Origin of the sequence: Endozoicomonas sp. ALE010 (assembly GCF_049310165.1) — a bacterium.
GTDB lineage: Bacteria > Pseudomonadota > Gammaproteobacteria > Pseudomonadales > Endozoicomonadaceae > Endozoicomonas.
In genome coordinates, this window is sequence record NZ_JBLYNV010000025.1 from 1 (window position 1) to 57,671 (window position 57,671).

Genomic DNA, 57,671 nt, shown 5'->3' on the forward strand with positions numbered 1-57,671 from the left:
GACCAGGGGGGAAGGCTCCCCTGGCTGGCCTGCACCCACGTCTGCCCCCCGGTTCAGCAGGGCACGGATGGTCCTGATATCGCCCTCCTTTGCTGCCGTGATCATCTGCTGCCGCCAGTCCGGGGGCAGGGTGAGGATTTCCAGCTCTACGGTCTCAATGACTCTGCGCCCCACGGGGCACGTCAGGTGATCATCGGTCCAGGTGGTAAGGCAGTTAAGGTGGAATTTATGTCCGCAAGGCCTGGCTATGGTGACGTGCCTGCCCGCAAATTCCGGGTCTTCAGGTCGGTAGAGATCATCGTGGCATATCGGGCAGATTGCATTCTCAGTGGGTATGGCTTCTGCCGGACTGGAGGGAATGCTGTCCATGTAAGAGACTTTTTCACTTACGTTTTCTGGGTTGGTTACTCAGACCGGGTAAACGCCAAAAAGATCCAATAACCAGGCGCTAAAAACTCAAAAAAAGACCTGCAGGATCCGATACCTGTCGTGTTTTCCAACGACCGCGATGAGCATGAAGATTTGTACCTTGAGAAAAGACGACGATCACCAAATAAAGCACCAGTCTTCAGCGCAATAGGGCGTCAGAAACACAGGCGTTGCCAGGGGGGGCGGGTGCAGGCCAGTGAGTCCACCGCCCCCTGACCGCTATGGACCCCGCCTTCAGAGGCTGTTGCAGGTTTGCTGCGTACCAGATAACCGGCGTACCCCATATCACTGGTCAGGGAGTGCCCATCCAGGTGCAGGGTGAACATGCCGATCTCACTGATCAGGTTATCTACCGGTTGTGCTTCACCATTTCGAACCACCAGTGCTTCATGAGAACGGTGTAGTGGATGCAGACGACGCATCAGTGACCAGGCCGAATACTCTTCAGACCTGAGGCTGCTCAGGCGAGGCAGGATATGATGGTCAAAAACACAGTGGCCGCCGCCTTCTCCCTGGTTCTTAAGCACCCAATCGTTGGGGTTCTGCCCGGCAAACCAATGGGCTGACTGATCATCCACTGGTCGCATCTCCCCCAGGAACGGCTTCACCTGTTGGGCCTCTGCCATTGTCAGGCCAAACCGGGTCAGCTGTTCTTCGTTCATGTCACAAAGCAGCATTTGTACCCGCTTACTGGTGGCCAGTTGCTGGCTAACGGTGGCGTTCACTGCCACCCGGTGCTGTTCAATAAGGATTCTGACCTTGCCCAGCTCGGAGCAACAGCGGACACCATCCAGATCATGGGCAACATAGTCGCAGTGTTGATAACCGGCCCGCAGGTAGATGGCATCGATACCGCCAAGCCCCTCCAGCAGCAGACGACTATTGTCTCCGGAAGTGAGCTGGTCGTATAGCTGGCGGAAGGTACGACGGACGGTTTTGACCCCCTCTTTCTGGATGGCTTCTTCCAGCAGGTGCTGGTCATAGACATTGCTTTCATCGGGCTGCACAACCATCAGGAACAACGGCTGGCTCTGTTCACCGGATTGGGAACGTACCATCGTCGCTGCGCCGGCAATACCCCTGGCCAGATGTTCTATGCCATGATTTGGAATCAGTTCAAGGTCATCTGCCTCGGACCAGGATTGAAAGGCCGCTGGCCACTGATACTGCAGATAATGGTGCAACTCATGGGCCCGTTGACCAAAAGGCCCCATACCGGCAGCAATGCCATTAAATTCGATCAGTTTCGGGCCAGACTCTGCATCGTCCATAAAGTCTGTGCGCATCAGCAGCATGGGCAGCCGTCTGGCAGGCTTGGTGCTGCTGTGGATGTTCTGGTGCAGCTCCAGCAGGCTGGCAAAAAAGACATCGCCACTGCACAGCGGCTCAATGGCATCCAGAAGAAAACCATGGTCTTCTGAAACACCGTGAATCAGCTTGCCCATCAATGGCACAATGGATTTCAACAATTCAAAGCGTTCACGCCCGATCAGGGTGGGGGCAAAGCTGAAGGCACAGTGTCGTGCAGAATCTTTGGCGGTTTTTACCGCCATGCCGTGCATCAGTGACCACTCAATGGCGTCCTGAACGGCATAGTTGATTTGGGTGTTGTTCATCAGTGAATCCTCAGCCAACAGAACCGGTACCGGGTTGACATCAGTTTAGAAATCCTAAAGGGAGAGTGATACTGATCTTAATGGTAGGCAGGTTAATGGTTGAAAAAATATTCGCTCCCGGCAGGAGCGAATATTCTTATCCGCTTTTATGCCGTTTCAACAGTCACTTTGAAGAAGATGGCATAAAACAGTGGAATAACCACCAGGGTCAGAATGGTGGCAAACAGCAGACCAAACATAATGGTCACTGCCATACTTTTAAAGAACGGATCAACCAATAGCGGAGCCACGCCCAGTATGGTGGTCAGGGCACCCAGCAACACCGGACGGGCACGGCTGAGGGCGGCATCAATAATGGCATGATACGCCGGTTTCCCACCTTTGCTTTCCACATCCGCCTGGTCCACCAGAACAATCGCATTCTTTACCATCATGCCGATCAGGCTTAAAAAGCCCAGTATCGCCATAAATTCGAAAGGCGTCTGAAAGATTACCAGCTCGATAGTGACGCCCACCAGTGCCAGCGGTGCGGTCAGCCAGATGACCAGGGGCTGGCGCAGGGCGTTGAACATAAAGATGACCGACAGGATCATGGCGGCAAAACCATAAGGCGCAGAAATCACCAGTCCTTCATTAGCGTCCCTTGAGGCTTTGTATTCACCATACCAGGTCAGCTGATAGCCGGGAGGCAGTTCAATCGCTTCGATTTTGCTGCGGATATTGTTGAATGCATCCGCCGTCAGGACACCGGGTGCCGGGTCGCCCTGTACAAGAATGGTAGGTACGCGGTCAATACGACGCAAGATGGCATCCTGATAGACGACATCGACTGAATCGATCAACTGACTCACCGGAATAAAGCGCTGCGCCACCTGACTGAACACTTCGGTATTTTCGATAGCCCGTTGATGGTTGCGTTCATCCTCGGGTGAGCGGACCACAATAGGAATCAGCTCATTACCCTCACGGTACACCCCGACGTTTCGGCCAGTCAGTGTCTGGGTAATGGCCTGGTTGATCTCCGGTGTGGTCAGGCCGAAACGTTGCGCTTCTTCAGCTGCGTATACCGGACGCAGGACAGGTACCTGCTGGTGCCAGTCGTCCTGAATCGCAATCAGGTCAGGTTCATTCAGCATGATTGTTTTGGCCTGCTCAGCCAGTTGACGCAACACCTGACTGTCCGGACTCTCGAAACCGGCTTCGATCTTCTTGCCACCACCGCGGCCCAGCATAAACTTCCAGGCTTTTATTGATGCGTCGGGGTATTTGGTGTCCAGTTCTGTTTGCAGTTCGCTCAATAACGGCGCAATTCGGGTGTAATCATCAATATCAATCAGCAGCTGACCGTAGCTTGGGTTCCGCGCCTCTGGCGAATAGGTCAGCATAAAGCGCAGTCCGCCGCCGCCAATAAAGCTGGTGATATTGGTGATGCCTTCTTTAGCTTTTACATCCTGCTCGATATCAGCAACCACTGCTTCGGTACGCTTGATATCGGAACCCTGTGGCAGATAGACGTCCACCACAAACTGTGCGCGTTGTGAATCAGGCATAAAGCCGGGAGGCACAAACTGCACACCCCAGATGGTTACTGCCATTGTGGCCAGTAGCAGTACTGAACTTACCAGACGATGGTTAATAACCCATACCAGCAGCGCTTTATAGGCCGTGATCATTCGACCTGGCTTTGGGGCCGCCTTGCTGGTATTCACTTTCATAAAGTCATGGCAGAGCATTGGGGTGACTGTGACCGCAAATACCCAGCTGAACAGCATGGAGTAGAGGATTACCCAGAACAGTGAACCGGCGTATTCCCCCATATCCGACGGTGACAGACCAATGGCACTGAAGGCACAGATGCCCACAACGGTTCCGCCCAGCAATGGCCACTGACGCACGCACCGAATCGGATTGCATGGAAATCACATCCAGCTCCATGCCCAGTGGTCGCTGGTTTTCCAGTTCAGCAATCCGTGCCTTGACCGCATCGCCCATATCCACCACGTTGCCACCGGTGACATTGGAGATACCAAACCCAATGGCCCGTTCGCCGTTATAGCGCATCAGCATGGAGGCCGGTTCCCGGTATCCCCGGGTCACATCGGCAATATCGCCCAGGCGGAGTACGGCGTTGTTTTCACCAACGCCGACCTGCAGATTTTTCAGGTCAGTAAAGGAGTGTACGCTGGCGGAGGGAATCACTGGAATGCGCATGGCATCAGTAGCAAGACTGCCGGCAACGGCCACCAGGTTCTGTTTTTGCAGTACCTGAAGGACTTTCTCTGCCGACAGGCCGTACCTGGCCATCCGTTCACTGGATATTTCGACGAAAATGGTTTCCTGTTGTTCGGCCAGCGTGGCTGTTTTGGCTACGCCCGGCACCAGTACCAGCTCACGACGCAGGGTGTCGACATAATCCTGCAGTTGCCGGTCACTGAACCCTTCACCGGTTACGGCAAAGAAGAGGGCATAAACATCGGCGAAATCATCATTAACGATGGATGGGCCGGCACCGGGCGGCAGTTGCCGTTGAACATCACTGATTTTCCGCCGCAGTTTGTCCCAGACCTGCTGTAAATCCCCGGAGCTTTTGGCAAATTCCAGCTGGATTTCAACGGTCACTTCGGACATGCCCTGTTTGGAGACGGACTTTACTTCCTTTAGCTCCTGCAGGGATTGAACCGCACCTTCGATCAGGTCTGTGACTTCATCGGCTACTTCCTGAGCGGTGGCACCATTATAAGGCGTATTAATGACCGCCTGACGAATAACGAATTCAGGGTCTTCAAAGCGACCCAGTTTCAGGTAGCTGATATAGCCGCCGATCAGGGTCAGGGCGATAATCACCCAGACACTGGTGCGTTTTGCGATGGTGTAGCGTGCAATATCCATGCATCAGACTCCAGAACTTTTCTGGGTGGAGCCATCAGCGTTTCTGATAAGAGAGCCATCAGCTTTTTTGATGAAAGAGCCATCAGCTTTTCCAGAGCCTTTCGTGGCTTTTTCAGCAGAGCTATCGGTATATGGGCGAACTTCCATGCCCTCTTTAAGGCTGGAGACACCGGCGATAATGACCCGTTCACCGGTGGTCAGGTGTTGTCTGATCTCAATGCGGTTGTTATTCAGGTTGCCCACTTTGACAAAACGTTTTTTCACCCGGCTGTCACTGCCAACCACCCAGACAAACTGGCCGCCCTGATTGTCCGGAACCACTGCCGTCAGCGGAACGGTGATGGTTGCCAGAGCGCCTTCCGCCCGGGTGCTGGACGCAGTGACTTTAACAGCCATGCCCGGCAGAACGCGGAAGCCCTTGAGGTCATTAAATCCGAATACCACCGGATAATTCCGCATTGACTGTCGCCTGATTCTGCTCGGAAAGCATCATCTGATGGGGGAGGTTAATCACAACTTCCAGGTCACTCAGGTCATGCAGCACCAGCACTGGCGCATTGGCCTGGATCTGGATCTGGATATGGTTGTCCACCAGTTTACGACCGATGATGCCGTCAAAAGGTGCTCGCAGCTCGGTGTACTCATGCTGTCGTTTTGCTTCATCGACACGGTTCCGGGCCAGATTGAATCGGGTGGTGATGGCGTCCAGATCACTTTTGGAAATCGCCCGGCTTTTGTCAAAAATCGCTTTGGCGCGATTATAGTCATCCTCTGCAAGAAGTAAACGTTTGAGTTTATAGTATGCTTGCGTTAAAAAAATGTAAACTTCGTAGTGTACTATGCATATTGCTTTCTTTGCCCCCGTTCTTGTTCAGGGTTTGGAAATAGCAGAGCTTAACGTTGAACAAGCCGACGCAAAAAGTGAGAACAATCGAATAAAGCAAAATATTTTTCACGGCAAAAGTAATTGCTTATGGCCTTGTGTAGTCCAAAGCAATCTTACCAAAACTGAAATAACGACAAAAAGTCATCTAGCCTCCTAGTAGATGGTTTCAATGAGTTTGACTGGTTGTCGTGCCTCCACACTCCGTTCGTCCTGAGCCTGTCGAAGGACGGAAACTCCGGACTCTGATAGATCGTGCCAAGCCCCCTTAGTCCGCGCATCCTGAGCGGAGACGATGGACGCTCAGGGTGAACGGAGATTGTACACGTCAAACTCATTGAAACGATGTACTAGTGTATGCCTTTGTTTTTTACTCATACGACAATGGCGCTCTAAATATCTAACAGAGACAACATCTATTATGGAGTAAATTGTGCAACCATTTTCTTCAACTCATGTACCAATGTCAGATGTAACCAGCAATCCCTCCTTTAACGAACCAGCAAAAACAAATCCCTCTGGTACATTAGGAAAGTTTGCAGTTGCTGTCCAGTCAGGTATTACCACTTTTTTCAGTTCTCTCTCTCCCAATTATGTTCCTGAACATCAACGACAAACCAATCAGCCAACTGCCCCGGTTGTCAATATGCTGCCTGCTGAAAATAAAAACGACAAAACAAGTTTAGTGGCTGATGTCGTCCAGGGAGTTGGGCTGGCCAGCAAGGTACTTTCCTGCTGGGTACCCAATGTCAGTGAAGTGAGCGATGCGGTAGGAACACTCTGTTCTTCCTTTTCCCTGGCTCATAGCCTGGACAATATGGCCAAGTCGGGTAAAGAGCCAACCAGCGGTTCGGAAAATGTGCCAAAACCCCATTCGCAAGAGATCACCAATAAACACCAGGAAGATGAAAAGCAGGGCAAGCCGGTAACCGCTTCCAACACAACAAACAGTGTGTCCGGTCCGGCCATTGCAACCGTCACACTGATGGCGATGGATCGGCTAGCGAGTGCTGCGGCCCTGCCCGAAGAAGGAAAACCAGGGTCCAGGAACAACCCGATATGCGTGAATGGCAGTGAAATATGCGTGAATGGCAGTGAAATACTGGGCAAAATCGGTCAGGAAGGCTATCCCCCGAACGGTTCCTACCGTCAGACAAAAAGTTTCAGCCACAACAGCGGTGTGGCTATTGGTAGCGTGAGCACACCATTCACGGGGCGTTATGATGGAGGCGGTCATACCATCAGAGACCCACAGCGCTGCCTATTCAGCAAGCTTGGGCGTGGTGCCATCGTGCATGACCTGAATGTCGCCAATGGAGTTATCGAAAACAGTGATCGGTACTCAGCGGCACTGGCCTGTGAAATGGGTGAACAATCAACGGTTCGCAACATCCTTGTCGAGGATACCAGCATTATCAACAAGCGGGCTTCTAATCGTACCTCCACTGGCGTCATCACCGGACTGCAGCAAACAGACAGCCTGATTGAGTGCGCTGTTGTGAAAAACTGTTCGGTCACCACCTCTGAGCGTTACTCAGTTGCAGGTATCGGTGCTGGCAAGATGTCTGGAGAGATTGAGCATCTGGCAGTCACCGATAGTTGGGTACTAACCATGGGTGGCCTGGCTCATGCCGGGATTGGCGGCGGCCAAGTGTGCGGTGATATCCGGAACATAACGGTGGTAAAGAGCAGGGTCACTACCGATGGTAAGCATGCGAATGTCGCCATTGGTGGCGGGATGGTTGGTGGTTTCGGAACTCATTGCGAACCCGGGCTTGATGGTTCCGTCAATGATCTTGTTGCCCTGGACAGCTACGTTAGAACGGAAGGCTCCCGGGCCTATGCCGGCATTGGTGGCGGGATGGTGGCTGGTGAGGTCAGGGGGGGCATTGCCATTAACTGTAATGTTACAACGGCGAATAATAGGCGTGCGGGTATTGATTCCGGTTATAGTCATGGTAATAAAACAACGGAAATACGAACGTTGAACAGCTGGGTTAACGGTGACTTACAAAACTCTGACTCTGTATATTCACCCGAACTATGCCGTACCGTCGATTCCCGTTTAGTGAACGATGATTGTCAGCTAACTGACTCACTCACTGAAGACCATTGGTATCGGAATTGTTCAACATCTACTGCTTCATCTACTGCCTCATCTACTGACTCCGCACCTGCCCGTTCAACTGCTACCCGGCAACATAGCCGGTTCCTGCAGCCAGCTTCAGCCACCACCAATAAAACCGTGATGGCTGATACAACCTCACAACAACCGGCAATGACACAACTCAATGAAAAGGTAACGGCCGACACAACCAGCTCGCAGTCCAGACCAACTCTGACAAGCCAGGCCACCTTGGGCCAAAGGGCAATGACCAACACAACCAGCCCGCTGCCCGGTCCAACTCTGACAAGCCAGGCCCCTGTGGACCAAACGGCAATGGCCAGCCCGCTGTCCGGCCCAACTCTGACAAGCCAGCCCCCCGTGGACAAAACGGCAATGGCCAGCCCAACCAGTCCGCTGTCCAGCCCAACTCTGACAAGCCAGGCCACCTTGGGCCAAAGGGCAATGGCCAACACAACCAGCCCGCTGTCCAGCCCAACTCTGACAACCCCGGCCCCGCTCAACGAAATGGTCATGTCCAATACGGCCATTACAGGGCACACCATGACAACGCCGTTACCGACCATCAATGCCACGGTCACTTCCACAGCACCATTGGCAATGGCTGCAATGACAACCACAGCACCAGTGACGGAAAACGGGGTGACGTTACCGGAAGCATCAGTGACATTTGCTGGCATGCCCCCAACAACGGTACTGCCCACCACCCCCCCACTGGTTACAATCCCGAACACCGGGCTGATCCTGGGTGTCAGCCTGGGTACAGCTTTCACGATCCTTGCAGGCATTGGTCTATACGCTTTCTACCAATACCACCGTCGGGGCGAGGCACCGAAACAAGCGGAACCCGAAATACCTTTGGAACCCTTAAACCAGCAGGCCAATAACTGATTGTATCCATTTATGAATGTTCTGCTGCCTGCATGGCTGGCTTGCAGGCAGCGGATTCCTCCTGGCAGCAGTGCTGGCTTTCTGCCTGTTTGAAACTGTGTTGACAACATTATGGAGAACAATACATGCAATCACATTTACCATTGAACGCTACTCTGACCGCCCCGTTCTTGTTCAGGGTTTGGAAATAGCAGAGCTCAACGTTGAACAAGCCGACGCAAAAAGTGAGAACAATCGAATAAAGCAAAATATCTTTCACGGCAAAAGAAATTGCTTATGACTTTATGTAGTCCAAAGCAATCTTACCAAAACTGAAATAATGACAAAAAGCCATCTAGCCTCCTAGGTGTATGCCTTTGTTTTTTACTCATACGACAATGGCACTCTCAATGTATAACCGAGACAACATTTATGGAGTAAATTGTGCAGCCATTTTCTTCAACTCATGCACCAATGACAGATGTAACCAGTAATCCCTACCTTAACGAACCAGCAAAAACCAAACCCACTGGTACATTAGGAAAGTTTGCAGTTGCTGTCCAGTCAGGTGTTACCTCCTTCTTCAGCTCTCTCTCTCCCAATTATATTCCTGAGCATCAACGACAAACCAGCCAGCCAGCTGCACCGGTTGCCAATACGCTGCCTGCTGACAATAAAAACGACAAAACAAGCCTGGCGGATAGTGTCGTCCAGGGGGTTGGGCTGGCCAGTAAGGTACTTTCCTGCTGGGTACCCAATGTGAGTGCAGTGAGCGATGCGATAGGAACCATCTGTTCTTACGTTTCTCTGGCGAATAGCCTGGATAATATGGCCGTGTCGGGAAAGTCTGGTAAAGAGCCAGCCAGCGGTTCAGACAATGTGTCAAAACACCATTCGCAAAAGGTCACTGATAAAAAACAGGAAGATGAAAAGCCAGACAAGCCGGTAACCGCTTCGGGCACAGCAAAACGTGTATCAGGTCCGGCCATGGCAACCGCCACCCTGATGGCGATGGACCGGCTGGCGGGTGCTGCGGCCCTGCCTGCAGAAGGCAGACCCGGGGCCTGGAACAACCCGATACCCGTTGAGGATAGCGCAACACTGGGCAAAATCGGCCGTAACGATAGCTATCCCCCGGACGCTCATTATCAGCAGACTCGAAGCTTCAGCCATAACACCAGTGTTCCGGTTGGCAGTGACAGCACGCCATTTCAGGGCCATTACGACGGTGGGTGCCATACCATAAGCGATCTGCAGGACTGTTTGTTCGGTGAACTCGGGTCCGGTGCCGACGTTAAGAACCTGCGTATTGCCAATGCCACCATTGATCAAACCGGCAAGCAGCACTCTGCCGTATTGGCCTGTAAAATGTCCGGTGGCTCTGCGGTCAGTGATGTCCGGATTGAACATGGCAGCGTGGCAACCAGGCAAGGGGTAATATCCTCAGAGTCGGTCAGTACCGCCGGGGTAATTACCGGGCTACAGGGTAAAAAGAGCGTTCTGAAAGACATTGAGATTGTTAACTGCTCAGTCACTTCTTCAGGGCGGAACACAGATACCGGAGCCGGGGGAGGATGGGTTGATGGTAATATCGAGCGCTTGACCGTTAGAGACACTCAGGTTACCAGTGCAGGGGCTTATTCTCCAGCAGGCATAGGTGGTGGCCTGGTCACTGGCCAGATAAAACAACTCACCGTAGTCAACGGTCAGGTCACAACGACGGGAACCAGCGGGCATGCTGCCATTGGTGGTGGGCAGGTTGGCAGAGTGTTTCCGCCTGTTGCTGGCAAGGTCAGTGAACTTGTTGCCCTGAAAAGCCGGGTCAACATAGAAAATGATCACAGCTTTGCTGCTATTGGCGGTGGCCTTGTAGCTGGTCAGCAAAGTGAGATCAACGGCATAACGGCTATCGATTGTTCTGTTTCAGCCAGTCAGAACCTTTCCTGGATTGCGATTGGTGCCGGTTGGAACATGGGGCAAGTTGCTGATACCACCGCAGTGAACAGTTCAGTCACCGGGCGTTTTGCAGATATTGGGAAGGCACTCGGTTCAGGCAGCGAGAAGGGGACCGCCTCCCTGAACAGCCAGGTTAATGGTGAATTGAAAAACTTTGGCAATGTTACCTTACCCGGTTTATGTCGTACGGCTGATGCACGTTTTGTGACCAGTGATTGTCAGCTGAACCCTGATTCACTCACCGGAGATCATTGGAACTGTTCAAGCTCCACTGCTACTTCGGCCCCGGTTCCTCAGCCAACGACATTACCCATCACGGAAACCGTGACAGCAAATCCAATCACACAACCAGCAACCGATGCACTGACAACGCCGACAACCATGCATAAAACAGCGCTGTCCCATACCACCACACCGCTTCCTGGCAGCAAACCATTGACCGGAACGTCGGCTGCACCGGACAGTCCGATACTGGTCGCGGATAGCGAAACACTGGGCAAAATCGGTCAGCCAGGCTATCCCCTGGACGGTCACTACCTTCAGACAAAAAGTTTCAGCCATAACAACAGTGTGACCATTGGGAGCTGGAGCACGCCATTCAAGGGGGATTATGATGGGGGGTGTCATACCATCAGTGATCCGGAGGGTTGCCTATTCGGCAAGCTTGGGCGTGATGCCATTGTGCATGACCTGCATGTCGCCAATGGAGCCATCGAAAACAGTGATCGGTTCTCAGCGGCACTGGCTTGTGAAATGGGCGAACAATCAACGGTTCGCGACATCCTTGTCGAGGATACCAGCATTATCAACGAGCGGGCTGCTAATCTTTTTAGTCGTACCTCCACTGGCGTCATCACCGGACAGCAGGAAACAGGCAGCCTGATTGAGGGCGTTGATGTGAAAAACAGTTCGGTCACAACCACTGGCAACTTTTCCCCGGCCGGCATTGGCAGTGGTACGACCAGGGGACAGATGAAGAATATGAATGTCGCAGACAGTCAGGTCACCACCTCTGGCCGTCACTCAGATGCGGGTATCGGCGCTGGCAGGATGGCTGGACAGGGTGAGCATCTGGCAGTAACCGATAGCCGGGTAGAAACCCGGGGTAGCCATTCTAATGCCGGGATTGGAGGGGGCAAAATCACCGGGGATATTGAGCATCTGACGGTTCTGTCAAGTAATGTCAGCACTGATCAGTTCTCATCCGATGCCGGCATTGGCGGCGGTGAAGTGGCCGGTGATATCCGCACCATGACGGTGATCAAGAGCCATGTCACCACCAAAGCTCCCATAGCTTATGCAGGCATTGGTGGCGGACAGGTTGGCATGAGGCCCAGTCTTAGACCTTTTGGCGGCGGAGGCCAACTTATCAGGGGTTCCGTCAATGATCTCGTTGCCGTGGACAGCCACGTAAGGACGGAAGGCCGTTTGGCACATGCCGGCATTGGTGGCGGGGTGGTGAATGATGAGGTCAGAGGGATCAGCGCTATTGACTGTTCTGTTTCAACGGCGGATGGGAGTGGGGGTATTGGTGCCGGTCGTAAGGCCGGCAGTACAGCGGATATACGATCATTGAACAGCCAGGTTAATGGTGAGCTGGAAAACTTTGGCTCTGCAGATTCATCCGAATTATGCCGTACCGCTGACTCCCGTTTTGTAACCGATGATTGCCAACTCACGTCGGGCTCACTCACTGAAGACCATTGGCATTGGAACTGTTCAGCAACATCTATTGCTGCTACACCTGCCCATTCACCTGCTGTCCGGCAATATAGCCCGCAGACAGCGGCATCCTCGACCAATAACCCTGCGATGGCTGATACAACCTCACAACAACCGGCAATGACATCACTCAATAAAACGACAATGGACAGCACAAGCAGCCTGCTGTCCAGCCATACTCAGACTACCCCGGCACCATACAACAAGACGACAATGGACAGCACAGTCAGCTCGCTGTCCAGCCATACTCTGACCACCCCGGCACCATTCAATAAAACGGCAATGGACAGCGCAACTAGCCCGCTGTCCAGCCATACTCAGACTACCCCAGCAGCATTCAACAAAACGGCAATGGACAGCACAGCCAGCATGCTGTCCAGCCATACACAGACCACCCCGGTGCCATTCAACAAAGCGACAATGGACAGAACTACCAGCCCGCCGTCCAGCCATACTCAGACTACCCCGGCACCACTGGGCAAAACGGCAATGGCCAACACAAGCACTCCGTTGTCCAGTCCTGCTCTGACCACCCCGGCATTGCTCAACGAAATGGTAATGTCCAATACAACCATTACAGGAAACACCATCTCAACGCCGTTACCGTCCATCAATGCCACGATCACTCCCACAACACCATTGGCAACGGCGGCAATGACAACCTCAGCACCAGTAACGGAAACCGTGGTGACGTTACCGGAAGCATCAATGACATTCTCCGGCATGCCCCCGGCAACGGCACTGCCCGTCACGCCTGCACCATTGGCTGGAACCATCAGTACCTGGGTTGTCCTGGGTGTCAGCCTGGGTACCGCTGTCACGATCCTTGCGGGCATTGGTCTATGCGCTCTCTACCAACACTATCATCGTCGGGACGAGGCACAGCAACCAGCGGATCCTGAAATACCTTTGGAACACTTAAATCAGCAGGCCAATAACTGATTGTATCCATTTATGAATGTTCTGCTGCCTGCATGGCTGGCTTGCAGGCAGCGGATTCCTCCTGGCAGCAGTGCTGGCTTTCTGCCTGTTTGAAACTGTGTTGACAGCATTATGGAGAACAATACATGCAATCACATTTGCCATTGAACGCTACTCTGACCGCCCCTGCCGAAAACCCGGGAATTGCCTCGACAACCCAGTCTGAACCTGTGGGCAAATCCGGGAGGTTTGCCGTTACCATTCGATCAGGCATCACCTCTTTCTTCGCTTCGCTGTCGCCGGCTTATGTCCCCGAAAACCTGCAGCAACCCACCCTGATCAGCCAGCCCGTAACAGTGGATGTAATGAACCCGGCCGATTCCGATAATAAAAGCGGCAGGACAGGTTCGATGACCGATATCGTCCGGCAAGTTGGACTGGCCAGTAAGGTAGCTTCCTGCTGGATACCTTCCGTCAAGGTTGTCAGCGATGCAGTCAGCACCCTCTGCTCATCTGTTGCCCTGAGTCAGGATTTGCACAGCATGATGGCCACAGAAGCATCAGGACGAAAACAGAACAGACCGGTCAACCGTTGCGGAGGCAGCATGTCCGGCCCCGCTGCTGCGACCCTGGCAATGGTTGCCCTGGACAGGCTTTCCGGTGCGGCGGCTGTCCCCTCTGCCGGGACATCACCAGGCTCACCGGACAATCCGATACCGGTTGGTGATAGCGAAACCCTGGGCAAAATTGGTCAGGAGGGCTACCCCGCTGACGCTTACTACCGCCAGACAAAAAGCTTCAGCCATAACAGCAGCGTGTCAGTGGGTGATGATGATCATCCGTTCACCGGCCATTATAACGGTGACTGTTATACCATCAGTGATTCCCGTCGCTGCCTATTCCACAAGCTAGGGCATTATTCCGAGGTCCGCGACCTGCGCGTGGCCAATGCCAATATCAATAATACGGATAAGTCCTCAGCGGCACTGGCCTGTGAAATGGAGGGAAAATCAACGATACGCGATGTCCGGATAGAGGATAGCCGTATCATCAATAGCAGAAAATCTGCACGGTCTGACTCAACGTACACCGGAGTCATTACCGGGCTTCAGCAAGAAGGCAGCCAGATTGAGAGAGCCGAGGTGAAAAACAGTTCGGTCTTAACCTCAGGGAACTATTCCCCGACCGGTATCGGCGCTGGTAAGACCCGGGGTGAGATGAACCACCTGAACGTGGAGGGGGCTCGGGTCACAACATCAGGTTTAAACTCAGATGCCGGTATCGGCGCTGGCGAAATGGAAGGACAGATTGAGCGGCTGACGGTTTCGGACAGCCAGGTGGAAACCCGGGGCATCGAGGCGGATGCGGGGATTGGTGGGGGGGAGGTCGATGGTGATATACAACATCTGACGGTGTCGGGGACCAATGTCAGCACCCACAAACCTGGGTCAGATGCCGGCATTGGCGGAGGAATGGTAACCGGTAAAATTAATAACATGACGGTGGTGAAGAGCCGGGTCACTACCAATGGCAACCGGGCTTATGCCGGTATTGGTGGTGGGCAGGTTGGCCACACCCTGCCCGGGCCTTTTGGCGGAGGCAAACTTCTTAAGGATTCCATCAATGACCTGGTTGCCCTGGACAGCCACGTGAGAACCGAAGGGAATGCCGCCTCTGCCGGCATTGGCGGCGGGTATGTGCATGACCGGGTCAACGGAACCAACGCAGTGAGCTGCACGGTCTCAGCCGGTGGCAGGGGCGCAAATGATGGTGCTGCCATTGGTGCAGGCTACAACGCTGGCGAGGTGATCAATACCCGTGCAGTGAACTGCACAGTCACCACGGAGACTGGCGCTAATGCTGGCATAGCTGACGGTGGTGTTTTTAGAGGCGCTGTGATCGGGGATGTCCGGTCACTCAACAGCCTGGTTAACGGTGAATTGGTCAATGTTGGGAATCTGACGATGCCGGGTTTATGCCGTACTGCCGACCCTCGTTTAGTTACCAGTGATTGTCAGGTGCATCCGGATCCTGTTATGGATAACCTCTGGAACTGCTCAACAACGCCATTGATTGCGGAACGAGGGTCTGTCTGGAAACCCATTCCGATAAACGACAGCAAAACGTTCAATAAAATCGGCCTGGATGCTGATTATCCAGCCAATGCCTACTACATCCAGACCGGTGATCTGGATGGCTCTGAGCTGAATTATGATAAAACTGTCGTTTTTTCCGGCCATTATCATGGACAGGACCGTATCACTGATCAGCAAACAATGTGTTTATTCCGGGACCTTCGGGGCAGCGTTAACAATCTGCAAGTGGTTAATGCCCGGGTATCGGCAGAAAACGAAGCCGCTGCGGTGGTCGCCTGTACCATGGATGACACCAGCCGTATCGGGAATATCAAGGTTGCCAACGCCAGCGTAACCATTCACGGTGATTCCCCGGCTGCAGGGGGGATTATTACGGCACAACAACTCAGCAGGGAAAGCCGCATTGAAAATATTGAAGTACACAACTGCACCGTTGAAACAAGGGGGAGAGGCCAGCTTGCCGGTATGGTCGCGGGTGAGATCCGGGGGCAGGTTGATGACGTTACGGTACAAAATAGCCGGATAAGTACACAAGGTTACGAAGCCCATGGGGGGATCGGAGGTGGGCTTATTGAGGGCAAACTCAGCCATGTCACGTCGGTATGTAATAACGTGGAAGTCTCTGGCCCTGAGGCTTTCGCCGGCATTGGCGGTGGCCAGATTGACCCTCTGGGTGAAGTCCGTGACCTGACGGCGATTAACAGCACCGTAAGAACCATGAGCGACGGTGCCAATGCCGGAGTTGGTGCCGGATCCATAAGCCATGCCGGGGAAGCAAACAATATCACTGCACTGAACTGCCGGGTATTCACCATGGGCAACGGTGCTAATGCCGGAGTCGGTGCCGGTAAAATTGAGCGCTATGGTGAACTCAATGCCATAACCGCTGTAAACAGCGAGGTGATTGCGGTTGGTAGAAATAGCAGTGCCGGTGTCGCTGCCGGCTATGCTGCCAGCGGGTTTGCAGATAAATCCGATGCGAGATTGACTGATATCCGCACCGTAAACACCCGGGTTAATTTTCAGAGCAGCAGTGATACCAATATCAGCGCCGATACACTCTGTGCCTCAGCTGACCAGCGTTTTGTCAGCTCCGATTGCCAGCTCAGTTCATCATTACCCGATGGCACATGCCCAATAACAACACCGATGACAACATTTACGGGTATGCCTTTAACCCTGCCCACATCATCATCAACAATAGCTGCGGCTGCACCTGCCATTGCAACAGGCCTGAGCACAGGCGCAATTGCCGGTATTGCCGTCGGCGTTACTGCCGTGGTTGCCGTGGTCGGTCTTGGTGGTGTGTGCCTCTATCGCCATTATCATCGGGGAAAAGAGTTTGATCCACAGCAACTGCTGCCATTGGATGATATATAGTTTCTCAAAAGGTTATTTTCGGATGCCAAACTGCTATTGGAAATTTCATACTTCCCTTGAGTTAGCCCGTTCTCAGGGAGTAGGCTTGCAATAAGAATAAACCAGTGTGAAGCCATGCTGCTGACAAAACGTGCTGCTGACAAAAGCGGTAACAAAAGTGGTGACAAAATCTATGACCGATATTATTACAACAGCCCGCGACCAACTGCTGACTCCAGCCAATATCGGCGACAGTGAACTCAGCAGGATTCTGGATAACATTCTGGGGCACAATGTGGATGCCGCTGACCTCTATTTTCAATCCATGCGCCATGAGTCCTGGGTGCTGGAAGATGGCATCGTTAAGGAAGGCAGTTTCAATGTCGACAGCGGGGTCGGTGTTCGCGCCATGAGTGGCGAGAAAACCGGTTTTGCCTATTCCAATGAAATTATTCTCCCGGCACTGGAACAGGCTGCCGGTGCCGCCCGAAGTATTGCCCGGGTCGGCCAGCAGCAGCAGGTTCAGGCATGGCAGCGCAGCCAGCCACTGTCGCTCTACGGAACCGCCAACCCTCTGGATTCTTTAACCAGTGAAGATAAAGTTGATCTGCTGAAAAAGCTGGACCAGGAAGCCCGCAAGGCCGACCCCAGTGTCAAGCAAGTGACGGTGAGTCTGGCCGGTGTCCATGAGGTGGTGCTGGTAGCCGCCTCCGATGGCACGCTGGCAGCGGATATTCGCCCGCTGGTCCGTTTGAATGTCAGTGTTATTGCTGAAAAAGAAGGGCGTATTGAGCGCGGGTCTGCCGGAGGCGGCGGCCGGGGTGACTACCTTCAGTTCCTGCTCAACGACACCGGCCTTGAGTATGCCCGCAAAGCCGTGCGTCAGGCGATGACCAACCTTGAAGCAGTAGCCGCTCCGGCAGGCACCATGCCGGTGGTATTAAGCGCTGGCTGGTCCGGGGTGCTGCTGCACGAAGCGGTAGGCCATGGACTGGAAGGTGACTTTAACCGTAAAGGGTCGTCTGCCTATGCTGGCCGGATTGGTGAACGGGTTGCTTCTCCACTCTGTACCATTGTTGATGACGGTACGCTGGGCGGTCGTCGTGGTTCCATGAATATGGACGATGAGGGCGTACCCACAGAAAGCACCGTCCTGATTGAAAATGGCATTCTCAAAGGCTATATGCAGGATAAGCTGAACGCTCGTTTAATGGGTGTTGCACCGACCGGTAACGGACGACGTGAGTCGTATTCTCACCTGCCCATGCCAAGGATGACCAATACTTATATGCTGGCTGGCAAGCATGACCCGGAGGAGATTATCAGTACCGTTAAAAAAGGCATCTATGTGGAAAACATGGGCGGTGGTCAGGTGGATATTACCTCCGGCAAGTTTGTGTTCTCCACCAGTGAGGCCTGGTTGATCGAAAATGGCAAAAAGACCGTGCCAGTCAAGGGCGCAACCCTGATCGGTAACGGCCCTGATGTGATGAACAAGGTGTCCATGGTCGGCAGTGACCTGGAACTGGACCCCGGTGTCGGGGTCTGTGGTAAGGATGGTCAGTCTGTTCCGGTGGGTGTTGGTCAGCCGACGTTGAAGATTGATGAAATTACCGTGGGTGGTACGGCTTAGGAATTGTCTGGAAATAACTTCCCTATTTTCATCGCCCGACTCCGTTCGGACTGAGCTTGTCGAAGTTCGGTGGCACGACCCTTCGATACTTCGACAAGCTCAGCACTCAGGGTGAACGGAAATCGGGAACTTATTAAAAGACAATTACTTAATATTCTCTGCGGATTGTGCCCATCGTTTCAGTCAAAAACGGTGGGCAATTCGCGTTTATTTTTGTGTTCCAGTAATAATTGGATATCTTCCGGCAAGGTTCTTCCCCCGGAAAGCTCCGGCAGATCGTCAATATCAAAAAAACCGATATCGGAAATTTCAATATTCTCTTTTGGGGCTCCACCGGTCAGTTCGCAGAGAAAAATCAATTTGTAGATATGATAGGGGCTTCGTGGGCGGTAGGGGTGTTGCTGGGTATCCCGAACAGCGACCAGCTTTAATGCCCTGGCGGTATAGCCGGACTCTTCCACAATTTCCCGCTCGACCCCATAAGCGGGAGGTTCACACACATCACCCCAGCCTCCGGGCAGCGCCCAGCGCCCATCAGAGCGCTCTTTGACCAGCAGTATTTTATTATCGAGGAATACGCCGCCACGGAGGTCAATCTTCGGGGTGGCATAACCATGATCCGGCAGAAAGTAGTCGTCCACTTTTGCTGTGGGGGCTCCGGTCAGCAGTGCGGTCATATCGTGGGCAATAGCCTGTAATTGGTGATATCGCTCAAGGTCAAATTCACCTCTGGAGAAGGTGAGCCCGTTCTGGGCAATGGCCCGGATCTTTTTTGCCCAGTCGATCCATGGATTGTTATCCGGGGCATTTTTTTTCAGATCAACGTCAGGTTTATCAACCATCACCGGCTCCCTTTTACCTATTAATCAGCTGTTCTTCTGTTGGTGTTGCTCTGCACTGTCGTCAGGTCCTAATAGAATAGCCATGTTCCGCCACTGTCTGGAAGATTCCATCATGATTTTAATAAACATGGTCAGTGGAACGGAGAGAATCATCCCTACAGGCCCTAACAGCCAGCCCCAGAAGATCAACGACAGAAAGACGACCAGGGGCGACAATCCCAGCCCTTGTCCCATAACGTTAGGCTCAATGATATTGCCGATAAACACGTTTATCGCCAGGTAGCCCGCCAGAACCAGCATGGCATCGCCATAGCCAAACTGCAGCAGTGTCAGCAGAATGCCGGGAATAGCCGCCACGATGGAGCCGACATTAGGGATAAAGTTAAACAGAAAAGCGACCAGCCCCCAGAGCACATAAAAGTTCACCCCTTTCGCCCAGAGCATGGTGCCAACCAACAGGCCAGTGATCATACTGATCAGCGTTTTCAGGGCCACATAACGGTTAAATGAGTGGAGAAAACGACGCATGCTCTGTAACTCATGGTCCGGGGATGACAGTGCCAAGCGCAGCTTACCCGGCAGCAGCGGGGCTTCCAGCAGCATGAAGATGGCGGCGATTAAAATCAGCAGGGCAAAACTCATGGTGCTGCCGAGTTTGCCAATCATATTGGTCAGCAGACTGACAAGCGCCGATGGGTCAAAGGAGTCCATAAAGGTTTTCAGGTCAATACGGATATTTTTCTGTGTCAGGAAAGCCTGAGTCCTGCTAAACGACTCAGTCAGCTGTTCACGATACCCGGGCAGTGCGGCGGTAAACTCCTGAACCGTGCTGGCAACATTACCCAGGAATAACAGGGCGAAGATGACAAAGGCCGTTAAGGTAAACAGGATTCCGACGATTCGCGGAACTCTGAACCGCGCCAGCAAATCAACCACAGGATTGGCCAGCAAGGCAAGCAGGGCAGAAAGCAGCAGGGGAATAACCAGTGTGCTGCCCAGCTTGATCCCCGTTATGATGATAATCAGTGCTGCCAGCCCCTGAAATATATGGCGGACATGTGTCGTTTTGATGCCCCGCATCAGGTTAACCTCGATGATAATAATGGAGAGATTCAGTCGATTTCATCATAGTTAACCCGGGCGTGCTATTGATGAAAATGCTATTTATCAGGGCCTGTCAGCCAAGATACCTTTCTTTCAGGTGTTGTTGGAAATAACTGGCCGTTAATGGCTCGCCGGTCGCCCTGGTCATCAGTTCTGCCGTGGAATACTGTCGTCCCTGTGACCAGATGTTGTTTTTCAACCAGTCAAAAATGGGTGAAAGGTTACCCTGTTGAATCAGCTCTGCAATATCCGGCATGGTTTTTTTCCGGGCGGCAAACAGCTGGGCTGCGACCATGGCTCCAAGGGTGTAGCTCGGGAAGTAGCCGAACGACCCCATGGGCCAGTGAATATCCTGCATGCAGCCATTCTTGTGATCACCGGCTACATCCAGGCCCAGGTAATCCTGCATTTTCTGCTGCCAGAGTTCGGGGATATCACCCACCTCGATGTTCCCTTCAATCAGGTCTCGCTCGATTTCATAGCGCAAAATAATATGAGCCGGGTAGGTGATCTCATCCGCATCAACCCGGATAAAGCCCGGACGAACCCGTTTGTAGATTTTTTCCAGATTATCCAGTGCCATGGCGGGCTGTGACGTGCCAGCGCAGAGGTGTTTGACGATCAACGGCTGGATCAGCGACAGGAATTCGCTGCTGCGGCCCAGCTGCATTTCAAAGAACAGGCTCTGTCCTTCATGGATTCCCATGGAGCGGGGGAGGGCAATGGGGAGTTCACGGTTCTGTTCCGGCAGATTTTGCTGGTAGCGGGCATGGCCGGTTTCATGGATGATGCCCATCAATGCTTCTACAAAATTATCTTCTTTATAGCGGGTAGTCATCCGGACATCTTCGCTGACACCACCACAAAATGGGTGAGTACTTACGTCCAATCGGCCATGGTCAAAATCAAAGCCGAGCAGCTGCATCACCTCCAGTCCCAGCGCCTTTTGCCTGTCGATCGGGAAGGGGCCTTCAGGCTGAATGATGCTCACCGAAGACTGGCGATCCAGGGCATCCTGAATATAGCCAGGCAGCCAGGTTTTCAGGTCACCAAACAGCTGGTCAAGCTCCCGGGTATTGACGCCGGGTTCATAAAGCTCCAATAGGGCGTTGTAAGGGGAAACATGGCTTTTTTCTGCCCGAACAGCCGCTTCCTGGCGGGAAAGGTTAACCACCTCTTTCAGATTCCTGGCAAAACCCGGCCAGTCATTTGCAGGCCGCTGGCTGCGCCAGGCATGTTCACAGTTTGTGGATGCAATGGTTTTGGCTTTCACCAGATCATCAGGAATGGCACTGGCCTGTTGCCATTCAACCGCCATCTCTCTAATGGAGCGGATGGTGTCCGGGTTGGTTTCCTGAGCCTGTGCTTCTTGCAGCCAGGCTGCCACTTCAGGTGCCGTCAGCAGCTTATGCAGAAGGGTGTTCAATTCCGCCAGCGCTGCACCACGGGCCTGATTGCCGCCGACAGGCATCATGGCGGCCTGGTCCCAGCCAGCGATAGCTCCCAGATGGGAAAGGTGATACATCTGCTGGAATCGGCTCACCAGATTCTCATAAGCAGTGGTCATCGTTGAACTCCATACACGTTATTATGAGGTCCATTGTATGACGTGATAGTTCACAGGGACAGGCTGCTTTTCTCAATTGATAAAAAAGCCGATAAAAAAAGCCGGTAACAAAGGCCGCCACCGGGAGGTTAAGGAATAGTCCTTGAATAATTTACACATTTCGGAGCCTCCGAACTCCGTTCGTCCTGAGGCTGTCGAAGGGCGTTAACTCCGAGGCATGATAGATTGTGCCAGGCACCCTTCGACTCCGCTCAGGATGAACGGAGAGTGAGTTCTAAATGTCGGAATTATTTAAGGACTTTTTTCTCAGTGATTTGAGGCGTATATAACTGTTCGTTGTTGATCTGGCCTGGTTCAGGTTGCACAGAGATGGAACAAAAAAGGCTTTACGTTGTCCGTATTGAGAGATATCCGCGATTCTAAAGGGGTATTGGTTATGGACAATGTACAGCCTTCTGTTGTCAGTGTACCTGGCGTGGTAAGTGGTGAAAATCAATTACCGGCAGCAGCCATAGCCAATCATGCCAGCAAGACCATTGGCTCCGGCGGTTCTTTGGCCGGGATACCCTGCAGTTCGAATACTATCAAAAGCAGAAAAAATGCTCCGGTGGAATACTCTGCTAAAAAAATACCGGAGAAAAGCCTGACTGAAAGAAAGGTTAACCTCCATGAAGAACCATCCAGGGTAAAAAGTTATTCGGAATTAATGTCTTTTTATCTTGAGAATCTCAAACATAAGGAGTTTTCCTACGATCTTGCAGGCTTTACACCAAAGTCAACGGAAGATCTCAAGATGATGGAGTCTTTTCGAGCGGATATTGCTCGTTTTGACAAGATGGTGAGTGATGAAAGACCGAAGCTGCGTAAAATAGGCGGTGACCGAACAAGCGCAAGACAAAGCTATGAATGCCTCAGAGAGCAGCTGTTTAATTTGAAACATAAGTACTTTATTTTGTGCTTCCAACGCTACAAGCCTGTATCCGGGATAGTGTTAGTGTTACAGATGGTATCGTCATTGCGTCTTGGTGATGAGCCCGCCATGCACCAAAAAGTCAAACGTCTCACCAGTAAGTATTGCCAATGCGTCGGTGATCTTGGCATGGAGTTATACTGGAACGCTGTCTGTAGTGATCGTCTGGCACAGCACTGGCAGGTTTTTATGTCACAATCCATGGAATTTCTGAATGTCTGTGCCGATCTGGCCACTATGCATCAACAACTCCCGAAACATCATCAGGAAAAATTTAAAGGGTTTCCTGACTCAGCATCCCGTCTCTGTACAACTGTCAGTTTGTCTCTGATCATAATCCTGGACGATGCTGTTAATCACTATGCACAGCTAGAGGACAAAGATGACCTGCATCGTGGGTTGGGTTCTGATGTTACAGGATTGAGCAAATGGTTAAATTCAGAATCAAACAATTCAGACCTGTTCAAGTGCTATGAAATTCCCCAGGTGATACAAATGATCAGTGCTTCACTGTGTATTGGCGAATTTGTCTCAGCGCGCAAGCTGTTAAGCGGGTTCATCAAATTGATTGATGGCAAAATTGATGGCATAAATGCTGACCTGGACGATACCGAATGGTTGTTTTATCTCGCCTCGAAGGCGTTATCGTGCCTGGTTTGCATCAAATTGCCAGACATTGGCAATGATGAACTTAAAAATATCGAAACAATCAAAAAGTTGTTAAAAGAGGTAATGCAAAAGGCTGAGCAGATGTTTTCCCTGTCTGCAGCTGAGTGCTCAGAACTCGATGAGTGTTTTCAAAGATTCGTAGAAGGACCCTGCAGAGACGTTTTATTGATGCACGCCCTGAGGGGACAAGAATCTGCCAGGCAAATAAGCCGTCTGATCAGTGGAGAAGAATCTGGGAAAACCAGGGAAAAGCGGGAGATCAGGGGGAAGCTGAAACGAAAAATGGCCAGGGGCTATGGTTACCAGAAACCGGTGGAGTTAAAAGCACCTGTACCCGCTGCCCAGTCGACAGCCCGGCAAGATTCACAAACCCCACCAAGGGAAACATCTTTGCCACAGGGGGTGCAGGATGCAGTAAAAGCGTTTATTGCTGATCGACCAATGGCTGAGGTCACGGCAATGATTCAATCAGTGGTTGATGATCCCGAGAGTACGCCTGTGGTTAAGGCTGAGTCTTATTTCGCTCTCGCTGATATGCTTGACAGAAAAATGAATAGAGAATTCAACCGGATTATCTCTCAAACGTCCTTCATTTATTCCTATGGGCAGTTAATACGAGCAGGTGTGATGCCGTCGTCCGCTTTGGGTGTGGCATTCAAAAAGGCCATTCAGGACGTTACTGATATAACGAAGATTTGTGGTTGGCTTGATAGTGTCAATGATGCGCTGAGCACCTTGTCGGGATTAATTCTTCGTACTGATGGGCTGGACAGGGATTTTCTGGATGAGCTGGCATCTTTGCATGAGCGTCTCAGGGCAGAGGTAGGGCTGGTTAGTGAGATTGAAGCCACTTTTGATGAGATAAAAAGCATCTGGAGTGACCGGTTCCAGTTTTTGAAAAGAAACAACAAGCTGCCAAAGGGTCGAAGAAAACCTGTACAAGATCGGCAAGATCAATCGCAAATGGCCACCTTCGATCTGCCAAAATTGCTAGAGGTCTGGGGTAAACTGACAAGGCAGGTAAACCCGTTGAAAATAACACTGGAAAAAACCGGGGAGGATATAGACAGGCATCGTATTTCCAGACTGGCAGACTGTGAGCAATGGGAGGCTGGCGGTGATGATGATTCCTCACTTGCTGCCAATGAAGATTCCTCACTTGCTGCCAATGAAGATTCCTCACTTGCTGCCAATGAAGATTCCTTACTTGCTGCCAATGATGACCCAGAGGTGCCTTCTGCGCTTGTCAGGCAGGAGGTTCAACGGGCGCAGTTAGCAGGCAGTTGCTATGGGCCTGAATACTGGTCAAACTTTACCCTGGAGGACTGGTTGCCAGGCAGTGCCCTGCCTGAAAGGCATCCATTGACACTGATCGCCGAGGCATTGCACAGACCTCTGTCGGTCAGGGCGGGTGGGCAGCAATGGTTAATTGGCGAAGATGGCACAGCAACCATCAAGCCCGGAGCCATTCCGAAAAATTCACTGAACCTGACGGTTGAAGAGCTGGCCGATCCACTGACGCCTCATACATAAGTAGCCAGAAATATATGATTCCATATGGCCAGCTACTTAACAGTCGTGCTTTCTAAACACCGTTATGAATAACCGCTCCAGTAAATGTCGCCGACAGGTATCATTAAGTCCTTATTTTTTCTCCGTGATAACGCCTCATTTTTGATCTGGCCCGGGTCAGGTTACATCGATAGGGAACAAAAAAGGCTTTACGTTGTCAATATTAAGAAATATTCGCGATTATAAAAGGTAATGGTTATGGAAAATATAAAGCCTTCTGCTGGCAGTGCACCTGGCGTGGTTACTTTTGAAAAGCAATTTCCGGCAGCAGCCAAAGACAATAATGCCAGCAAGACCATTGACTCCGTCGGTCCGAATGTTATTGAAAGCAGAAAAAAAATACCGGTGGAAGACCCTGTTGAAAAAAAGGGTGGTAAAGGACTGGCTAAGAGAAAGGTTGTCCGTCATAAAAAATTTTCCGAAGTAAAAAATTTTGATGAATTAATGCCTTTTAGTGTCAAGACCCTCCGAAATATGGAGTTTTCCTATGACTTTGCTGGCTTTACACCTAAGTCAATGAAAGATCTCGAGATTATGGAGCATTTTCGAGAGGATGTTGCTCTTTTTGAGGAAATGGTGACGAATGAAAGAAAAAAGGTTGGTAGAAAATCGAGTGACCGAACATTTGCAAAAGAAAATCGTGAAATGCTTAGAGATCAGTTGTTTCTTTTGAAACAAGAATACTTCGCTCTGTGCCACAAACGTTTCAAACCTGTATCCAAAACAGTGTTAGATTTACACTTTGTGTCGTCATTGCGTTGTGGTGATGAGCCAGACGAAAACCAAATCGAACGTCTCGCAAATAAGTATGGACAAAACATCAGTGATTTGGTCCAGCTGTTTCAGTCGAATGCTCTCAATGGTGATCGTTTGTCACAGCACTGGCAGGTCTTCATGTCACAATCCATGGAGTTTCTGAATGTCTGTGACAGTATGGCCGATTTGAATAGCCAGATCCCGATCAAGCCTGATGGTCCGCTTAGCAAGGATGTGGAAAAGCATAATCTGTATATTGACCTGATATCCAGTGTCAGTGACACTGTCGGTTTGTCTCTGATAAAAACTCTGGATGATGCTGTCAATCACTATCCACATTTGAAAGAAAAAGCAGACCTGAAGCGAGGATCAGCTTCTGCTGTTAAAGGTTTCAGCAATTGGTTAAATTCAGCGTCGGACAAACTAGACCAAGACCTGTTCAAGTGCTATGAAATTCCCCAAGTGATACAAATGGTCAGTGCTTCACTGTGTATTGGCGAATTTGCCACAGCACTCAGGCTGTTAAGCAAGTTTATCAACCTGATTGATGGCAAAATTGATGGCATAAATGCTGAACTGGGCGATATCGAATGGTTGTTTTATCTTGCATCGAAGGCATTAGCGTGCCTGGTTTGCATCAACTTGTCAGACATTGACAATCAAAAACTTATACATATCGAAACAACCAAAAAGTCGTTTAAAGACGCGATGGAAAAATTTAAGCAGACGTTTTCCCTGTCTAAAGCTGAGTGTGCAAATCTTGATGACTGTTTTCAACGATTCATAGAAGGGCCCTGCAGAGATATTTTACTGATGCATGCCCTGAAAGCAGAAGAATCCGCCATGCAAATAAACAGTCTGATCAGTGAAGAAGAATCTGAGAAAGCCAGGAAAAAATCGGAGATCAGGGGGAAGCTTAAACGAAAAATGACCAGGGGCTATGGTTACCGGAAACCGGTGCAGCCAAAAGCACCTGTACCCGCAGCTCAGTCGGCAGCCCGACAAGATTCACCAACCCCACCACGGGAAACACCTTTGCCACAGGGGGTGCAGGATGCGGTAAAGGCGTTTATTGCTGATCGACCAATGGCTGAGGTCAAGGCAATGATTCAATCAGTGGTTGATGATCCCGAGAGTACGCCTGTGGTTAAGGCTGAGTCTTATTTCGCTCTTGCTGATATGCTTGATAGAAAAATGAATAAAGAATTTGACCGGATTATCACTCATACGTCCTTTATTTATTCCTATGGGCAGTTAATACGAGCAGGTTTGACGCCGTCGCCCACTTTGGGTATGGAATTCAAAAAGGCCATTCAGGACGTTACTGATATAACGAAGATTTGTGGTTGGCTTGATAATGTCAATGATGCGCTGAGCACCTTGTCGGGATTAATTCTTCGTACTGATGGGCTGGACAGGGAATTTCTGGATGAGCTGGCATCTTTGCATGAACGTGTCAGGACAGAGGTAGGGCTGGTTAGTGAGATTGAAGCCGCTTTTGAAGAGATAAAACTCATCTGGCATGACCGGTTCCAGTTTTTGAAAAGAAACAACAAGTTGCCAAAAGGTCGAAAAAAACCTGTACAAGATCGGCAAGATCAATCGCAAATGGACACCTTCAATCTGTCACAATTGCAAGAGGCCTGGGGTGAACTGAAAAGGCAGGTAAACCCGTTGAAAATGACACTGGAAAAAACCGGGGAGGATATAGACAGGTATCGTATTTCCAGACTGGCAGACTGTGAGCAATGGGTGGCTGGCGGTGATGATGATTCCTCACGCGCTGCCAATGATGATCCAGAGGTGGCAGCTGCGCTTGTCAGAGAGGAGGTTCAACGGGCGCAATTAGCAGGCAGTTGCTACGGGCCTGAATGCTGGTCAAACTTTACTCTGGAGGACTGGTTGCCAGGCAGTGCGCTGCCCGACAGACATCCACTGACATTGATGGCCGAGGCATTGCACAGACCTCTGTCGGTCAGGGCTGGTGGGCAGCAATGGCTAATTAGAGAGGATGGCACAGCAACCATCAAGCCAGGAGCCATTCCGAAAAACTCATTGAACCTGACGGTTGATGAGCTGGCCGATCCACTGATGCCTCATAACAGTAGTGCTTTATAAATACCGTTATGAATAACCAGCCAGCGATCTGGTACCTGGTTTTAATGAGTTTGACGTGTACGATCTCCGTTCACCCTGAGCGGAGTCGAAGGGTACTTGGCACGATCTATCAGAGTCCGGAGTTTCCGGTCTTCGACAGGCTCAGGACGAACGGTATGGGTAACCGTTGAACACTGTGCCAATCACCCTTCGATTCCCGGTGAACGGAGATTGTACACAGCATCTTCTGGTTCAATTAACTATTTGCCTTGTCAGGATCAAAATGCTCACGCACCCTTTGCAACAGTAAATAAAACACTGGAATCAGCAGAGTGCCAAAGATAGTGGCCGCCAACATACCGGAGCTCACCGTGATACCGATGATCTGTCGGCTGGCGGCACCAGCGCCAGTGGCAAGCACCAGCGGCATTACCCCGAGAATAAAAGACAGTGCAGTCATCAGTACAGCACGGAAGCGCAGGCCAGCGGCATTAATGGCTGAGTCAAAAATACTGTTGCCTTCCCGACGTTGAACCATGGCAAATTCCACGATCAGAATCGCCGTTTTTGCCGCGATACCAATTAACAGCACCATCCCGATCTGGGCATAGATGTCATTGGCCAGCACCGGATTCCACTGTCGCATGATATTGATTCCCACAAAGGCACCAAAGGTAGCAATAGGCACGGCACTGATGATGGCCAGTGGCATGGTCCAGCTTTCGTATTGGGCGACCAGGAACAGGTAGGCAAACAGGAAGCACAGCGCAAACAGGATGGGTGCCAGGTTTCCTGCTTCGATTTCCTGTAAAGACTGACCTGACCAGGAATAGGTATACCCCTGGGGAAGGTTCTCAGCCAGTCGGGCCATTGCCGCAATGGCGTCACCGGAGCTGTAACCCGGAGCAGCCTGACCACTGATGCTGGCGGATTGATACAGGTTGTAATGACCGATACTGCTGGGGCCCAGCACGGGTTTCAGGGAAGCAACCGTGGTCAATGGCACCATTTGTCCCTGACTGTTACGGACATAGAACTTGCTGAGGTCAGCCGGTCCGGCCCGGTCAGCACTTTCAGCCTGCAGGTTGACCTGATAGTTCTGGCCAAACAGGGTGAAGTTATTCACGTACAGAGAGCCCAGCTGGGTTTGCAGCGTCATGAAAATCTCGGATAACGATACATCCTGAGCCTTGGCTTTCTGACGATCCACTTCCAGCAGGTATTGCGGCACATTGGCCTGCCAGGTTGAGAACACCCGGGCCAGTTCCGGCTGCTGGTTGGCCTGGTAAATCAGGCCATTCATGACCTGGCTTAGCTCTTGGGGTGAGCGTCCCATGGTGTCTTGCAGCCGGAAGTCAAAGCCACCGGATGACCCAAGACCCGGAATGGGTGGGAAGGCAAAAGCCATGACCTGTGCTTCTTGCAGCGACCACAATTTAGCCTGGGTTCTTTGCAAAATGGCATCCTGATGCAGCTCAGGGCTCTGTCTCTCTGACCAGTCATCCAGTACGACAATGGCCATGGCCGCATTACTGCTGGCACCGCTGAAGATACTAAAGCCGGAAATGGTGATAACGCTATCCACCCCTTTTTCAGAGCGAATCTGGTCGGTGATGCCCCCCATTAATTCCTGGGTGCGATTCAGTGAAGCCGCATCCGGTAGCTGAATGTTGACCGCAAAGAAGCCCTGGTCTTCACCGGGGACGAAGCCGCCGGGTGTGGTGGTAAACATAAAGCCGGTACTGCCCAGCATCACCGCCAGAAGACCAACACCCAGAATGGAACGGCGCAGTAAAAGTTTTACCCAGCCCTGGTAACCCCCGGTCAATTTGTGAATCAGGGTGTCTACCGGCTTCAGCCAGACAATCTGGTCAAGACTGCCTTTTTTCAGTAACACTGAGCACAGTGCGGGGCTTAAGGTGAGCGCGTTGACCGAGGAGATCAGTACCGCGACAGAAATGGTCACGGCAAACTGGGTATAGAGGCCTCCGGTAATGCCCGGCATAAATGCCACGGGTACAAAAACCGCCAGCAGTACCATGGTGGTGGCAACAATGGGGCCGGATACCTCTTTCATCGCCTGGCGGGTGGCCTCTTTCGGTGCCATGCCTTCTTTGGTGATCAGTCGTTCAACGTTTTCAATCACGACAATGGCATCGTCTACCACCACACCGATGGCCAGCACCAGGCCAAACAGGCTGATGGTATTGATGGAGAACCCCAGTACCTGCATGACCGCAAAGGTACCAATCAACGACACCGGGATAGCGATGGCGGGAATTAGCGTTGCGCGCCAGTTCTGAAGGAACAGGAAGACCACCAGGATAACCAGAAGTACGGCTTCAAACAGTGTTTTGACCACCTCATTGATGGACTCGGAGATAAACTCTGTGGTGTCAAACTTGATGGTATAGTCCATGCCTGCGGGGAAGTTCTTCTTCAGCTCTTCCATCCGGGCTTTTACGCCTTTGGCCACGTCCATGGCATTGGCATCCGGTTGCTGGTAAACAACCAGGAATGCCGTGGGTTGTTTGTTCAGCCGTGCATCACCCTCATAGTTCTGGGAACCAAGTTCCACTTTGGCAATATCTTTAATGCGGACAAAAGAGCCATCCGGGTTTGCCCGGATAATGATATTGCCAAAAGCGTCAGGGGATTCCAGCTGTTCCCGGGTACGAATCGTATAGGTAAATTGTTGATCCGGCTGATTGGGGGATTGTCCCAGTTGTCCGGCGGGAACAATGGCATTCTGCTCATTAATGGCATGACTGACGTCGGAAGTGGTGACACCCAGTGCCGCCATCCGGCTGGGGTTCAGCCAGACGCGCATACTGTAGGTCATGGCACCCATCACCTGGGCCTGCGCTACGCCATTGATACGGGTCATTGGGTCTAACAGGTAGTTACTGGCGTAGTTGCTCAGGTAGACCTGATCAAACTTGCCGGATTCCGACACCAGGTTAACCCCGAGCAGCATATTGGACGACTGTTTTCGTACATTGATGCCCAGTCGGCGCACCTGTTCAGGCAAACCCGGTTCGGCAGCGGCGACCCGGTTTTGCACGTTGACCATGGCGATGTCCTGGTCGGTGCCGGAATCAAAGGTGACGGTGATGGACACACTGCCATTATTGTAGGCTTTGGAGTCCATATAAATCATCCCTTCAACCCCGTTAACCTGCTCTTCAATGGGGCGCATAACCGCAGACTCCAGGGTTTCTGCATCGGCACCCGGGTAGGTGGCGTTGATGGTTACCTGGGGCGGCGTGATTTCCGGGAACATACTCACTGGCAGTGTTGTCAGCGAGATCAGACCGACCATGGTGATCACAATCGAGATGACGAATGCGAACTTGGGCCGGTTAATAAAAAACTGGCTGATCATCTCAGATATCCTGCTCCTGTGGCTTGGCGGAAGCGGGTGATGAAAGCGTACCGGTGGTTGGGTCTACATTAACCAGGGTTGGCGATACTGTGCCGCCCGGGCGCACTTTCTGCAGGCCCTGAACGATAATCTGTTCACCTTGCTTAAGGCCTGAGGTTACGGCCCACATGGCATTGATACGACGACCGACTTCCACCTGTCGGGTTTCAACGACATTTTCCGGCGTGACAACCAGGACAAAATAGCCGGACTGATCCTGCTGAACTGCGGCCTGGGGAATCAGGGGCATGGGCATTTTCTGATGGCTTTCTGCCTGCAGCGTGACGTAGAGGCCCGGCAGAATAATACCCTGTGGGTTCGGGAAGGTGGCTCGCAGGGTCAGGGTACCCATGGTTTCATCGATCTGGGTGTCGGCAAAACTGAAGGTGCCTGGCTGGTCGTATTCAGTGCCATTGGGCAGTCTGAGAGAGAGTTTGAACCTGCCTTTTTCTTCGACCTCAACGCTGGCTTCCTGCGCCGTTCTGGCTCCGGGGTGTTCGGCCAGATGGCTGATCAGCTGTCGTTCATCCACCTGAAAGGTAACATAGATTGGATCCATGCTGGTCAGCGTAGCCAGAGGCTGGCTGGTGGGACCCACCAGATTGCCAACACTGTAGGTTGATTTGCCAATTTCCCCTTTGAAGGGTGCGGAAATTTGCGTGTAGCCAAGATTCAACCGGGCTGTTTCTAGACTGGCTTCTGCTGCTTCCACTGCGGCCACCGCCTGGGCTTCCGAGCTGGTTTTATTATCGTAGTCAGCCTGACTGATCGCTCCCCGTTTTACCAGATCCCGGCTACGCTCAAGGTTTTTCCGGGCGTTGATAAGGGAAGCTTTGTTGCTTGCCAGCTGGGCCTCGGCACCTTTGAGGGCGGCTTCAAATGGTGCCCGGTCAATTTCGTAAAGCAGCTGGCCCTGTTCAACCATACCGCCTTCCGTAAAGTTTCTTTTGACCAGAAAGCCTTCTACACGAGCACGGATGTCTACCTCATTGATCGCTTCTGAACGGCCAATGTATTCATAATAGTCGCCTACTTCCTGATCGATTACACTGAAAACCGATACACCGGGTGGCGGCATTTGATGTTGCGGCTGCTGCTCCTCCGAGCAACCGGCCAGAAGGAAAATAGAGGTGGCTAAAGCGCCTATCGGAAGCCATTTTCCGAGTTTACGATCAGTGATGTTAGCGATCATTGATAGCTCCGTACTGTTTGCATTCAGCAAAATACCTGCCACTTATTTGTCTTTGCAAACGTCATAACCTGTTAGGGGAAGAAGGTATTGGCGGTCTTAAGTATTAACCTGTATGACTTCAGGGGAAGGGAGTGTGCCTTTGGCTTTATATAGGGAAATGCCCCGTGCAAAGCGCCGAACACTATACAGGGTTATGTACTGTGACGGATAGTACGAGGTTCATCCATCCAGAGCTATGTGGAAAACCACTATTGGCGAATCCTTTACTGTTTAAAATGGAATAAGTCAGGGCTTTACACTGCTTTTACCGGATCTATTGACCCGATTGAGATGCAAGTCAATACACTGAATTCGAGATTCAGAAACAGTGATCAAAGTCGTCACTGTTTGGGGCTGATGTGTTGTCTTGCCGCTGTTTCACTAAGCATTGATGTTTGATGAATGATATGATGTCCCGCGCTTTTGGCAAGCCTCTTTATTAAATCAATGAGCAGAGGCAGCCAGAAAACCCGGGCGGGGGGGAGACTGGCCATACCATCAGTTACTTTACGAGCTGTACCTTTAACCCCGCTTTCCCCCAAGGCGGGGTATTTTTTTTATGGAGCACATGCTATGAGTCACTCTATAAGTACAGGCAAAACCAGTGCCAGGCTGTTGCTGATTGATGATGATATCGAGCTCTGTGAATTGCTGGTGGAATATCTGGCCACAGAAGGGTTTACGGTCTCTGCGGTTCATGATGGTGAAGCCGGGGTTGATGCCGCTCTGTCCGGGATGCATGACCTGGTGCTGCTGGATGTCACTTTGCCGAAGCTGAACGGTTTTGATGCCCTGAAGCAGATACGCCAGCAATCGGACATCCCGGTTCTGATGCTGACTGCCCGTGGCGATGATGTGGATCGGATTATCGGTCTGGAAATTGGCGCGGATGATTATTTGCCCAAGCCCTACAACCACCGTGAACTGGTGGCCAGAATCAAGGCTATTCTGCGCCGTGGTCGCACACCATTGATTCCGGAAGGGACCAGCCGAACCCTGCAGATTGATGATATTGCCCTGAATCTGGCCAACCGTGAGGCCGCCATTGCCGGTGAACCACTGGAGTTGACCGCCACTGAATTTCTGGTGCTGAAAACGCTGATTGAAAAGGCCGGTGAACTGATTTCCCGGGATGACCTGACCCAGATCGCCCTTAACCGTAAGTTGACACTGTATGATCGGGCCATTGATATGCATGTGAGTAATGTGCGCAAAAAGATTGGTACCCGGCCTGACGGCAATCCAAGGATAAAAACCGTGCGTGGATCTGGTTACTTTTATATTCTTCCGGGCTGATGGGGTTGCCAGTGCGAGTTAAAATCCCCGGGCTGGTGGTCTGGCCATGGCACAGTGTCTTCTGGAAGATTTTTCTGTGGTTCTGGCTGACCATGATTGCCATGCTGGTGACGCTGTTTCTGGCCTTTGCCATCACCGTGGACCCATCGGACTTTCTGTCCGAGCGGCGGGCGCTGTTTCGTGAGCTGGAAATAGCGGCCCGCAAAATGGAGCTGCTTTCCCGTACTTCCGTGCATTTACCCATTCCCCGGTTCCCCGGCAGTGGTTACTACCTGTTCGATACTGAGGGCAATATTCTGGGCAGTGCGTCGATCTCTGAAGAGTTGATTTCTGCCTACAATAAAACCCGGAACCTCAGCGATCCGACCATTACCTTTCGCCGAGGGGTGGTGGTGGTCGGCCCACAGCGAATTACCCTGAATGATGCCCCCTACGAACTGTACCTCACCAAGGAGATGCCAATGCTGGTGCACTGGCGGGTGCAGCAGGTTATTGCACGTCAGTGGCATCTTATTATTCTGGCGTTGGGTGTCAGCTTCTTTCTCTGTGTGGTTCTGGCCCGCTACCTGGTGGGGCCGATTCGGAACTTGCAGCGGGCCTCCAGAAAGCTGGCCCGTGGCAACCTGAGTGCCCGGGTGGGCGGCAAGGTTGCCAGACGCCGGGATGAACTGGGTGAGTTGGCCAGGGATTTTGACCACATGGCGGAGCAGGTCGGGTCTCTGGTGTTCAGTAAAGAACGGTTGTTGCGGGATGTCTCCCATGAGTTAAGGTCGCCGTTAACCCGGTTGCAGATCTCTCTGGCACTGGCCAGACGAAAAACACCGGATGCCGAGGCAGAGCATGCACGCATCGAGCGGGAGATAGAACGCCTGGATCAGTTGATCGGGCAGATCATCCACTTTTCCCGTATTCAGCAAAATATGGCCAACATGGCCTGCGAGAAACTGGCTCTCGAAGGTATGCTGAAAAAGCTGGTGGACGATGGCAACTTTGAAGCCCAGGCCCGTGACAAGGCCGTGGTATTGAAAGAGACCGCTAAAATTGAGCTGGTGGTTGTGCGAGAGTTTCTTTCCAGTGCGGTGGAAAACATCATCAGGAATGCGATCCGTTTCACTCCGGAAGGTTCGGAAGTTGAGGTGCGACTGTTTCGGGAAAATGATGTGGCACTGATTCGTATTCGTGATTATGGGCCGGGGGTGCCTGAAGAGACCCTTGACGATCTGTTTGAACCCTTCTTCCGGGTGGATGAAACCCGGGGTAAGGAAAATGATGGAACGGGTCTTGGCATGGCGATCGCCAGTACTGCAGTATCACAACATAACGGCTCCATTGCTGCCCGCAATGCCCACCCGGGTCTTGAAGTGACCCTTCGTCTTCCGTTAAGGAATGGGTTGAGTGTCTGACTTTGCTGACCTTCGCTGGGACTTGTCCTATGCCGAAGCCATATCCATGCAAACGACACTGGCCATTCAGGTGATCCAACAGGATGACCTGCCTGAAATTACCCGTGTTGCCGGTGTTGATGTGGGCTTTGAGGATAACGGGCGGGTAACCCGTGCCGCCGTTGCGGTTCTGGCTTTTCCCGCTCTGGAGCTGCTGGATTACACCATTGCCAAAGTGCCGACCCGGATGCCCTATATCCCCGGGTTGCTGTCGTTCAGGGAATGCCCGGCGATTCTGGCAGCGCTTGGCCAGTTGCGGATAACGCCTGATCTGTTGCTGTGTGATGGTCAGGGAGTTGCCCATCCACGGCGCTTTGGCGTTGCCTGTCACGTTGGTGTGCTCACCGGGCTGCCCGCCATTGGGGTTGCCAAGAGCCGACTATGTGGAAACAGTGATACCCTGCCAGAGCAGAAAGGGGCCAGGGTTGAACTGCGGGATAATAATGAAGTGATTGGCAGTGTGCTGCGCACCCGAAGCGCAACCCGCCCACTGTACATCAGTATTGGCCATAGAATATCGTTGAACACGGCGGTGCATTATGTTGAATCATGTCTTACCCGCTTCCGGTTGCCGGAAACCACCCGTTGGGCAGATGCACTGGCTTCCAACCGGGGACAGGCGGTTGCCAGGGCCAACCAGATTCTGGCTCGCTAACGTTTTCTGCGCTCTGGCAGTTATTCTCCTGGGGGGCTGTGCAGGAAATGACCGGGAGGTTTACAGCCAGCAGCAGTTTCAGCAGCTGGTAGATAAAGGCTTTCTGTCACCACAGATTCGCAATCTGGATATGCTGCCGATGATGACGGTGCAGCTCTATCTGGACACGCCGCAAATTTTTCTTCAGGGGGATGGCAAGCCCCTGATGTTCCATATCGATGGCAAGGTGGATGCGGATATCTTTGGGGGGATGGTCACGGAAAAACTGCCGGTGCAAATTACCGGCTTCACCCAGCTGAGATATTCCAGGGAAGATGAGGCCATTTATTTTACTGAGATAGCGTTTATGGAGGCTCAGATCGACCTGGAAGTGGCATTGTTCAAAACCATGATCGTGGACAGCTTTCAGAAGGCATTGCTCAAAGAGCTGGCCGGGATGCCATTAATCTCGTTGGTCAAAACCCCGGAACTGGCGGCCACCATCGAATCACTTGCCAGACATAATGCTGATGGGCAGATTCAATTTGATATCCGCGAAGGCAGCCTGGTGATTGAACCGGTTCCGGGCCACAGTGATCGTTCTTCTGGCTAAAGTTTGTTCTGGCAGTCATCACTTTTCCCGGGAGCCTGTTGACGTTTTGTTACTCAGCTCGCAACTAAACGTCAACAGGTCCAATATACAGTTTTCATGCAAATGGTGTATCAGATCAATGCGTAAGCCCTATATTTTAATGATGTCCCTGATGAAGAGCAGACATCATGAACAGTATCAGCAATACGCCAGCTCTCAGGATTGAAACACCGGCAAGCCAATCTCCCCTCTCCGACACTGTTGACCAGGCCAGCAAACAACAAGATACCAGTCCCCATTACCAGACACCGACCGGACATGGGAAACGTAAAATTACGGTTCGGGACAAGCTGGACCTGGTCATGGCTGTCAGATCCGGACGCCGCAATGAAGTTGAACGGCTACTGCATAAAGGCGTGAACATTCGCAAAGAATGCTATTTGAAATATCAGGATTCCCCGTTGAAAACGGCTGTGAACCATCGTCGTATCAAGATTCTGGAATTGCTGCTGGAGCATGGGGCAAACCCTGACGATCATGCCGTTGGTGTCAAAACGCCGTTGAACTCTATCCTTCAAGAAAAGCCTATCAGTATTAAGGTCATGAAGGTATTGCTAAAACACGGTGCGAATCCTGACGCCAAGACCAAGGGACGCTACACCCCGTTGTTTTGGGCTGTCTACCATAGGCATATCAATGCCGTAAAGCTACTTCTGCAGCATGGGGCCGACACTAATAGCAGAAGCTCGGGCTACGAAACGCCACTATACAAAGCGGTGAGATTGGGGGATATCAAGATCGCGAAGCTGTTGCTGGAGTCCGGTGCGGACGTTAATGGCAAGTCAACCGGCTTGACCACCCCTCTGGCTATTGCGGTGCACACCGGAGGTTTAAGGAGTGTGAACTTGCTGTTGGATTATCATGCGGATGTTAATAGCGTCGATGGCGACAGGATAGCTCCCCTTGAGTTAGCTGCCTGGAAAAAGCGGGGTGATATTGCCTTTGAACTGCTCAGGTGTGGCGCTCGTGCGGATAAAAAGCTGACCAGAAATTTGGTCAGGAAGGTTATCCGTAAATATAAGATAAACCCGAAAACCACACCGCTGTCGCTCAAAGGTGCCAGCTTACGTGCCATTGGGAAACATCTCAATGGACGTGATCCGAGAGTTTTGCCTTTGCCCGAGGCCACACGGAAGGAATTGCGATTACAGAGACGAGGAACAATATTTCCGTGAATCTCGTCTTCCGGGTTAACTCGAAGGCTTGAAGTAACCCATCATAATATTGAAAGTATCCATGACCGGATAGAGCGGGTAGAACGTGCGCGGGCTGGCAAAGTTTCGGGTCAGGTCATATTTAAAGTCGCTGAGAATAAAGTCAGGAACCTCCGGAACCCATTGGTTTCCCGCTTTCCTGAAGGTGAACACTTCGCTTCTGGTCTGATAGCCGGAGTATGACTCCGGGAAGATAGTTAGTACGGTTACAATCTCTCCATCATCATCTGCCCGCATACGAAACCTGGGGGGCACATTAATTTCGTAGGCCCGGGAAATACCCACATTAAATTTTGATTTGGAAATAATTCGCACATAAAAATCCTGTGGACTCAGTTCATTGGCTTTTGCCCGTCCTTCAGGAAAAATAATTTGAAACAAATGACTTGAGTGATAGCGTTGCACCTGATGCTTTAACAGTTTTAATGCGTCTTCAGCAAAGAAACTGGCGAATTCGTCAAAGTCAAACGTGTTCAGGTTTCGAACCATCTCAAGAACAGTAGATTTAAGCGCTTCTTTATCTGCTTCAGATAGTGACGAATCCCCGTGCGGTTTTGGTGAAGTTATTTCTGCAAGGACCGGTTTGCTTTTGTCGTTGGTTTCTGCCCCACCAAGGCATGACTGGACGGTTACGAAAACGGCAATCATGCCAATAAGACATAATTGAATGACTCTGGACACTTGAACCTCCTGACAAACCAATATGGACATAAGATAGCCAGTAATTCCGGTTTCTGCAGGTAGAGATATGATTGCCAGAAAATATTATGGAAATGCAGATATCTGTAGCCATTGGTTTTAATCAGGGCTATCAGGACGTTGTTGCTCCGGTTCCTGGTCTGTGCTCGCCATGGGGTTATTGACCGTTGTCATATCCGTCATCTCTATCATCACCGGTTCGTCATGGTCATCGGATTCATACCCGGTCAGCACATGGTTCACAGGGCTGTCAGGGCTTTGCGGTTCAGGCTCCGGTTCTTTGCCTGCGCTTGCCATGGAGTTAGTGGCTTTTGTCATATCTGTCAGCTCCATCATCACTGGTTGGTCATGGCCGCAGTATTGATGCTCGGTCAGTACATGGTACACAGGGCTGTCAGGACTTTTCGGGTCAGGTTCTTCTTCAGCGTTCGTCGCAATAGAGCTTCTGCCCCCTGTCCCCATGTTCTCCTGAATGGCTGACAACGATTGATAATGGCTTTCGGGAGAAGTTGACAGCCGTCTCATGTCCCCCTGCCTGACTAACAATGGTTGATAATGGTTCCAGGGAAGAACAGGCAGCGGTCTTGAGTTTGCCTGACTGACTGACAACAGTTGCGGTTGGTGATGGTTCCGGGGGGGAGTAGATAGCTCTCTCTCAACCCGGGGCATATCGGGGGACTCCGGTATGGGTTCCTCACGGTTACGGTCAGCATTAGTCGATGATCTTTGGCGGAAATAGCGGTAGACGCACACACCGGTAACACCGGTCAGGATAAAAATTACGGTGCCCAGAGCGACGCCCAGGGTGATATAAGTTATGACAGTAGTACTTAGAGACTCCGCTAGCGGTGATGGTGTGGCAAATTTGGTAGCGCCCGGGCTGGCAAAGGTCATGTCGGATGCCGTGGCCACAGTTGTTTGGGGCTTTGTAATTGTGGCAGAACCCGTATCGGAAAAGGTCATGTTGGTGCTCGATACCCTGGCCCCCGTCTCTGTGATTAAGGGCGTTAGCAGGGCATTAGTACTGTTTAATGTGGTAAGACTGTAATTAGCGGCCTGACAATTCTGTGTTACCAGGCGGGGGTCAATACCTGCACAGAATTTATGATCCAGCCAGTCACGACACTCAGGGTCATTGTCCTGTTGCTCACCATTAATGCGGACATTACAAATAACAGAATCATCTCCTGCATTTTTATTCACAGAGGCATCTTTACCTGCACTGTTAAAGGTGCTGTTAACCACCACAGTGTTGGCGATATTTTTTGGATTAACGTTAAGTCCTACGAGAATACCGACACCGGCCCGTTTTGTGCCAATATGACAGTTCACTGCGGTCGTTTTGGTGACAGTCCCTGCATTTGCGCCTCCCGCACCAATACCGGCATATGCATGTTTGCCAGAGGTTTCCACCCGGCAGTTGATTGCCGTCGTGTCGGAAACATCGCTGTCTTCATGATGTCCCACCCCGATACCGGCATATGCAACGCCTGTGGCGGTTGTCACGTTGCAGTTCACGGCTGTCGTGTGTCTAACAGTACCTTTATTATTCGACGTTCCCGCCCCAATCCCGGCATCTGCATTATCATTGGCGGTTGCGACTGTACAGTTTACTGCTGTCGTGTCGGTAACCGTTCCTTGCTCAAGATATCCCACCCCAATACCCGCATCTGCACGTCTTCTCAATGTTTTAACATGGCAGTTCACCGCAATTGTGTTGGTAACCATTCCTTCCTCCGAATATCCCGCACCAATACCAGCACTTGCGTACTTTCCTGCTGTTTCCACATGACATTTTAACGCAGCTGTGTTGATAACAGCGCCTTTAAACTGATATCCCGCACCAATACCGGAGTGTGACTTGGCTCCGGAACTTTTTACCGTGCAATTCACTGCAGTCGTATTGGTCACAGTTCCTCCACCATTAATCTTGCCAACGCCAATAGCTGCGGGTGCATCGTTAGTGGTGATGTCAGCACCTTCAACCTGAATATTGCTGATCGTGGCATTACCTGACATTTCACAGGCTGCTACCCCGGCTGGATCGTTTGACCGTATACTGGTACCACTAAAGCCCAGGCGATCAATACGACCGCTCTCGGCCAACTCTCCTACCAGGCAGTGCGAGAGGCTGCGGATCATATGACCACCGCCGTCCAACTCGCCGGTAAATGGATGGGTTTTATTGCCAATGGGCTGAGTCAGCTGGCTACCGTCAATATCCTTAATCAGCCGATATTTTTTACTGCATGAATATTTCTCTGTATGGCAGACCTTGCCCAGAGTTTCGGCATCCGCCACTTCAACCGGGGTGTCAGGGCCGGATGCTGTTGACGCGCCTGCCAAGGAAAGGCTGGCCAGAGCGCCCAGTGCCAGAGGCATGTTTGGCAGCTGGCCTGCCCGGAGTGTCGTGGTCACGGGGTTATCGGGCTGTGGTCGTGGGTTCCGGGGGGCTTTTCCGGTTTTTTCTTTAGCGTTTTCCGGCGTATTCTCTCTTTGCGTGTCAGGTTCGGGTAGCAAACCGGCACGGGCTGTGAACGCGTTAAACTGATCCCTGGCAAACCGGGCAGCAACCGAAAGGTTGGCAAGATTGCTCAGCAGACTAATGATTTCTGAGGGCAGGCCGGTATAGCCAGATATTGCCCGTCCTGCCAGTGCGGTGTACTGCAGGAAATTACTGGCCTGGCCATCAAGGCCCTGAGGATCCATGTCGGCAGCAGGGCTTACGAAGCCTGGTACCGGTGGGCTGGAATTGGATAGATCAGAGAAAGGGTTCAACGACTGGAGAAGTGCAATACCCCCGGATTGGATGGTCACACCCAGCCCTCTCCATCGACCCTCCGGTTCTGTGGGCGGGGTTGCCACAGTTTGCGGGTCGATGGCAGTGCTTGTTGGGGGGACGTGCGATTGCCGTATCAAATCAGTACCTTATAACAAAGTTGTTTGCAGTGATATCAATTCACTGTCGTTACAGAGCAAACATCTATCTATAGGAATAGAACAGATAACTATAGGAATAGAACAGATAAGTCAGTGACGTTTAAGTAGTTAACCAAATGAAATCCTATTTTCTGAATAAGTGGACAGCCACTCCCGGCAACTGCTCCTGCGTTGTTCCTTGCATAGTAACTGCCCACTTAGCCAGAAACATACGATTCCATTTGGCCAACTACTTGATTTGTCTTTGTCGTGTAACCATTGCCGATTTCTAAACCGTTAATGGGGAGGAGATAATAGCCAGTGTAATAGTCATGGTAAGAACGGTTTGAATTACATCGACCTTTTTTTACTAAGAAAAGGCAGTTCTGTCCCTTTGCCTCCGCCAGGCTGTCAAGTCCCAGAATTATTTTCAAGAACTTTTCCGTTGTTAATGTTGTCGAAAAATTGTAGCACGAAACAAACGCTGGCCAACTCAGAGTATTCAAGCATGATCAATCATCACTTGGCTGTCCGGCCAGATTTCCCCCAGTCTCTACCAGAAACCTCTGAAACATTGCCAACTGAGGCTTCGGTTAATTCTCTGTTGAGTACTCAGCAGTACCACCAGTTTGCCGGTAGCACTTTGAGAGAGCGAAACGTTGAATGCTCAGATCATTCGGAATCAGTAAAACGTGATGCTTCGAGAGATACAAGTGACACAGGGCCGATAATTTGGTGGTATCGATATCCTGAGGATCCATTCGAGGAGAGAGACGATATCTACAGATGGATTGCCAATGGGTCGAATGACAAAATTGTTGAACTGATAGATCAGGGGTTTAACCTGAACCAGCGCGATAGCTGCGATGAGCCACCGTTATTTTATGCTCTGAATTTCGGTTCTCTGGAAACAGTTTTGCTGTTACTGAAACATGGGGCGGACCCGAATTTATTCCGTGTTCGTCCCAGTTTTACATCCATGGGCAGTGGTGACTATAGTTTACGGGAGACCGACAAATTATCACGGTTGGTACTGCTGCTCAGTTATGGTGCCAAACTATTGGATGATAACAAAGCTTTCGGTGACATGTTTGAAGATAACCGGGTTTTCCGGCTTGCTGTCTATTACTTCTGGGGAAAATATTGTGAGGATCATGCTGGTCCCATACCCGAACCAAAATCGGTTGAAGAACTGAATCAGTTGGTTTTTAAGCTACCTGTTCTGCAAATCATGGCATATATTTCGTTGTTTAATGACGAACACGGGATCTTGCGCCGACCATCAGGCAACCTGCCCGCTAATTTACAGGAGTTTTTTGATTTTATTGGTGCCTGACTGTTGGCAGTGATATGGCATGGAGATTAACATTCAGGAATCTCCAGGGGTGGCCTGAACCTTCTCAGATGGGGGGGCAGAGTCATTAGACCACTTCATAAATAATGGTTCATGCCTCTTTTTTCTGAACTTTTTCATGTTTTTTAAATCTACATCGCCTTAATTGATCTGCTATTCAGAAGGCGAAATATTTTGGAATTTGGTGTTACAGCTAGAGTAATAGACTACCTGCGTCTGCCCGGTGATCATGTGCAGGATGCAAAACCAGCAGCAGTTTCTCTTCTTCGGGTGCGCTCAACAGATAATCTTCGTGGGGGAGAAGAAACCTGTAAAAAGTTGTTAGGCAGCAGATATTCCAGAGTTAAAAATGCCTACCCGGAAAGACGGGTTGCCAGGGAAGATTGCGCAGATGATTGTAAAGTCGAACCGCCACAATACCTTAGTGAAAAAGAATGTTTTACCTTGTCCCGATTGATCTGTGAGCGGTTAAGCAGTGAAGAAATTTTGGCAACAGGGAATGAAACATTTCTGAATTTCATAGATCAGGCTTTGCTTGATCTCAACTATCTTGATTCCTGGGTGGAGAAATTAATAGCGAACAAGAAAAAATTACCAAAACTGTTAGTCCGCTCATTCATTGGTAATATGATTGCGTGCCGATCATCTTATGCAATACTGGTCAGGGATTTGCTTACCTGTAAAAACTACTTTGAAAATAAAGTGTATGAGCAGGCAGGGCCGAAGGTCAGTGAGGGTTCAACACCCGATAAATATACTTCAAAGCAAGATGAGAGATGTTGTGTAGTTTATAAGCTGGCTTCAAGCTGGTCATATTTATTAAAGTACATGAGTCAATGCAATGAGGTAATGCCTGCCCCATCGTCAATCAGTGGTTTGGATTTACCGGATATGACGCACCCCTTTGATTTGAGAGAGCCCACACTGGGCTCCATCGCTGAGTTGAAAAGGAGACTGTCACAACTGAAGGGCTGCTGGCAGAAGCTTAACCAATGGTTATTGGCGTCACCAGCCAGGCTTTTTGTGAAAAAAGAGGACCACACTCACCATGTTATGTTGCGGGTTGATAGTCAATTTATTCCGGGAACGCTGGACTTGCAGGAATTAGTAGCCGGGGAAAAAACTGGCAGTGACCGGCGGGCAAAAGCGACAGAAAGTGCCCGGTGGCTGGTGCCTGAAAAGGTTTGGAGCTTTTCAGAGAAGGTTCCTTTAGCCGACGTTGCAGGCCAGGGTAGCCAAAGTGATTACGGTAATAAACCATTCGTTAATATAGAGCGTCCAGCAGCGTGCAGCTCAACCGGTAATACGAAATATGGTGTAGCATTAAAGTCCGCAGACTATCATTTGTATCAGCCGGTCATGAAGAAGCTGATGACTGACATTTGTGGAAGGAACATAAAAAGATTGAGCAGCTTGCAAGACAGGGTGCATTTTTTCCGGGATGACAGCAATGTTGAGCCACTGACAACGAATGAAAAAAAACTGCTGAAAGAGTTTGCTGAAGTGCTGGAGACTTCACGGATATGGTGGATAACTGAATCACCATCAGTGAGAAGTATTTTTGACCAGATTTTTCTGGCAGAAAAACATAAAAGCCCGCTGACAAAGGGCATGATGAGTGTGGTGACTAAATTGAAATCCCATGTCAAGCTGGGGCGTAGTCTTAGTAGTAATAAAGTTCTTGATAAACGACAGAAAGAATTTTTATCAGTGAGGCAGTTTTCACTGGGGGAGCGTGATTTAGGCCTGAAAACGTCTGAGCTGCCAAAGATAACGTTCACTCCTGGCAGTCCTGAACGTAAACCAAAAGTTTAATTATCCGGTGTTTACTTATGACTTATCCCACTTGGTCACCATTACCATCCACTTCACAACCTGTTGTCACAGCCGATCAATTACCGTTGTCGCCAGATCAGCAAGCCGCCTCTGCTGAAGTAGCCAGCTTTGACGCACGGCACGCTACCCTTGCATTATCTGAGCGTCTGCAATTGCAGCGGCAGGGGTATTCTGACCAGGATATCTGCGCCGCAGAAAAAACATTGCAGCAACGGTCAACCGAACCACTGACGGTAGATCGCATTCTTCAGGAGCTGACAGACAGACGTGTTGATATAACCAGCACACTGAACAGCCTTGATGCGGCAGTCGACAACACTCCCGGCACTAATGCCAAGCTCCGTCTGGCAGGTCAGGTTATGAATTTCGCCCAGTCACTTAAAAAACGTGTGGATTGCGAATTTAACCAACATTTCTCCGCTGCGTGGCCAGACCGGCAAAAAGTGGCTGAGATGGTCAGCCAGTGGCCAGAGTCGCTGAAGGAGTCAGCAATCTATATTCGCTATGGGTGGCCAGTTTTGAAAGTTGGCAGAGGTGTTGATATTTTGTGTGATTTCAGGTCTGCCATGCAGGTTTGCAACAGTCTTGACGATCAATACGATGGTCTTCATCCACAGGTTCACCCTGATCTTTGGGCATGTTTTGATCCCGGGGATTTCAAGGATTATTCTGATGATGACTTTCGACGTGCTTTCAAAGAGAGTGCCCCAAAGTATCAGGCCCTGATTAGAAATCTGCCGGCAGATTTTCCGGTAATCAGTCGCAACGCGTACCTGGATTATCCGGTCTTTTTCCGTCTGGTGAGGGAAATCTGGCTTGACGCAATACATACTCGCAATACCGGAACCATGGAGAGAATCAGTCATTTGATGGTGTCATTTACAGATCACATAAACCGCAACAGCCATCGCTTCGGCAGTTACAACAACCACATAAAAGCACTGGATGACCAGTTATCGTGTAGCTATTCAATGAAATATGAAGAGTTGTCCGTTTTATTATTTCTGCTGGCAACGCACCCCCGTAGATGGAATGAAAACTATAGTTCTGTTTCCCGGCGGTTGATCCATTATGCTTTATCTGATCAGGAAAGTAAGCTGAAGACATGCCCTGTTACATGGGGAGCAGATCTGACACAGCAACTGAGTATCTGCTATTGGGTAGAGTCAAAGTTGATTCCGGATACCATCATGACCAAGCGTTTTCTGAGTGATATTGTGCAGTATATTGATAAGGATAACCGTAGATTCGGTTCACGCAATCTCTCGGATCAAGTTTACTGGACAGAGAGTGGCAGGCCGGGAAGGTACTTTGATAAAGAAACGCATCAGCTGCTGTCACCCATCATCGCATCGGACCCGCAAACATTATATCCGATGGAGGAAACCAGACAGGTGCTCACTGATTTCTACAGTGGCATTATCGGGACGTCCGGTGCTACTCCAGCAAATGGTTGAAAAGCACACCAGCTTTAAGTAGCTAACCATATGAAATCGAATATTTCTGACTCCTTGTGCTGGCACTCTGCTTCGTTACAACTCCGGTCACATAGCTACGGCTATGCTCCCTCCGTTGTGCCTCGCATAGTACCAGCCCAAGTAGCCAGAAATATTCGATTCCATATGGCCAGCTACTTAATGCCTGACTCTTCACTGAATATTTTCACCACGTTCAGAAGGGCCAATCGTCTGTTCAGATGATAAACGGCATCGGATTAATAATCTGGAAAATAACAGCTTGAATCTTACCGTGACAGATCAACGTCGTTTGTTTCTGATCATTCCGGTCATTAAATTTATAATATTTTCGTCGTAAAAAAGCTCTCGGAATTTTTCTTTACCAGCAACAGCTATTTATATTGAATTATTGTTTATTCTTTTTCCCCAGGCTTTTTCCACCATTTACCAATACGGCTGTTTTATGAATCCCGTTGGCTGTTACTCTTATCCTGTATCTACTGATACTTCAGGGGCATTCAGTGATGATGAGTGTTCCATTTGCAAAGAGGATTTCCATGGCCGTAGTGTGGTACCCGTTATCGTCAAAACCAAATGCGGGCACAGGTTTGATCTGGACTGTATTTCGAGATGGCTCGGTTCCGGATTCGGGCAAGGGACCTGTTGCATTTGTCGCCAGGCAGTGTTACCGCTGGTACGGGAGGCCGGTGCCTGTGTTTATGAGGACTCACCCTTCTGCGAAGCCCTTCCACTGCAAGCCTGTCGTAATGGTGATGTCGAGAAATTAACCGCGCTTTTGAGGCTGGATCCCGGCATTGCCCGGAAAACGTTCAGGTCTGCTATTACAGGGCGGCCAGTTGATCTAATGATCGTCTCTGCCCAGAACAATAACGCCGCCTGCCTGAAAGCCCTGATGGCTGCGGGGGCGGATCCCAACACGGTCCGGTCTGCGGATGGTGCCACCCCTCTGTTAATCGCTGCCCAGGATAATGACACCGCCTGCCTGCAAGCCCTGATGGCTGGGGGGGCGGATATCAACGCCACCTTGGCTTCGGGTGCCACAGCACTGTTCATCGCTGCCTGTCACAATAGCATCGCTTGCCTGCGCCTCCTGATCACTGCCGGGGCGAAACTCAATGCCGCTCAGGGTCCGGAGGGTGCCACCCCGCTGTACATTGCTGCCCAGAAAAATAACATCGCCTGCCTGCAAGCCCTGATCACTGATGGGGCGGATCTCAATGCTGCCCTGAATACAGGTGTTACCCCGCTGTTCATCGCTGCCCAGAAGAATCACATCGCCTGCCTGCGAGCCCTGATTACTGCCGGGGCAGAGCTTGATGTCGCCAGAACTTCAGATGGTATCACCCCGTTGTTGATTGCTGCCCAGCAGAATAGCATCGCCTGCCTGAGAGCCCTGATCACCGCAGGGGCAAAGCTCAATGCCGCCATGACTTCGGGTGCCACCTCGCTATTCACCGCTGCCCAGCATAATTACATCGCCTGCCTGCAAGCCCTGATCGATGCCGGGGCCGATCTCAACGCCGCCCGGGCTTCGAATACCACACCGCTGTTTATCGCTGCCGAGAACAATCACATCACCTGCCTGCAAGCCCTGATCCTTGCCGGGGCGGATCTCAATGCCGCCCGGACTTCGGGGGCCACCCCACTGTTCATCGCTGTCCAGAAAAATAGCATCGCCTGTCTGCAAGCCCTGATCACTGCCGGGGCAGATTTCAACGCCGCCCTGAATTCGGGCACCACCCCGCTGTTCATTGCTGCCCAGGACAATCACATCGCCTGCCTGAAAGCCCTGATCACTGCCGGGGCGAAGCTGAACACCGCCCGAAATACCGATGGTGCTACCCCGCTGTACATTGCTGCCCAGCACAATAACGTCAACTGCCTGCTAGTCCTGCTCATTGCCGGGGCAGATCCCAACATTGCCTGCACGGATGATGGGGCGACCCCACTTTACATCGCGGCCCAGGACAATAACATCACCTGCCTGCAAGCCCTGATCTCAGGAGGGGCGGATCCCAACATTGCCTGCACGGATGATGGGAGTACTCCGCTGATGGTCGCTGCCGAGGCCAATCACATCGCCTGCCTGCAAGCCCTGATTGCGGCAGGGGCAGATCTCAACGCCCGGACTACGGATGGTGCCACTGCGCTCTCCATCGCTGCCGAAAACAATAATACCGCCTGCCTGCAAGCCCTGAGCGCAGCCCTGGCCAGGAAGGAAGACTGAGAGTAGGCTCCCGGAGGCAGCATCAAGCCAGCCTGTGTTCCCAACGCCTTTAAACAGTTGTTATTGCATTGAATTTTTTTGTTTATTGTTCATCTAACCCTGTCACTGATTAACACATGCGGGTGTTTGCTCTATGGATGTCACTCCCGATTATTCATCCTCCGTTCCCATGGAGGTCTCCGGGTCGTCGGATGAGGTTTCTGGTGCCAATGGACATGGGGCTTTTCATGGCCGTGACGCAGTACCCGTGTTCGTAAATACCCGGTGCGGGCACCGCTTTGACCTGGATCGTGTTTCCAGGGATTTTGCCAGAGAACTGGTCGGGACACGTAAGTGCGCGGCTTGTCAGAAGAATCCGATGCCTCTGGTGAATGAGCATACCGGTGAATATTACCGGGACGAACACTTCCCTGATCCGATATTTTTTTACGCCTGTATTCGTGGGGATCAGCCTTTGATTCGTTCCCGGTTGCTCCAGGGGGTTAATGTTAATGTCCCTATGGAGCATGACTTAACCGCCCTGATATGGGCATCCCAGAACGGGTGCCTTGAGGTCGCAAGGCTGCTGATCGACAGCGGTGCTGACGTCGATGCCGTTACGGACAAAGGCATCACAGCCCTGATGTCAGCATCCCTGATCGGAAGCCGGGAGATCGCCAACCTGCTGATCAACAACGGCGCTGACATCAATGCCGTTACCAACAAAGGCACCACTGCCCTGATGCTGGCAGCCGGCAGGGGGCACCGGGAGATCATCGTACTGCTGATGGACAGGGGAGCTGAGCTCAATGTCTGCCGGAGCAATGCCGACAATCTCAATGGCTGGACAGCCCTGATGTCGGCATCCGATAACGGGCACGTGGAGGCTGCCAGGCTAATGATCAATAGGGGGGCTAAGGTTAATGTCGTTATGGAAAATGGCTCCACAGCCTTGATGTTGGCATCCGGAAACGGGCATTGCGAGACCGCTGAGTTGCTGATCGACAATGGTTCCGAGGTCAATGCCGTTATGGATGATGGCTCAACAGCCCTGAAGCTGGCAGCCAATAACGGGTACAGTAAGGTTGCCAGGCTGCTGATCGGCAACGGCGCAGACGTCAATGCCTGTGCAGACAATGGCTTGACTGTCCTGATGTCGGCATCCCTGTACGGCAAGCCTGATGTCGCTGAACTGCTGATTGACCACGATGCTGAGGTCAATGCTGTCAGTGAAGATGGCTTGACTGCCCTGATGTTGGCATCCCGGTATGGGCATCTGGAGATTGCCCGGCTGCTGATCGGCAGGTTCGCTGATGTTAAAGCCAGGATGGATGATGGTACCAATGCCGTGATATTTGCAGCCAGGAACCGACATTGGGAGATCGTTAAACTGCTGGTCAACAGCGGTGCTGAGGTCAACGACAGTACGGACAATGGCTTGACTGTCCTGATGTCGGCATCCTGGTGCGGACAGTGGGAGGTCGCCGCGCTGCTGATCCACAAAGGTGCAGATGTCAGTGCCAGGGTGGATAATGGCTTGACTGCTCTGATGTCGGCATCCCAGAGTGGACACAGGGATGTCGCCGTGCTGTTGATTGGCAGCGGTGCTGATGTCAATGCCACTATGACAGATGGTTCCACTGCTTTGATGTTGGCAGCGGAGAGCGGGTGGAGTGAGGTCGCGGAGTTGTTGATCGAAAGTGGCGCTGAGGTCGATGCCGTAACTGACAATGGCTTGACTGCCCTGATGTCGGCATCGGAGAACGGGCAGCGGGAGGTCGCCAGGCTGTTGATTGTCAGGGGAGCTGAGGTTAATGCCAGTATGACTGATGGCATCAATGCCTTGATGTTGGCAGCCATGAAAGGGCAGTTGGGCACCACAGAACTGCTGATCAGCAGGGGTGCCGAAGTCAACGCCAGTAACGACGATGACTTAACAGCCCTGATGATTGCGGCCCGGAGCGGCTTCAGTGACATTGTCTGGTTGCTGATCGACAAGGGCGCGTCTGTCAATGTCTGTATGCCCGACGGTTTCACTTCTCTGATGTTGGCATCCCGGAATGGGCATCTGGAGGTTGCCCGGCTGCTGATTGCTAACAACTCTGAAATCGATGTTGCCATGGATGATGGTTCCACTGCCCTGATGTTTGCCTGCGAGAAAGGACACCGGGAGGTTGCCAGGTTGCTGATTGACCGGGGCGCTGACGTCAATGTCGTTATGGACACTGGCCTCACTGCCCTGATGTTTGCATCTCAGAATGGACACGTGGAGATTGTCAGGCTGTTGATCGACAGGGGGGCTGAGGTCGATGTTGTGTTAAAAAATGGTACCACCGCCCTTATGTTGGCGTCCCTGCACGGGCGGCGTGAGGTCGTCGAGCTGCTGATCGACATCGGCACTGAGGTCAATGTTGCCAGGAACGATGGTTTTACTGCCTTGATGTCGGCATGCGAGAGAGGCTATCGGGATGTTGCCGGGCTGTTGATCGACAGTGACGCCAAGGTCAATGTCCGCATGGGAAATGGTGCCACTGCCCTGATGTTTGCATCCCGGAATGGACACGTGGAGACTGTCAGGCTGTTGCTCGACAAGGGCGCTGAGCTCAATGCCAGTACCGACAATGGCGTCACTGCCCTGATTTTGGCAGCACAGAACAGGCAGCGGGAGGTTGTCGAACTGCTGATCAAAGTCTTGATACGGGAGGGGATAGGATAAAATACGATTTCATTCGGTCAGCTACTCGCCGGGCGACTCACCCTCATTTTCCTGCTCTTTAATTTCCTGTACCCAGCGGAATACTTCGGCAACGGGCTCAATCAGCTCGCCGGGAATAAAATCGGCAATGTTTAAATGAAACAGGGCATGCGCCAGTGGTACGTTTTCAAGAACAGGGATGCCTTCTTTTTCAGCAATTTTGATAATAAACCGGGCATGACCACCACGACCTTTAACCGTGACAACAGGCAGTGGCGTCTTACCCTGGCGGTACTGCAAACCAATGGCCAGATGGGTTGGATTTTTAATAACAACGTCTGATTTGCCGGTGTTTTCTGCCTGGTTGAGTATTTCCTGATGAATTTCCTTCCGCTTGCCTTTGATTTCCGGGCTACCTTCACTCTCTTTATGTTCCCGTTTGACCTCATCCTTGCTCATCCGGTTCTGCTTCATAAAGTTGTAGCGCTCAAACATATAGTCGAGAATGGCAATAATCACGAAAGCAACCATGGCGTAGAGCAGCAGCTTTTTTATCAGATGGGCAGCGACCGGTAATATGCATGAAGTGCCGCAATAGGGCATGTCAACCATATCGCCCACACTGCTGTAAATGACGTAATACACAACAAATGACAGAAACAGGATTTTGATCACCGACTTGAAAAACTCCATAAGGTTTTTCATGGCGAAAATCTTTTTCAACCCGCCAACCGGGCTGATTTTTCCAATATCCGGTTTAATACCTTCAGGCGCAAACAGCAGGCCAAATTGCATGACGTTGCCGATAATGGCAGAAAACATGGAGACGGCGACCAGGGGAATCAGCAGGTCCATGGTTAAACTGAGAATACCGTGGGTAACGATTTTGAAAGAGACTTCAAAGGGTTCGTTGTAGCTTAACGTGGGAAACACCACCATCTGCTTGATCTTGTCAATAAAGGTGTCACTCATGTACCAGAGCGTTGCCAGTACCGCGATAAGGTTAAAGGTGCCGGATACTTCTTTACTTTTGGCGACCTGGCCCTTTTGCCGTGCATCGCGGAGTTTTTTGGGGGTGGGCTGTTCGGTTTTTTCTGCACTCATTTCCAGATCACTCCCAATGATTCAAACATCTCAGGGATTCCCATCATGTGCTTTTGGGATAATTCCAGAATGGTTCCTATGTAAACCACCAGAATAGCAAGGGCAACACCGGATTTAATGGGCATGGCCAGGATGAACACGTTCAGCTGGGGAGCCGCCCGGCTGATCAGGGCAATGCCAAATTCGGTGATGAACATGCAGATGATGACCGGCGCGGAGAGCCACATGGACAGTTTGATAATCAGGTCAAACTGGCCAAGGAAAAACGTCACCGCTTCCTGATTGATCTTTGGGAAGTAGCTGAATACCGGCCAGACCTGGTAGGTGAGCATCATGCTTTCCAGCATCAATAGAAACAGCCCACTGGTCATGATCATGGCAATAAAGGCCTGGCTGAACAGGATGCCCATCGGGGAGGTTTCTGCGCCGGAAAACGGGTTGAGGGTACTGGCCATGGAAGCACCCCGCTGGTTATCAATAAAAAAACCGGCGGCTTCCATTGCCCAGAATGGGATCGCCAGGACGAAACCCATGATGGCACCGATAAAGACTTCTTTGATCACGATGCCACCGGTGTCGTAGATTGTCAGTGTTTCGTCGGGTTTGGTCTCAGACAGCATGGGGTGCATGAACAGCACCAGGCTCATGCAGATGCCGTTGCGAATCATGGACCCACCAAGGTTCCGCTTGTGCAGCATAGGCAGAACGGTAAACATGGCAACGATGCGAGGCATCCCCATTGACAGGATGTAAAACCACTCTTTCAGATCATCAATGGGCAGGATCATGGTCAGAGCCTTTCGAACATATCCATCACGGCCACTGAGAAGTTATAAACCTCGATACCCATCCAGCGGGATGTCAGGAAGATACTGATAATGACCGCGACCAGTTTGAAGGCAAATGGCAGTGTCTGTTCCTGAATCTGGGTCAGTGCCTGAATCAAACTGATCAGCAGGCCAACCGCCGATGCCGCGATGATAGGAGGCATGGACAGTAACAGTGTCAGCCAGAGTGCCTGGGCTGTGAGTGTCAGTATATGCGGGTCATGCATAACTTAGCACCAGTCCGTGGATTAGCCGGGTCCAGCCATCCAGCAGTACGAACAGCAAGAGCTTGAAGGGCAGGGATATGGTCATGGGTGACACCATCATCATACCCATAGCGAGAAGGATGTTAGAGACGATCAGGTCAATAACGATAAACGGCAAATAGAGCAGAAAGCCAATCTCGAAGGCCTTGGTCAGTTCAGTGATACAGTAGGATGGCATCAGAACTATCAGGTCATCTGCGCTCAGTTGTGCCTGGTACGCCTTTGGCCACAATATTCTTGCGGTTTTCAGAAAGAAGTTTCTTTCCCGCTCCGTGGTATTTTTTTTCAGGAAGTCCCGATAGGGGGCTATCAGCAGCTCGATGTTATTCATCAGCTCTCTACTGTCTTCACCCTGAAAGCTGATGTTCTCCTCTTGCGCGATATCCCATGCCTCAAAACCTACCGGTGCCATGATGTAAAGCGTCAGGATAATGGCCAGGGCATTCATGGCGATATTGGGAGGAATCTGCTGCAGACCGGTAGCGTTTCTGAGAATGGAAAATACCACCACCAGTTTCAGGAAGGATGTACCCATCACCGCAAGAAAGGGCACCAGCGCCATCAGCGCCAGTGGGATCATCAGATAAAATGGACTGGTGAGAGTTATTGCGCCGCTTTCCATAGTCGCCTTTTCCAGTCTCAGAGTATGAACAAGAGACTTTATTGTTTAGGTAGTCAGTCAGTCGACAATTCTGGTAATACGTGCACCCAGTCGATTATTTATTTGTACCAGCTGGCACTCGGCAATCAATTTGCCGCCGGCACGAACCTTAACCGGTTGTTCGATGGGACGATCCAGCTCAAACACATGGCCAGGCTGAAGAGACTGGACTTCCTGTGCGGTGAACTGCTGTCGCCCCACTTCGAATACCAGGTCAATCTCAATATCTGACAGGTCGATAGGCTCCTGTTCATGATGCATTTGATCGTCTTCCATTGAGTCCATCCTGTGCTTGATGGTGATGTGAGAACCCTCTGCTTCCCCGATGAAAGCCGTATCCGGGTTCACTCTGATAATCAGCTGCTGCCCGGTGACGTGGTAATTAAAAAATACAATGTCACCGACACCCAGGGCGCTGGTTTCCTCTTTAGACAGTTTTGCCCGTCCAAGTTCAAGACCTGCCCAGATAGGTATATCGGTGGATTGCTCCCGGATATGAGTGGGCAGCAGTTTGAGCAGCTCAAAAACAATGGGCGTGCTTTCCAGGTAAATGGGGTACTGCGTACCGCCTATCCGGATATTCATCGCCAGTTCTGCACGCTTTGATTTATCTTTATTCGGTGCCAGGTCAGTAAACTGGATGGCAATACCAAGCCCCTGCATCAGATGCTCCAGCAGGGTTTGCAGCCTGTTTCCCAGAGCGGCCAGCATCAAGTCTTTTGGCAGTTTCAGCAGTATCTTGCTGTTCAGATTGTCCGGCATGATCAGGTCAATGAAGGCACTGCCGGTGTACAGAGAAACGGGCTGGTGATTGATTTCCAGCTGCATGCAGATAGCAGGCATGGTTTCCGGGGCAATACTGCCCAGGGATATGTCCCACCTGTCCTCATTAACCGGCAGTGCAAGCTCTGTCTGGCGGTTGCTGAGGATTTGGCCAAGCAGCAGCTGCGACGGTGAGACAGAGGGTAGATCAAGAGTTTCTGCTGCCATGGTTCAACCTATGCCCGGTCGTTTCTGGAAGAGTTCTGGTCGTTATCATCTTCTGCCGCATACTGGTTACGGGAGCGACCATCACTGTCCTGGTTATCGCCGCCTGACATATTGATATTTACCTGAACCTTGTCGTTGGAGAATCGCTCAGCCAGCATTTTCTGCAGGTTGGCTTCATGCTGGGCCAGAAAATTTCCGGCTTCTGCTGATGTGGTGTTCATGGTGACTGTCAACTCGCCACCGTGTCTCTGGATTCTGATCTCGGTACCCGGCAGCACATTGTCTTTCAGGGAAATGCGAACCTCTGCCCCATTCACCGCATCCTTGGCAGACACCTGTATTTGATCGGCCATCTTCTGAAGTGCAGCTTCAACTTCTTTCACGCTGCTGGCCTGCTGGATCTCACGAATCTGGGTCTGAAGCTGGGTATCGGCTTTAATTGGGTTCTGGGCGTTATTGACCATGACCTGCTCAGAGGCGTCTTCGCGGGTATTCTTGAACATATTCTCATTGTTTTTCTCTTCCTGAGAACCTTCGCGAGAACCTTTTTCCTGGCGTCCCCTGATGGCATTCTTAGAGTTTTTGTTCCGCTCGGCCAGCAGGCTTTCCAGACTTTCCAGGCTTTGCTCCTTATCGCCACCCGTTTTTTTCTCTTTGCCACGCTTTTCTTTTGCCATGCGATCCGCAAAGTCGTTAGCCTGCTTATCGGATACATTGCGACTTTGCTGGTTAGCATCATTCTGTTGCGGGGGTGGAGTTGGCTGAGTGTTGGTTTGATTCACGCCGTGTGTTGACATGATGGTTAACTCCTATTCCTTGGATTTGACGGTAAATTCTTCCATTTCCAGATCTTCAAGACGTTTGGCTTCTTTCTCAGCCTCTTCATCCTGTACCTTGCAGAACTCCTCAAACTTCTCCACAGCCATCTTGGCTTTAAAGTGAGCCTGTCTCGCTTCTTCCAGGACCTGCTCCGCTTTGACTACCTGTTGTTGTGCTTCTACCACCCGTTTTTCTGCATCGGCAATGGCCTGTTCCAGGGAGGCATCTTTCTCCCGTAACATGGCAACTTTCTGCTTCAACAGATCCAGATCATGCTGCTGAACACTTGTGTTCATAATGTTATCGTATAGCCGCTGTTCTTCTTGACTGCGCCATACAACATACTCTTCCAGATCCTTTTGACGTTGTGCCACTTCCTGCTTGCGTTGTTCGACCTCCTGATGGGCGAGATCCAGCTCATGCTGACAGCGCTTCACCTCCCGTTCAGCCGATTCCTCCCGTATATTTTTAACCTTCAGCAGATCATGCAGCATCTTCTCAGTAACCTACGATTTGCTGTAGTTGGGCAATTGTCTGGTCGAGGGGCATCAGTTCATCCGTTCTCTGCTTGAGAAAAGAGCGGATGGTTTCAATTTTCTGAATCGCCTCGTCGGCCAGTGGGTCAGCCCCCTGTTTGTATTCCCCGACTTTTACCAGTAATTCAATATCTTCATATTTGGACATCAGGGCTCTTGCCCGACTGACCGCCGCCCGGTGGTCTTCGGTAGTAATGGCATTCATCACACGGCTGGCACTGGCCAGCACATCAATGGCCGGGTAGTGCCCGGATGCGGCCAGCTTTCGGGAGAGAATGATATGACCATCAAGAATCGAGCGTGTTTCATCCGCTACCGGCTCGGTCATGTCATCCCCTTCAACCAGCACGGTATAGAGTGCCGTAATAGAGCCTACATCTGACATCCCGGTGCGCTCCATCAGCTTGGGAAGGGTGGCAAATACCGAAGGCGGGAAACCCCGACGGGTCGGTGGTTCTCCGGCGGCCAGTCCGATCTCACGCTGGGCACGGGCAAAACGGGTGACAGAGTCCATAAGCAGAAGAACCCGTTTGCCTTTATCACGAAAAAACTCAGCAACGGCTGTTGCAGTGTAAGCGGCTTTGGAACGCTCCATGGAGGACTTGTCGGAGGTCGCCACAATAATAACCGATTTCTTAACCCCCTCCGGGCCAAGGTCGTGCTCGATAAACTCCCGCAGCTCCCGCCCCCGTTCACCGATCAGGGCCAGTACGGTGACATCCACTTCCGCTCCCTTGACCAGCATGGACAACAGGGTACTCTTACCACCACCGGCCGCTGCAAAGATCCCCATTCTCTGCCCTTCACCACAGGTTAGAACGCCATCAATGGCTTTAACGCCCAGGGGAATGGGGTGGTCAATAATTCTTCGGGTCATGGGGTCGGGGGCATCGGTATAAACCGGGTAATGAGCTTCAGGCTCAATGCCATCAAATGCGTCAGGGTTTAATGGGTTGCCCATACCGTCCAGCACATGCCCCAGCAGGTGAGGGCCAACGGCTACGTGGTGTACTTTGCCGGTTGGAATAACTTCAGTGGTGGAGGAGATCCCCATAATTTCACCCAGGGGGGATAGTACCGTCTCATGTCCCTGGAAACCGACCACTTCGGCGTATGAGTTCCGGTCGCTGTCATCAGGGTTATTGGGGGATACCAGCTCACAGAGCTCACCGATTTTGACACCAGGCACCGCCGCTTTGATGATCATGCCCTGAACTTCAGTAACACGGCCACGAATATCAATCAGCCTGCCGCTTTCCACGGTGCTTTGCAGCGCATTGGTGAGATAGTTAAAAGTTTGAGCCAACTTGAT

At 51.3% G+C, this 57,671-nt stretch carries 38 protein-coding genes; 18 read left to right on the forward strand and 20 right to left on the reverse strand.

The genetic code is table 11. The features are described from left to right. The 5 genes from ACO6UY_RS11975 to ACO6UY_RS11995 all read right to left on the reverse strand — a co-directional run. Window positions 1–369, reverse strand: a 369-nt coding sequence (locus ACO6UY_RS11975) for an RING finger domain-containing protein (protein ID WP_422490043.1), incomplete at its 3' end; no start/stop codon positions are given. Between the two features lie 215 nt (window positions 370–584). Further along, window positions 585–2,045 carry a glutathione synthase gene (locus ACO6UY_RS11980; RefSeq protein ID WP_422459381.1) on the reverse strand — a complete coding sequence of 487 codons (1,461 nt, stop codon included), beginning with the start codon at window positions 2,043–2,045 and terminating at the stop codon, window positions 585–587. A 146-nt stretch (window positions 2,046–2,191) separates the two neighbouring features. Further along, a complete protein-coding gene (locus tag ACO6UY_RS11985; RefSeq protein WP_422490089.1) occupies window positions 2,192–3,862 on the reverse strand; it encodes an efflux RND transporter permease subunit in 1,671 nt (556 codons plus the stop codon). Then, window positions 3,765–4,934, reverse strand: coding sequence for an efflux RND transporter permease subunit (locus tag ACO6UY_RS11990; protein ID WP_422449214.1), 1,170 nt, complete (start codon window positions 4,932–4,934; stop codon window positions 3,765–3,767). Before ACO6UY_RS11990 ends, ACO6UY_RS11985 begins: the two co-directional genes overlap by 98 nt. A gap of 3 nt (window positions 4,935–4,937) precedes the next feature. Next, window positions 4,938–5,393 carry an efflux RND transporter periplasmic adaptor subunit gene (locus ACO6UY_RS11995; protein WP_422449212.1) on the reverse strand — a complete coding sequence of 152 codons (456 nt, stop codon included), beginning with the start codon at window positions 5,391–5,393 and terminating at the stop codon, window positions 4,938–4,940. Between the two features lie 37 nt (window positions 5,394–5,430). Here ACO6UY_RS11995 and ACO6UY_RS12000 point away from each other — a divergent pair, with 37 nt between their 5' ends. The 6 genes from ACO6UY_RS12000 (at window position 5,431) to tldD (ending at window position 18,499) form a co-directional block, all read left to right on the forward strand. After that, window positions 5,431–5,718: a hypothetical protein gene (locus ACO6UY_RS12000; protein WP_422490045.1), complete on the forward strand. Its 288-nt coding sequence runs from the start codon at window positions 5,431–5,433 to the stop codon at window positions 5,716–5,718. 532 nt (window positions 5,719–6,250) lie between these two features. Further along, window positions 6,251–8,833: a hypothetical protein gene (locus ACO6UY_RS12005; RefSeq protein ID WP_422490047.1), complete on the forward strand. Its 2,583-nt coding sequence runs from the start codon at window positions 6,251–6,253 to the stop codon at window positions 8,831–8,833. Window positions 8,834–8,849: 16 nt separating this feature from the next. Beyond that, a complete protein-coding gene (locus ACO6UY_RS12010; protein WP_422490049.1) occupies window positions 8,850–9,113 on the forward strand; it encodes a hypothetical protein in 264 nt (87 codons plus the stop codon). 173 nt (window positions 9,114–9,286) lie between these two features. Continuing rightward, entirely contained in the window at window positions 9,287–13,432 is a 4,146-nt protein-coding gene (locus ACO6UY_RS12015) for a hypothetical protein (protein ID WP_422490051.1), read from the forward strand. Window positions 13,433–13,557: 125 nt separating this feature from the next. Beyond that, a complete protein-coding gene (locus ACO6UY_RS12020; RefSeq protein WP_422490053.1) occupies window positions 13,558–16,887 on the forward strand; it encodes a hypothetical protein in 3,330 nt (1,109 codons plus the stop codon). A 172-nt stretch (window positions 16,888–17,059) separates the two neighbouring features. Next, window positions 17,060–18,499: a metalloprotease TldD gene (gene tldD / locus ACO6UY_RS12025; RefSeq protein WP_422466353.1), complete on the forward strand. Its 1,440-nt coding sequence runs from the start codon at window positions 17,060–17,062 to the stop codon at window positions 18,497–18,499. 179 nt (window positions 18,500–18,678) lie between these two features. Here the strand turns inward: tldD and ACO6UY_RS12030 are convergent, their stop codons facing one another. From ACO6UY_RS12030 to ACO6UY_RS12040, 3 genes are all read right to left on the reverse strand, one after another. Further along, window positions 18,679–19,341 (reverse strand): NUDIX hydrolase, encoded by a 663-nt coding sequence (locus ACO6UY_RS12030; RefSeq protein ID WP_422490054.1) that lies wholly within the window; start codon window positions 19,339–19,341, stop codon window positions 18,679–18,681. Window positions 19,342–19,365: 24 nt separating this feature from the next. Then, the gene (locus tag ACO6UY_RS12035; RefSeq protein ID WP_422490056.1) at window positions 19,366–20,421 is read right to left on the reverse strand and encodes an AI-2E family transporter; all 1,056 of its coding nucleotides are present in this window, start codon (window positions 20,419–20,421) and stop codon (window positions 19,366–19,368) included. Between the two features lie 97 nt (window positions 20,422–20,518). Continuing rightward, window positions 20,519–22,012 carry a carboxypeptidase M32 gene (locus tag ACO6UY_RS12040; RefSeq protein WP_422449198.1) on the reverse strand — a complete coding sequence of 498 codons (1,494 nt, stop codon included), beginning with the start codon at window positions 22,010–22,012 and terminating at the stop codon, window positions 20,519–20,521. Between the two features lie 436 nt (window positions 22,013–22,448). Here ACO6UY_RS12040 and ACO6UY_RS12045 point away from each other — a divergent pair, with 436 nt between their 5' ends. Then, on the forward strand, window positions 22,449–25,184 hold the full coding sequence (locus tag ACO6UY_RS12045; RefSeq protein ID WP_422459394.1) for a hypothetical protein: 2,736 nt from the start codon (window positions 22,449–22,451) through the stop codon (window positions 25,182–25,184). 237 nt (window positions 25,185–25,421) lie between these two features. Then, entirely contained in the window at window positions 25,422–28,097 is a 2,676-nt protein-coding gene (locus tag ACO6UY_RS12050; RefSeq protein WP_422490057.1) for a hypothetical protein, read from the forward strand. Between the two features lie 235 nt (window positions 28,098–28,332). Here ACO6UY_RS12050 and ACO6UY_RS12055 read toward each other — a convergent pair whose 3' ends face one another. Together ACO6UY_RS12055 and ACO6UY_RS12060 are read right to left on the reverse strand one after the other, a co-directional pair. Further along, window positions 28,333–31,461, reverse strand: coding sequence for an efflux RND transporter permease subunit (locus tag ACO6UY_RS12055; protein ID WP_422449192.1), 3,129 nt, complete (start codon window positions 31,459–31,461; stop codon window positions 28,333–28,335). Window position 31,462: 1 nt separating this feature from the next. Then, window positions 31,463–32,692 carry an efflux RND transporter periplasmic adaptor subunit gene (locus ACO6UY_RS12060; RefSeq protein WP_422490059.1) on the reverse strand — a complete coding sequence of 410 codons (1,230 nt, stop codon included), beginning with the start codon at window positions 32,690–32,692 and terminating at the stop codon, window positions 31,463–31,465. Window positions 32,693–33,304: 612 nt separating this feature from the next. Here ACO6UY_RS12060 and ACO6UY_RS12065 point away from each other — a divergent pair. The 5 genes from ACO6UY_RS12065 (at window position 33,305) to ACO6UY_RS12085 (ending at window position 37,930) form a co-directional block, all read left to right on the forward strand. Continuing rightward, window positions 33,305–34,027, forward strand: a complete 723-nt coding sequence (locus tag ACO6UY_RS12065; RefSeq protein ID WP_422449188.1) for a response regulator — start codon at window positions 33,305–33,307, stop codon at window positions 34,025–34,027. A gap of 11 nt (window positions 34,028–34,038) precedes the next feature. Beyond that, window positions 34,039–35,430, forward strand: a complete 1,392-nt coding sequence (locus ACO6UY_RS12070) for an ATP-binding protein (protein WP_422490061.1) — start codon at window positions 34,039–34,041, stop codon at window positions 35,428–35,430. After that, window positions 35,423–36,124 carry a deoxyribonuclease V gene (gene nfi / locus ACO6UY_RS12075; RefSeq protein ID WP_422490063.1) on the forward strand — a complete coding sequence of 234 codons (702 nt, stop codon included), beginning with the start codon at window positions 35,423–35,425 and terminating at the stop codon, window positions 36,122–36,124. Before ACO6UY_RS12070 ends, nfi begins: the two co-directional genes overlap by 8 nt. Further along, on the forward strand, window positions 36,093–36,716 hold the full coding sequence (locus tag ACO6UY_RS12080; protein WP_422449182.1) for a hypothetical protein: 624 nt from the start codon (window positions 36,093–36,095) through the stop codon (window positions 36,714–36,716). The genes nfi and ACO6UY_RS12080 overlap by 32 nt, the downstream gene beginning before the upstream one ends. Before the next feature lie 167 nt (window positions 36,717–36,883). Then, window positions 36,884–37,930 carry an ankyrin repeat domain-containing protein gene (locus ACO6UY_RS12085; RefSeq protein ID WP_422490065.1) on the forward strand — a complete coding sequence of 349 codons (1,047 nt, stop codon included), beginning with the start codon at window positions 36,884–36,886 and terminating at the stop codon, window positions 37,928–37,930. A 15-nt stretch (window positions 37,931–37,945) separates the two neighbouring features. On the opposite strand, the gene ACO6UY_RS12090 is transcribed toward ACO6UY_RS12085, so the two are convergent. Both ACO6UY_RS12090 and ACO6UY_RS12095 read right to left on the reverse strand, forming a co-directional pair. After that, on the reverse strand, window positions 37,946–38,650 hold the full coding sequence (locus ACO6UY_RS12090; RefSeq protein ID WP_422459402.1) for a hypothetical protein: 705 nt from the start codon (window positions 38,648–38,650) through the stop codon (window positions 37,946–37,948). Between the two features lie 117 nt (window positions 38,651–38,767). After that, a complete protein-coding gene (locus tag ACO6UY_RS12095) occupies window positions 38,768–41,587 on the reverse strand; it encodes a hypothetical protein (RefSeq protein ID WP_422449177.1) in 2,820 nt (939 codons plus the stop codon). A 346-nt stretch (window positions 41,588–41,933) separates the two neighbouring features. On the opposite strand from ACO6UY_RS12095, the gene ACO6UY_RS12100 reads away from it, so the two are divergent. The 5 genes from ACO6UY_RS12100 (at window position 41,934) to ACO6UY_RS12120 (ending at window position 51,177) form a co-directional block, all read left to right on the forward strand. Continuing rightward, window positions 41,934–42,923 (forward strand): ankyrin repeat domain-containing protein, encoded by a 990-nt coding sequence (locus ACO6UY_RS12100; protein ID WP_422490067.1) that lies wholly within the window; start codon window positions 41,934–41,936, stop codon window positions 42,921–42,923. 192 nt (window positions 42,924–43,115) lie between these two features. Continuing rightward, window positions 43,116–44,756 (forward strand): hypothetical protein, encoded by a 1,641-nt coding sequence (locus tag ACO6UY_RS12105; RefSeq protein ID WP_422449173.1) that lies wholly within the window; start codon window positions 43,116–43,118, stop codon window positions 44,754–44,756. A 17-nt stretch (window positions 44,757–44,773) separates the two neighbouring features. Beyond that, a complete protein-coding gene (locus tag ACO6UY_RS12110; protein ID WP_422449171.1) occupies window positions 44,774–46,234 on the forward strand; it encodes a hypothetical protein in 1,461 nt (486 codons plus the stop codon). Window positions 46,235–46,697: 463 nt separating this feature from the next. Continuing rightward, window positions 46,698–48,482 (forward strand): ankyrin repeat domain-containing protein, encoded by a 1,785-nt coding sequence (locus ACO6UY_RS12115; RefSeq protein ID WP_422449169.1) that lies wholly within the window; start codon window positions 46,698–46,700, stop codon window positions 48,480–48,482. 133 nt (window positions 48,483–48,615) lie between these two features. Further along, on the forward strand, window positions 48,616–51,177 hold the full coding sequence (locus tag ACO6UY_RS12120) for an ankyrin repeat domain-containing protein (RefSeq protein ID WP_422449167.1): 2,562 nt from the start codon (window positions 48,616–48,618) through the stop codon (window positions 51,175–51,177). 21 nt (window positions 51,178–51,198) lie between these two features. Here the strand turns inward: ACO6UY_RS12120 and sctU are convergent, their stop codons facing one another. The 8 genes from sctU to sctN are packed head-to-tail and all read right to left on the reverse strand — an operon-like array spanning window position 51,199 to window position 57,665. Then, complete coding sequence (gene sctU, locus ACO6UY_RS12125; RefSeq protein ID WP_101748638.1) at window positions 51,199–52,260, reverse strand: type III secretion system export apparatus subunit SctU; 1,062 nt, start codon at window positions 52,258–52,260, stop codon at window positions 51,199–51,201. Next, entirely contained in the window at window positions 52,257–53,048 is a 792-nt protein-coding gene (gene sctT, locus ACO6UY_RS12130) for a type III secretion system export apparatus subunit SctT (RefSeq protein ID WP_101748639.1), read from the reverse strand. Before sctT ends, sctU begins: the two co-directional genes overlap by 4 nt. 2 nt (window positions 53,049–53,050) lie before the next feature. Further along, on the reverse strand, window positions 53,051–53,314 hold the full coding sequence (sctS, locus tag ACO6UY_RS12135; protein ID WP_101748640.1) for a type III secretion system export apparatus subunit SctS: 264 nt from the start codon (window positions 53,312–53,314) through the stop codon (window positions 53,051–53,053). Next, window positions 53,307–53,975 (reverse strand): type III secretion system export apparatus subunit SctR, encoded by a 669-nt coding sequence (gene sctR / locus ACO6UY_RS12140; RefSeq protein ID WP_422465451.1) that lies wholly within the window; start codon window positions 53,973–53,975, stop codon window positions 53,307–53,309. The genes sctS and sctR overlap by 8 nt, the downstream gene beginning before the upstream one ends. A gap of 57 nt (window positions 53,976–54,032) precedes the next feature. Next, complete coding sequence (gene sctQ, locus ACO6UY_RS12145; protein WP_422449164.1) at window positions 54,033–55,004, reverse strand: type III secretion system cytoplasmic ring protein SctQ; 972 nt, start codon at window positions 55,002–55,004, stop codon at window positions 54,033–54,035. Window positions 55,005–55,012: 8 nt separating this feature from the next. Continuing rightward, window positions 55,013–55,801, reverse strand: coding sequence for a type III secretion HpaP family protein (locus ACO6UY_RS12150; RefSeq protein ID WP_422449162.1), 789 nt, complete (start codon window positions 55,799–55,801; stop codon window positions 55,013–55,015). A 12-nt stretch (window positions 55,802–55,813) separates the two neighbouring features. Then, window positions 55,814–56,317 carry a type III secretion system stalk subunit SctO gene (gene sctO / locus ACO6UY_RS12155; RefSeq protein WP_422449160.1) on the reverse strand — a complete coding sequence of 168 codons (504 nt, stop codon included), beginning with the start codon at window positions 56,315–56,317 and terminating at the stop codon, window positions 55,814–55,816. Window positions 56,318–56,321: 4 nt separating this feature from the next. Further along, window positions 56,322–57,665 (reverse strand): type III secretion system ATPase SctN, encoded by a 1,344-nt coding sequence (gene sctN / locus ACO6UY_RS12160; protein WP_422449158.1) that lies wholly within the window; start codon window positions 57,663–57,665, stop codon window positions 56,322–56,324. Window positions 57,666–57,671: the final 6 nt, after the last annotated feature.

What these genes read in the sequence shown, in the direction of transcription:
- ACO6UY_RS12055 (WP_422449192.1), bottom strand. Translation starts at nt 31,461, where the DNA reads ATGATCAGCCAGTTTTTTATTAACCGGCCCAAGTTCGCATTCGTCATC.
- ACO6UY_RS12035 (WP_422490056.1), bottom strand. Translation starts at nt 20,421, where the DNA reads ATGCGGGGCATCAAAACGACACATGTCCGCCATATATTTCAGGGGCTG.
- ACO6UY_RS12040 (WP_422449198.1), bottom strand. Translation starts at nt 22,012, where the DNA reads ATGACCACTGCTTATGAGAATCTGGTGAGCCGATTCCAGCAGATGTAT.
- ACO6UY_RS12045 (WP_422459394.1), top strand. Translation starts at nt 22,449, where the DNA reads ATGGACAATGTACAGCCTTCTGTTGTCAGTGTACCTGGCGTGGTAAGT.
- ACO6UY_RS12110 (WP_422449171.1), top strand. Translation starts at nt 44,774, where the DNA reads ATGACTTATCCCACTTGGTCACCATTACCATCCACTTCACAACCTGTT.
- ACO6UY_RS12150 (WP_422449162.1), bottom strand. Translation starts at nt 55,801, where the DNA reads ATGTCAACACACGGCGTGAATCAAACCAACACTCAGCCAACTCCACCC.
- ACO6UY_RS12085 (WP_422490065.1), top strand. Translation starts at nt 36,884, where the DNA reads ATGAACAGTATCAGCAATACGCCAGCTCTCAGGATTGAAACACCGGCA.
- ACO6UY_RS12030 (WP_422490054.1), bottom strand. Translation starts at nt 19,341, where the DNA reads ATGGTTGATAAACCTGACGTTGATCTGAAAAAAAATGCCCCGGATAAC.
- ACO6UY_RS11990 (WP_422449214.1), bottom strand. Translation starts at nt 4,934, where the DNA reads ATGGATATTGCACGCTACACCATCGCAAAACGCACCAGTGTCTGGGTG.
- ACO6UY_RS11980 (WP_422459381.1), bottom strand. Translation starts at nt 2,045, where the DNA reads ATGAACAACACCCAAATCAACTATGCCGTTCAGGACGCCATTGAGTGG.
- ACO6UY_RS12120 (WP_422449167.1), top strand. Translation starts at nt 48,616, where the DNA reads ATGGATGTCACTCCCGATTATTCATCCTCCGTTCCCATGGAGGTCTCC.
- sctS (WP_101748640.1), bottom strand. Translation starts at nt 53,314, where the DNA reads ATGCATGACCCGCATATACTGACACTCACAGCCCAGGCACTCTGGCTG.
- ACO6UY_RS12020 (WP_422490053.1), top strand. Translation starts at nt 13,558, where the DNA reads ATGCAATCACATTTGCCATTGAACGCTACTCTGACCGCCCCTGCCGAA.
- sctQ (WP_422449164.1), bottom strand. Translation starts at nt 55,004, where the DNA reads ATGGCAGCAGAAACTCTTGATCTACCCTCTGTCTCACCGTCGCAGCTG.
- tldD (WP_422466353.1), top strand. Translation starts at nt 17,060, where the DNA reads ATGACCGATATTATTACAACAGCCCGCGACCAACTGCTGACTCCAGCC.
- ACO6UY_RS12065 (WP_422449188.1), top strand. Translation starts at nt 33,305, where the DNA reads ATGAGTCACTCTATAAGTACAGGCAAAACCAGTGCCAGGCTGTTGCTG.
- ACO6UY_RS11995 (WP_422449212.1), bottom strand. Translation starts at nt 5,393, where the DNA reads ATGCGGAATTATCCGGTGGTATTCGGATTTAATGACCTCAAGGGCTTC.
- sctU (WP_101748638.1), bottom strand. Translation starts at nt 52,260, where the DNA reads ATGAGTGCAGAAAAAACCGAACAGCCCACCCCCAAAAAACTCCGCGAT.
- ACO6UY_RS12060 (WP_422490059.1), bottom strand. Translation starts at nt 32,692, where the DNA reads ATGATCGCTAACATCACTGATCGTAAACTCGGAAAATGGCTTCCGATA.
- ACO6UY_RS12115 (WP_422449169.1), top strand. Translation starts at nt 46,698, where the DNA reads ATGAATCCCGTTGGCTGTTACTCTTATCCTGTATCTACTGATACTTCA.
- ACO6UY_RS11985 (WP_422490089.1), bottom strand. Translation starts at nt 3,862, where the DNA reads ATGGGGGAATACGCCGGTTCACTGTTCTGGGTAATCCTCTACTCCATG.
- ACO6UY_RS12010 (WP_422490049.1), top strand. Translation starts at nt 8,850, where the DNA reads ATGTTCTGCTGCCTGCATGGCTGGCTTGCAGGCAGCGGATTCCTCCTG.
- ACO6UY_RS12015 (WP_422490051.1), top strand. Translation starts at nt 9,287, where the DNA reads ATGACAGATGTAACCAGTAATCCCTACCTTAACGAACCAGCAAAAACC.
- ACO6UY_RS12000 (WP_422490045.1), top strand. Translation starts at nt 5,431, where the DNA reads ATGGGGGAGGTTAATCACAACTTCCAGGTCACTCAGGTCATGCAGCAC.
- sctR (WP_422465451.1), bottom strand. Translation starts at nt 53,975, where the DNA reads ATGGAAAGCGGCGCAATAACTCTCACCAGTCCATTTTATCTGATGATC.
- ACO6UY_RS12050 (WP_422490057.1), top strand. Translation starts at nt 25,422, where the DNA reads ATGGAAAATATAAAGCCTTCTGCTGGCAGTGCACCTGGCGTGGTTACT.
- sctO (WP_422449160.1), bottom strand. Translation starts at nt 56,317, where the DNA reads ATGCTGCATGATCTGCTGAAGGTTAAAAATATACGGGAGGAATCGGCT.
- sctT (WP_101748639.1), bottom strand. Translation starts at nt 53,048, where the DNA reads ATGATCCTGCCCATTGATGATCTGAAAGAGTGGTTTTACATCCTGTCA.